The 57671-nt window shown below is 44.1% G+C and carries 54 protein-coding genes (2 of these 54 running past the window's edge); 21 read left to right on the top strand and 33 right to left on the bottom strand.

Going from position 1 to position 57671, the window contains the following annotated elements; all coding sequences use genetic code 11:
- Window positions 1-20, bottom strand: partial view of a signal recognition particle protein gene (gene ffh / locus L2729_RS02900; protein WP_101090473.1) — the 5' portion only. It extends 1354 nt beyond the left edge of the window; the window shows 20 of its 1374 coding nt (coding positions 1-20); it begins with the start codon at window positions 18-20; its stop codon lies beyond the left edge, outside the window.
- Between the two features lie 406 nt (window positions 21-426).
- Between ffh and L2729_RS02895 the strand changes: the two genes are divergently transcribed.
- Together L2729_RS02895 and L2729_RS02890 are read left to right on the top strand one after the other, a co-directional pair.
- The gene (locus L2729_RS02895) at window positions 427-1215 is read left to right on the top strand and encodes a cytochrome C assembly family protein (RefSeq protein ID WP_101090474.1); all 789 of its coding nucleotides are present in this window, start codon (window positions 427-429) and stop codon (window positions 1213-1215) included.
- A 122-nt stretch (window positions 1216-1337) separates the two neighbouring features.
- On the top strand, window positions 1338-2612 hold the full coding sequence (locus L2729_RS02890) for an HlyC/CorC family transporter (RefSeq protein ID WP_248986894.1): 1275 nt from the start codon (window positions 1338-1340) through the stop codon (window positions 2610-2612).
- Between the two features lie 68 nt (window positions 2613-2680).
- Here L2729_RS02890 and L2729_RS02885 read toward each other — a convergent pair whose 3' ends face one another.
- From L2729_RS02885 to rpoE, 13 genes are all read right to left on the bottom strand, one after another.
- Window positions 2681-3220, bottom strand: coding sequence for an Mpo1 family 2-hydroxy fatty acid dioxygenase (locus L2729_RS02885; RefSeq protein ID WP_248986893.1), 540 nt, complete (start codon window positions 3218-3220; stop codon window positions 2681-2683).
- A 423-nt stretch (window positions 3221-3643) separates the two neighbouring features.
- A complete protein-coding gene (locus L2729_RS02880; RefSeq protein ID WP_248986892.1) occupies window positions 3644-3937 on the bottom strand; it encodes a hypothetical protein in 294 nt (97 codons plus the stop codon).
- A gap of 74 nt (window positions 3938-4011) precedes the next feature.
- The gene (acpS, locus tag L2729_RS02875) at window positions 4012-4407 is read right to left on the bottom strand and encodes a holo-ACP synthase (protein WP_248986891.1); all 396 of its coding nucleotides are present in this window, start codon (window positions 4405-4407) and stop codon (window positions 4012-4014) included.
- 86 nt (window positions 4408-4493) lie between these two features.
- Entirely contained in the window at window positions 4494-5231 is a 738-nt protein-coding gene (gene pdxJ, locus L2729_RS02870) for a pyridoxine 5'-phosphate synthase (protein ID WP_248986890.1), read from the bottom strand.
- A 121-nt stretch (window positions 5232-5352) separates the two neighbouring features.
- The gene (recO, locus tag L2729_RS02865; protein WP_248986889.1) at window positions 5353-6066 is read right to left on the bottom strand and encodes a DNA repair protein RecO; all 714 of its coding nucleotides are present in this window, start codon (window positions 6064-6066) and stop codon (window positions 5353-5355) included.
- 330 nt (window positions 6067-6396) lie between these two features.
- Window positions 6397-7389, bottom strand: a complete 993-nt coding sequence (era, locus tag L2729_RS02860; protein WP_101090481.1) for a GTPase Era — start codon at window positions 7387-7389, stop codon at window positions 6397-6399.
- Window positions 7386-8063, bottom strand: a complete 678-nt coding sequence (gene rnc, locus L2729_RS02855) for a ribonuclease III (protein WP_101090482.1) — start codon at window positions 8061-8063, stop codon at window positions 7386-7388. Before rnc ends, era begins: the two co-directional genes overlap by 4 nt.
- A 1-nt stretch (window position 8064) precedes the next feature.
- The gene (lepB, locus tag L2729_RS02850) at window positions 8065-8982 is read right to left on the bottom strand and encodes a signal peptidase I (protein WP_248986888.1); all 918 of its coding nucleotides are present in this window, start codon (window positions 8980-8982) and stop codon (window positions 8065-8067) included.
- A gap of 137 nt (window positions 8983-9119) precedes the next feature.
- Window positions 9120-10910: a translation elongation factor 4 gene (gene lepA, locus L2729_RS02845; RefSeq protein WP_248986887.1), complete on the bottom strand. Its 1791-nt coding sequence runs from the start codon at window positions 10908-10910 to the stop codon at window positions 9120-9122.
- A 132-nt stretch (window positions 10911-11042) separates the two neighbouring features.
- Window positions 11043-11507 (bottom strand): SoxR reducing system RseC family protein, encoded by a 465-nt coding sequence (locus L2729_RS02840; protein ID WP_248986886.1) that lies wholly within the window; start codon window positions 11505-11507, stop codon window positions 11043-11045.
- 13 nt (window positions 11508-11520) lie between these two features.
- A complete protein-coding gene (locus L2729_RS02835) occupies window positions 11521-12453 on the bottom strand; it encodes a MucB/RseB C-terminal domain-containing protein (RefSeq protein WP_248986885.1) in 933 nt (310 codons plus the stop codon).
- Between the two features lie 12 nt (window positions 12454-12465).
- A complete protein-coding gene (locus L2729_RS02830; protein WP_248986884.1) occupies window positions 12466-13062 on the bottom strand; it encodes a sigma-E factor negative regulatory protein in 597 nt (198 codons plus the stop codon).
- Window positions 13063-13087: 25 nt separating this feature from the next.
- The gene (gene rpoE, locus L2729_RS02825; RefSeq protein WP_101090488.1) at window positions 13088-13666 is read right to left on the bottom strand and encodes an RNA polymerase sigma factor RpoE; all 579 of its coding nucleotides are present in this window, start codon (window positions 13664-13666) and stop codon (window positions 13088-13090) included.
- A 451-nt stretch (window positions 13667-14117) separates the two neighbouring features.
- On the opposite strand from rpoE, the gene nadB reads away from it, so the two are divergent.
- Window positions 14118-15728 carry an L-aspartate oxidase gene (gene nadB / locus L2729_RS02820; protein ID WP_248986883.1) on the top strand — a complete coding sequence of 537 codons (1611 nt, stop codon included), beginning with the start codon at window positions 14118-14120 and terminating at the stop codon, window positions 15726-15728.
- Between the two features lie 16 nt (window positions 15729-15744).
- On the opposite strand, the gene L2729_RS02815 is transcribed toward nadB, so the two are convergent.
- The 9 genes from L2729_RS02815 to rppH form a co-directional block, all read right to left on the bottom strand.
- Complete coding sequence (locus L2729_RS02815; protein WP_248986882.1) at window positions 15745-16170, bottom strand: protein YgfX; 426 nt, start codon at window positions 16168-16170, stop codon at window positions 15745-15747.
- Window positions 16151-16402, bottom strand: coding sequence for an FAD assembly factor SdhE (locus L2729_RS02810; protein WP_248987001.1), 252 nt, complete (start codon window positions 16400-16402; stop codon window positions 16151-16153). The genes L2729_RS02815 and L2729_RS02810 overlap by 20 nt, the downstream gene beginning before the upstream one ends.
- 80 nt (window positions 16403-16482) lie before the next feature.
- On the bottom strand, window positions 16483-17391 hold the full coding sequence (nhaR, locus tag L2729_RS02805) for a transcriptional activator NhaR (RefSeq protein ID WP_248986881.1): 909 nt from the start codon (window positions 17389-17391) through the stop codon (window positions 16483-16485).
- A 64-nt stretch (window positions 17392-17455) separates the two neighbouring features.
- On the bottom strand, window positions 17456-17839 hold the full coding sequence (locus L2729_RS02800; RefSeq protein WP_248986880.1) for a hypothetical protein: 384 nt from the start codon (window positions 17837-17839) through the stop codon (window positions 17456-17458).
- Window positions 17836-19011: a Na+/H+ antiporter NhaA gene (gene nhaA / locus L2729_RS02795; protein ID WP_101090493.1), complete on the bottom strand. Its 1176-nt coding sequence runs from the start codon at window positions 19009-19011 to the stop codon at window positions 17836-17838. The genes L2729_RS02800 and nhaA overlap by 4 nt, the downstream gene beginning before the upstream one ends.
- Before the next feature lie 323 nt (window positions 19012-19334).
- Window positions 19335-20186 carry a thymidylate synthase gene (locus tag L2729_RS02790; protein ID WP_248986879.1) on the bottom strand — a complete coding sequence of 284 codons (852 nt, stop codon included), beginning with the start codon at window positions 20184-20186 and terminating at the stop codon, window positions 19335-19337.
- A gap of 80 nt (window positions 20187-20266) precedes the next feature.
- Complete coding sequence (locus tag L2729_RS02785; RefSeq protein ID WP_248986878.1) at window positions 20267-21067, bottom strand: sulfite exporter TauE/SafE family protein; 801 nt, start codon at window positions 21065-21067, stop codon at window positions 20267-20269.
- A 523-nt stretch (window positions 21068-21590) separates the two neighbouring features.
- Window positions 21591-23828: a phosphoenolpyruvate--protein phosphotransferase gene (gene ptsP, locus L2729_RS02780; RefSeq protein ID WP_248986877.1), complete on the bottom strand. Its 2238-nt coding sequence runs from the start codon at window positions 23826-23828 to the stop codon at window positions 21591-21593.
- 15 nt (window positions 23829-23843) lie between these two features.
- Window positions 23844-24365 (bottom strand): RNA pyrophosphohydrolase, encoded by a 522-nt coding sequence (gene rppH / locus L2729_RS02775; RefSeq protein WP_101090497.1) that lies wholly within the window; start codon window positions 24363-24365, stop codon window positions 23844-23846.
- A 691-nt stretch (window positions 24366-25056) separates the two neighbouring features.
- Between rppH and mutH the strand changes: the two genes are divergently transcribed.
- Both mutH and L2729_RS02765 read left to right on the top strand, forming a co-directional pair.
- The gene (gene mutH / locus L2729_RS02770; protein ID WP_248986876.1) at window positions 25057-25728 is read left to right on the top strand and encodes a DNA mismatch repair endonuclease MutH; all 672 of its coding nucleotides are present in this window, start codon (window positions 25057-25059) and stop codon (window positions 25726-25728) included.
- Window positions 25729-25852: 124 nt separating this feature from the next.
- A complete protein-coding gene (locus L2729_RS02765; RefSeq protein WP_248986875.1) occupies window positions 25853-26929 on the top strand; it encodes an adenylate/guanylate cyclase domain-containing protein in 1077 nt (358 codons plus the stop codon).
- A 92-nt stretch (window positions 26930-27021) separates the two neighbouring features.
- Here the strand turns inward: L2729_RS02765 and oxyR are convergent, their stop codons facing one another.
- The 3 genes from oxyR to mnmL form a co-directional block, all read right to left on the bottom strand.
- Window positions 27022-27921, bottom strand: coding sequence for a hydrogen peroxide-inducible genes transcriptional activator OxyR (gene oxyR, locus L2729_RS02760; protein WP_248986874.1), 900 nt, complete (start codon window positions 27919-27921; stop codon window positions 27022-27024).
- Window positions 27922-28123: 202 nt separating this feature from the next.
- Window positions 28124-28489: an Hpt domain-containing protein gene (locus L2729_RS02755; protein ID WP_248986873.1), complete on the bottom strand. Its 366-nt coding sequence runs from the start codon at window positions 28487-28489 to the stop codon at window positions 28124-28126.
- Window positions 28490-28716: 227 nt separating this feature from the next.
- Window positions 28717-29631: a tRNA modification radical SAM protein MnmL/YtqA gene (mnmL, locus tag L2729_RS02750; protein WP_248986872.1), complete on the bottom strand. Its 915-nt coding sequence runs from the start codon at window positions 29629-29631 to the stop codon at window positions 28717-28719.
- Window positions 29632-30119: 488 nt separating this feature from the next.
- Here mnmL and gltB point away from each other — a divergent pair, with 488 nt between their 5' ends.
- Together gltB and L2729_RS02740 are read left to right on the top strand one after the other, a co-directional pair.
- A complete protein-coding gene (gene gltB / locus L2729_RS02745) occupies window positions 30120-34568 on the top strand; it encodes a glutamate synthase large subunit (protein ID WP_248986871.1) in 4449 nt (1482 codons plus the stop codon).
- Between the two features lie 6 nt (window positions 34569-34574).
- On the top strand, window positions 34575-35984 hold the full coding sequence (locus L2729_RS02740; RefSeq protein ID WP_248986870.1) for an FAD-dependent oxidoreductase: 1410 nt from the start codon (window positions 34575-34577) through the stop codon (window positions 35982-35984).
- A 275-nt stretch (window positions 35985-36259) separates the two neighbouring features.
- Here L2729_RS02740 and L2729_RS02735 read toward each other — a convergent pair whose 3' ends face one another.
- Together L2729_RS02735 and L2729_RS02730 are read right to left on the bottom strand one after the other, a co-directional pair.
- Window positions 36260-36520 (bottom strand): hypothetical protein, encoded by a 261-nt coding sequence (locus L2729_RS02735; protein ID WP_248986869.1) that lies wholly within the window; start codon window positions 36518-36520, stop codon window positions 36260-36262.
- Between the two features lie 123 nt (window positions 36521-36643).
- Window positions 36644-37108 (bottom strand): hypothetical protein, encoded by a 465-nt coding sequence (locus L2729_RS02730; protein ID WP_248986868.1) that lies wholly within the window; start codon window positions 37106-37108, stop codon window positions 36644-36646.
- A gap of 1897 nt (window positions 37109-39005) precedes the next feature.
- Between L2729_RS02730 and L2729_RS02725 the strand changes: the two genes are divergently transcribed.
- Window positions 39006-40217 carry a PfkB family carbohydrate kinase gene (locus L2729_RS02725; protein WP_248986867.1) on the top strand — a complete coding sequence of 404 codons (1212 nt, stop codon included), beginning with the start codon at window positions 39006-39008 and terminating at the stop codon, window positions 40215-40217.
- Window positions 40218-40354: 137 nt separating this feature from the next.
- On the opposite strand, the gene L2729_RS02720 is transcribed toward L2729_RS02725, so the two are convergent.
- Both L2729_RS02720 and L2729_RS02715 read right to left on the bottom strand, forming a co-directional pair.
- Complete coding sequence (locus L2729_RS02720; protein WP_248986866.1) at window positions 40355-41329, bottom strand: nucleoside hydrolase; 975 nt, start codon at window positions 41327-41329, stop codon at window positions 40355-40357.
- 363 nt (window positions 41330-41692) lie between these two features.
- Entirely contained in the window at window positions 41693-41911 is a 219-nt protein-coding gene (locus L2729_RS02715) for a hypothetical protein (RefSeq protein WP_248986865.1), read from the bottom strand.
- A 484-nt stretch (window positions 41912-42395) separates the two neighbouring features.
- Between L2729_RS02715 and betI the strand changes: the two genes are divergently transcribed.
- From betI to L2729_RS02685, 6 genes are all read left to right on the top strand, one after another.
- Window positions 42396-43001, top strand: a complete 606-nt coding sequence (betI, locus tag L2729_RS02710; RefSeq protein WP_248986864.1) for a transcriptional regulator BetI — start codon at window positions 42396-42398, stop codon at window positions 42999-43001.
- Window positions 42992-44455, top strand: coding sequence for a betaine-aldehyde dehydrogenase (betB, locus tag L2729_RS02705; protein ID WP_248986863.1), 1464 nt, complete (start codon window positions 42992-42994; stop codon window positions 44453-44455). The genes betI and betB overlap by 10 nt, the downstream gene beginning before the upstream one ends.
- 9 nt (window positions 44456-44464) lie before the next feature.
- Window positions 44465-46165 carry a choline dehydrogenase gene (gene betA / locus L2729_RS02700; RefSeq protein WP_248986862.1) on the top strand — a complete coding sequence of 567 codons (1701 nt, stop codon included), beginning with the start codon at window positions 44465-44467 and terminating at the stop codon, window positions 46163-46165.
- 304 nt (window positions 46166-46469) lie between these two features.
- Window positions 46470-47687 carry a BCCT family transporter gene (locus tag L2729_RS02695; RefSeq protein ID WP_248986861.1) on the top strand — a complete coding sequence of 406 codons (1218 nt, stop codon included), beginning with the start codon at window positions 46470-46472 and terminating at the stop codon, window positions 47685-47687.
- 18 nt (window positions 47688-47705) lie between these two features.
- Window positions 47706-48410, top strand: a complete 705-nt coding sequence (locus tag L2729_RS02690) for a TorF family putative porin (protein WP_101090513.1) — start codon at window positions 47706-47708, stop codon at window positions 48408-48410.
- A gap of 128 nt (window positions 48411-48538) precedes the next feature.
- Window positions 48539-49027 carry a MarR family winged helix-turn-helix transcriptional regulator gene (locus tag L2729_RS02685; protein ID WP_101090514.1) on the top strand — a complete coding sequence of 163 codons (489 nt, stop codon included), beginning with the start codon at window positions 48539-48541 and terminating at the stop codon, window positions 49025-49027.
- Between the two features lie 183 nt (window positions 49028-49210).
- On the opposite strand, the gene L2729_RS02680 is transcribed toward L2729_RS02685, so the two are convergent.
- Window positions 49211-49666 carry a GNAT family N-acetyltransferase gene (locus tag L2729_RS02680; protein WP_248987000.1) on the bottom strand — a complete coding sequence of 152 codons (456 nt, stop codon included), beginning with the start codon at window positions 49664-49666 and terminating at the stop codon, window positions 49211-49213.
- 207 nt (window positions 49667-49873) lie between these two features.
- Entirely contained in the window at window positions 49874-50236 is a 363-nt protein-coding gene (locus L2729_RS02675; protein WP_248986860.1) for a hypothetical protein, read from the bottom strand.
- Window positions 50237-51297: 1061 nt separating this feature from the next.
- Here L2729_RS02675 and L2729_RS02670 point away from each other — a divergent pair.
- The 6 genes from L2729_RS02670 (at window position 51298) to L2729_RS02645 (ending at window position 55203) form a co-directional block, all read left to right on the top strand.
- The gene (locus L2729_RS02670; RefSeq protein ID WP_248986859.1) at window positions 51298-51996 is read left to right on the top strand and encodes a 5'-methylthioadenosine/adenosylhomocysteine nucleosidase; all 699 of its coding nucleotides are present in this window, start codon (window positions 51298-51300) and stop codon (window positions 51994-51996) included.
- 106 nt (window positions 51997-52102) lie between these two features.
- Window positions 52103-53029 (top strand): cobalamin biosynthesis protein CobD/CbiB, encoded by a 927-nt coding sequence (locus L2729_RS02665; RefSeq protein WP_248986858.1) that lies wholly within the window; start codon window positions 52103-52105, stop codon window positions 53027-53029.
- 150 nt (window positions 53030-53179) lie between these two features.
- Window positions 53180-53557, top strand: coding sequence for a DUF2721 domain-containing protein (locus L2729_RS02660; protein WP_248986999.1), 378 nt, complete (start codon window positions 53180-53182; stop codon window positions 53555-53557).
- On the top strand, window positions 53554-54177 hold the full coding sequence (locus L2729_RS02655) for a trimeric intracellular cation channel family protein (protein ID WP_248986857.1): 624 nt from the start codon (window positions 53554-53556) through the stop codon (window positions 54175-54177). Before L2729_RS02660 ends, L2729_RS02655 begins: the two co-directional genes overlap by 4 nt.
- Window positions 54177-54656, top strand: a complete 480-nt coding sequence (locus tag L2729_RS02650; RefSeq protein WP_248986856.1) for a nuclear transport factor 2 family protein — start codon at window positions 54177-54179, stop codon at window positions 54654-54656. Before L2729_RS02655 ends, L2729_RS02650 begins: the two co-directional genes overlap by 1 nt.
- Window positions 54657-54813: 157 nt before the next feature.
- Entirely contained in the window at window positions 54814-55203 is a 390-nt protein-coding gene (locus L2729_RS02645) for a hypothetical protein (protein WP_248986855.1), read from the top strand.
- Between the two features lie 104 nt (window positions 55204-55307).
- Here L2729_RS02645 and tyrS read toward each other — a convergent pair whose 3' ends face one another.
- Complete coding sequence (gene tyrS / locus L2729_RS02640; protein ID WP_248986854.1) at window positions 55308-56504, bottom strand: tyrosine--tRNA ligase; 1197 nt, start codon at window positions 56502-56504, stop codon at window positions 55308-55310.
- A 126-nt stretch (window positions 56505-56630) separates the two neighbouring features.
- On the opposite strand from tyrS, the gene L2729_RS02635 reads away from it, so the two are divergent.
- A protein-coding gene (locus L2729_RS02635; protein ID WP_248986853.1) for a peptidoglycan DD-metalloendopeptidase family protein crosses the window boundary here: on the top strand, window positions 56631-57671 show its 5' portion. Its footprint extends 381 nt past the window's final position; the window shows 1041 of its 1422 coding nt (coding positions 1-1041); it begins with the start codon at window positions 56631-56633; its stop codon lies off the right edge, out of view.

The raw sequence follows: 57671 nt of genomic DNA, 5'->3' as shown, positions 1-57671 counted from the left end.
TCAGTTAAGTTCTCAAACATTATCCAGTTCTTACCGTTTAAAATTGATATTGATGGGCCGTATTATAGCGATGCCCAGATATTATGCTACTCAATGCATCAAGTAACTTGGTTTACATTTGCCCCTAAAGGCAACATTTTGCAAAAAAACTGACATGAGACATATAATCCACTCAATTATGCACCGAATGTCACTGCCCACTAACCCGAGCTCATGTTACTCTAATGGCTAGCGTTGTACGCGATTTCCGTGATTAAAATCGAGTGCCTTTAGATTGGAAACACAGCGCGTTACGATTTGTGATTCAGTAATTTAACTTCTGCATGAATCAGGTTAATATAAATGTCGTTTAGTCTGCTTTAACTTTTTGGCTCAACCAACAAGTTAATAAAACAATAAGTCAACAAAACAATAGGTTAATACTCAATGGTTATTTTTTCAGCGTCAGCCATGTTTTTTTACAGTATTGCTTTGATACTCGTCGCGACTCGTCTTTTCCACGCAGACGGACCCAACCGAAAATTAGTTGCGGGTGTCGCAGCCATTGGTGTTGTTTTACACGCGGCAGCGCTATCGCAAGCTATTTTTACGGGTAACGGACAAAACTTTAGCCTGACCAATGTCATCTCAATGGTGAATTGGATCATCGCCTTTAGTTTCACCGTCTTAATGTTTCGTCTTAAAGTCATCGTCGTTGTGCCTGTGGTATATGCCTGTTCGGTGATCTCAGTTGCCCTTTTATGGTTAGTACCACCAGAGTATATTACGCACTTTGACATCCACCCAGATGTACTCGTGCACGTAGTGCTGTCATTAATGGCCTACAGTGCCTTAATGATTGCGGCGTTATATGCCATCCAGTTAGCGATTATTCAGCGTCGACTCAAGAATAAAAAGCTCATTATGACATCGACAATGCCGCCTCTGATGACAGTTGAAAAACAGCTGTATCATCTTGTTATTGTCGGCGTGATTTTATTGAGCTTAGCGCTTGCGACTGGTTTTATCTTCCTCGATGATATGTTTGAAGAAGGCAAAGGTCACAAAGCGATTCTGTCTATCCTCGCTTGGTGCGTCTACATTGGCATGTTAGCCCAGCAATATTGGGTTGGTTGTAAAATTAGAACCGCCGTTGCCTATACCCTAACTGGGGGAGTGTTGTTGACGCTCGCGTACTTTGGCGCCCGTATCGTTAAAGAGTTAATCCTCAGCTAATTCTCATCTTCGTCAACTTTGGCTCAATCAGTTCAGCATTGAGCCAAACTTGACATGCTTTCGAAATATCTGTAATTACTAATTTTTACAGCTTTTATTTATCCACTGCGGAGCTCCAACTTTTGGACGAAATATCCACTGGCGTACTATTGTCTGTTCTGTGCGTCTTAATTCTACTTTCAGCCTATTTCTCAGGGTCTGAAACCGCGATGATGACCTTAAACCGATATCGTTTACGCCATCTAGCATCTAGCGGCCATAAAGGGGCGATTCGTGCCACTAAGCTGTTGGAGCGCCCGGATCGGCTGATTGGCCTTATCCTCATTGGCAACAACCTCGTCAATATCCTAGCCTCATCCATTGCGACGATTATAGGCCTCCGCCTATTTGGTGATGTTGGTATTGCCATCTCTACCGGTGTATTAACATTAGTGGTACTGGTTTTTGCCGAAGTCACCCCCAAAACATTTGCCGCATTGCACCCAGAACGTATCGCTTTCCCATCAAGCTTTATATTACAGTTCTTACTCATCGTGCTGTCACCATTTGTAAAAATCGTTAATGGCATCACCTCTGGCGTGCTCAAACTCGCAGGCATCAACTCGACAAAAACCTCAGATGCATTAAGCCAAGAAGAACTGCGCACTGTGGTGCACGAAGCTGGTGCATTGATCCCAAGGCGACATCAAGAGATGCTACTGTCGATCATGGATTTAGAGAAGGTGACGGTAGAAGATGTAATGGTGCCGCGCTCAGACTTATATGCCATCAACATCAATGACGAGTTTAAGAGCATTAATAAACAGGTCATTCAGAGCCCGCATACTCGCGTTCTACTCTACCGCGACACTGTCGATGACGCTGTCGGCTTTGTCCATTTGCGTGATGCATTACGATTGCAGTCTAAAGAGCAGTTCAGCAAATCTTCATTACTGCGCGCCGTAAAAGAGTTGTACTTTATTCCTGAAGGCACCCCGCTCAACGTACAACTGAGCAACTTTCAGCAAAACAAAGAACGTATTGGTCTCGTCGTTGATGAGTATGGCGACATTCAAGGATTGGTTACTTTAGAGGATATTCTCGAAGAGATTGTAGGTGATTACACCACATCGATGCTTGCCACCCCGAGTGAAGATATTTGCGAGCAACAAGACGGTAGTTTTCTTATTGAAGCCACCATCAACATCCGTGAATTGAACAAAGAGATGGAATGGCACTTTCCGATTGATGGCCCCAAAACCCTCAATGGTTTGATATTAGAGCACCTTGAAGAGATCCCAACAGTAAAAACCAGCATGCGTATTGCTGGCTACCCCATTGAAGTCATCAAACTTGGTGATAACATGGTCAAGACAGTGCGGGTGCTACCTCAGCATTATGAGCAACCTAATACATAAGTTGACCGCTAAATGCCCCTAAAAACGCTAATCATTGATTAGCGTTTTTTGTAACGGTTGCCGTTATGCTACTTTACCTTTTTAGCCGCTTCAATCGCTCTGCGCTTATCTCGTGCAATCGGGGTTATTTCAGCTAATAAGTCTTTTTCTAAACCTAACTTAAAATACACTTCAGCCATCAAAAAGAATGGCCCTATGAGTAATTGATTAAGGTCATCAACAAAAGCGGGTTTAGCTTTCTCATATTTGTGGCCGATAAACTGAATAATCCATCCCACAATAAACGTCACAATCGCGATATAACCTGCGCCATCATATTGAGCCACCACACTCGAGGTGTAGAGCACTGGAATGATAAACAACGTCAATCCTATGGCTAATTTTGCGTGTAACATAAAATAATAAACCAACACAACAATAGCAAAAACCGTCGCAATGTTAACAGTGATCACTGGGTCATCAAAAAATGAGACATTGATGGGAATAAGATTAAAACCAACAAAAGCAGACCAAATAATTAATGGTACACCGAAGAAGTGCGTCTTAATATTACTTGGATTTAAGTGCACGCTTTTGTAGGTCGATAGCTGCTCAACGGCGGATTTCATCTATTTGTCTCCATACTTGATCAAGTCTCATTATAGTTATTATTTAACTTATCTTTAACCTAAAGGATTTTACGCACTATTAATAGAGTAAACATTCAGCCCGGATATCAAGTCTTTGTAAGTTTGACCTCAAAAAGTGCAGCAACCTATTTCCATTGAATTGATGTACTAAAGATCTCATCGGATGCATTAGTCATCTATCCATAAGACACGCCAGTATAAATGTACGTAACTTAGTAAGAGCGTCTTGGGGGAAACCTGCAGGAGAAGGTCGCTCTTTGGCATTAAGCTACCACGGCATATATGAATCTATTCAGATCCGACGAGCAGTTTTCCTTGCCCAAGTTTATGATTGAATTCCACGACTTTGGTTAAGCGTAGTTTAATAAGGTTAGCTATCTGCAAGACTGCTGAAGTATAACATCAAGAAAAAGCACCGCTATCAGCCATACTGATCAACATAACCAGTGCAGCACCAAATAAAGGGATATTTGCAGCTAGTCCATAACGCCATTTTTTAAATGCGAATTTACCGACTATTAAGCTTGCAACAAATAACGTTACGACCCACAAAATACAAGTGAATAAAAACGCTAACCCCGTAGCAATACCTTCATGATCAATTCTATCGACCTCAATCAGATACATAGGCCCAATTATTTGTAATATTGGTGTGGCGATAATAAACAAACTCAGTATTAATTTATTCTTGATCATTTTTTCTATCCGGCCCTTATTCAATGCATCATCTTGATAAGCAATACTTAGCGCTCAATAATGACCTAATGCAACTAAGACTCTAAAATTACCGTTGCCGTGGCATAGTGCTGCTCATCTGCAATAGACAAATGCCCTCTCACGCCGCCCAGCTCAGCGAGCCTATCGGCAGCACCCGCAGTAAAAGTGACGATAGGGGCGCCATTATCATTGTTGCTGATCTCAATATGTTGAAATGACACACCTCGGCCAATCCCTGTTCCTAGTGCTTTGGCTGCAGCTTCTTTCGCAGCAAAGCGCTTAGCCAGATAGCGACTGGGGTTAGATGAATCAACAAACAAGGCATGCTCTGTCGGCGTGAGTACTCTTTTGGCTAGACGGTTATTGTGTAACTCTTGTTCTCCCGCTTTGGGGACTCGCACTTCGATACGCGCAATCTCAACAATATCTGTACCTAAGCCAACAATCATAAATCCCTCAACACTCGGCGATAGTTAAACAAAAGCCGAGAATAGCTCAGTGCTACGCTCGGCTTTAAAAGCAGCTTTAAAAACCTTTACTCGCCTCTGCGGCCTTCAAGCATTAGCTGCTTCATATCACGTACGGCAGTCGCTAAGCCATCGATAGCGGCGCGAGCGATAATCGAATGACCGATATTAAGCTCGTAAAGCTCAGGGATCGCGGCAATAGGCTTAACGTTATGGTAATGCAAACCATGACCCGCATTAACCACTAAACCTTTCCCATGGGCATAAGTTGCCATCTCGCTGATACGGCTAAGTTCAGTTGCGGTATCGGCATCTGTTAGCGCGTCTGCGTAACAACCCGTATGGATCTCAATCACAGGAGCGCCAACGGCAACAGCCGCGTCAATTTGAGTGGTATCTGCATCAATAAACAAAGAGACCTTAATGCCCTCTTGAGTCAAGCGTGCTACAGCAGCTGCAATTTTGTCTTGCTGGCCCGCAACATCAAGGCCACCTTCGGTTGTAAGCTCCTCACGTTTCTCTGGCACTAGGCAAACGTAAGCAGGCTTAATATCGCAAGCAATATCAAGCATCTCATCGGTGACAGCCATCTCGAAGTTCATGCGCGTCTTTAAGGTTTTCGCTAACGTATATACATCTCTATCGATGATATGGCGGCGATCTTCACGCAAATGGATGGTAATACCTTCAGCGCCAGCATGTTCGGCAACGGCGGCAGCATGAACAGGATCAGGATAGTTTGTACCGCGAGCTTGGCGTAGCGTAGCAATGTGGTCAATGTTAACGCCCAGTAGGATCCGGCTCATGTGTATTCCTTAAATAGACAACAATATAAAGAGGCTATTGTACTGGGAGATTTAACGTTTAGCTAGCAAGGGGCTAGTCGTTACGCCATTGAATTAGTTGATTGAAATAGTAAAGCCAAGCTTAACCCTTAGGGGGGATGTTGCTGGTACTTACCCGTTTCTTAATAAACAAGCTGCGTGAGTGCAATGGTTTATCGCCCAGCGTGGGTGCTAATAGCTGTCGCATCAGCTTCTTGGCTTCCGTTGAATGTTCGGCTGCTAGGGATTGATCCTTGAGTGCGACTAACATTGCGCCGGTAAAGAACTTGTGTTGATTAAACGCTGTCGCAACGACGGGCATAAAGCCATGTTCCATATCCAAACGGTAGAAGCCACTGGCCGTAATGAACGCCCCCGACGGATCATTCTCGAGCGATGGCATAGTGCCTAACTCTTGCAGCAATGCTAATTCAAAATAACGCAACTGGATTTGGTCAAACCCTTTTGCCATTGCGATGAGTGTTTGATGATAATTAAAAAATAGATCTTCGGCACTGTGCTGCACGGTTAGGCAGCGGATCAGCAACTCGTTAAGATAGAGACCTGAATATAAACAATCACCGCTTAACGGCACTGCTGGACTAGCAGCTTCAACTTGCTTTAAATTCTTTAAATCCGACTTGCCCTGTAATTGAAAAATGATTGGCTGGAAGGGCTGCACTATGCTGCGGATCGAATTTTTTGCGCCTCCTAGTCGTGCCACAGCGTCAACACGACCTTTACCATCAACCAGTAGGTTAACGAGTACACTAGACTCGCGAAAGGGCCGAGTATGAAGAACGTATCCACGCTCCATAATGATTAAATCCTAATGGGTAAATGCATTAAAACAACAAAAACATCATAGCATGTGTCATCTTATCGGTTGTATCCGCTCTATCTGCTCTATCCGCTCTATCCGCTCTATCGGCATTAACCGGCCTTAATCGCCTTTAACCAGCTTTTATCGGCATTTATCGGCCTTTAACCAGCTTTTATCGGCCTTTAACCCGCCTTTATCAGCTTTAACCGGCTTTTATCGGCTTTACCCGACTGTAGAGAGTTAATCACGATTCAATAAGGATAGGTATAAAAATGCCTCTTCTTATTGCTAAAAAGAGGCATTATTGTCAAGCGAAGTAAATGATTACTCGTCGCCGTAACCTAAGCTACGCAATGCGCGTTCATCATCAGCCCAACCCGATTTGACCTTAACCCACATTTCCAAGAAAACCTTGTTATCAAACAGGGTTTCCATATCAACACGGGCGGCAGAACTGATGGTCTTAATACGCTCGCCTTTATTACCAATCACCATCCGCTTTTGCGTTTCACGCTCAACCAACACTAATGCGTTGATCTGGTAAACGCCATTTTCCATCATCTTAAACTGCTCAATCTCAACCGTACAATCATAAGGCAGTTCGTCACCTAAGAAACGCATGAGTTTTTCACGAACGATTTCTGATGCCATAAATTTTTGCGAACGGTCCGTCACATAATCTTCAGGGAAGAAATGTGGAGACTCCGGCACAACCTCAACTGACATATCCAAGATACGTTGCACGTTAGTGCCTTGAGTCGCTGATATAGGCAGGATTTCATCAAAATCAAACTTTTTAGCCAACTCTTGCAGATACGGGAACAGTGCCTTTTTATCTTTAATATTGTCCACTTTATTGATGGCTAGTATCGTTTTACGGCCATCGTCACGGCTTTGTAATTTACGCAGTACCATGTCGTCATCAGCGGTCCAAGTCATGCCGTCCACCACAAAGATAACTAAGGCGACTTCGGCAAGCGAGCTGGCGGCAGCACGGTTCATTAAACGGTTAATGGCGCGCTTCTCTTCCATGTGCAAACCGGGGGTATCAATAAATACCACCTGTCGCGGACCGTCAGTATGGATCCCCATAATACGGTGTCGAGTCGTTTGTGGCTTTTTAGAGGTGATACTGACTTTTTGGCCTAACAGTTTGTTAAGTAAAGTCGATTTACCAACATTTGGTCGCCCTACTATCGCCACCATTCCGCAATAAGTCACTGCATACTTAACCGCAGATGAAGGGTTATTCATCTGCGCGAGTAAGTCATCTAGACTCGGCTCATTGCTCTCTGGTAAATCTTTGTTGTTACTCATTTCTTTATTAACTCCAACACTTGAGCGGCTGCACTTTGCTCTGCTTTTCGGCGTGAACTAGCAACCCCAGCAACGGCTTGTTTCAAGTCTTCTACAACACATTCAACGGTGAAGGTCTGCTCGTGAGCATCCCCTTCAGTATGGACGACTTTATAAATAGGCAGCGGTTTTCTGAACTTCTGCAAATGCTCTTGAAGCAAAGTCTTTGGATCTTTCTGGTTAATCGGCTCAATAATGTCCAAACGCGATGCATACCAATTAAGCACTAGCCTTCTGCAATTCTCAATTTCTGAATCAAGATAGATAGCACCAATAATGGCTTCTACCGCATCGGCTAAAATAGATTCTCGTCTAAAACCGCCACTTTTAAGTTCGCCAGGGCCAAGCTTTAGGTAATCGCCTAGCTTAAACTCAATAGCAATTTCGGCGAGCATTTTACCGCAGACTAATGTCGCTCTCATGCGGCTTAAATCGCCTTCAGTTGCTTTAGGAAACTGATGATATAGCGCATCAGAAATCACAATTGAAAGTATTGAATCACCTAAAAACTCAAGTCGTTCATTATGCTTATTAGAGGCACTTCGATGTGTTAGCGCCTGATCTAAGAATGCTTGGTCTGCAAACACATAACCTAAGGTACGGCATAGTCTAGGGATATTTTTAATCGGTTCCATATTACACAATTCCGCCTACACGGTTAAAACGTACCCCTGTTGGGATCCAAGCTGGCAATAAGTCAGCAGCCGTTCTGTCAAATTCAAAACTAATCCAAATAGCCACCGCTTTACCGACTAAGTTTTGTTCGGGTACAAAGCCCCAGAAACGACTGTCGGTGCTGTTATCGCGGTTATCACCCATCGCAAAATACTGCCCTTCTGGCACAATAAATTCAGTTAACGGTACGTTCTCTTGGCGATGATAGTAATTAATCATGTCTGGTCGAGACGGGTTAATTAAGATGTCATGAGTGACATCACCAAGCTGCTCTTTATAACGCAATAATGGCGTACCATCTTGCGAAAACTCGCCACGGTTAACCGAAACGCGCTCAACCACTTTTAATTCAGGACAAGGACTTTGACCTTCAGCACAAGCTGGTTGAATAGAAAGTTGCTTATTACGGTATACAATTCTATCGCCAGGCAAACCGACAATACGCTTGATATAGTCGATTTGTGGATTTTCAGGGTACTTGAATACCGCCACATCTCCACGCTCAGGCTTACCCGTTTCCTTTAGAGTCGAGCGCCATACAGGATCTTTAATCCCGTAACTAAACTTCTCTACCAGAATAAAGTCACCGACTAATAATGTCGGCATCATTGAGCCTGATGGGATCTGAAATGGCTCATAAATAAAAGAGCGTAGAATAAGCACAAACGCAATCACGGGAAAGATAGACTTTGCCGTTTCAACAAACGCTGACTCGCGCATGATGACTTCAATACTGTCCTCATTTAGATCAACTTCTGCAGCTTGAGCCATTGCCAACTTCTCACGACGCTTAGGCGCAAATAAAAGCGCATCCGCCATCCAAACTAGACCACTGCCTAGCGTGACAAAGACTAAAATAAGAGAAAAATAGGCTGCCATTATTAATTAACTCCTGCCAAACATAATTGGGTAGCGATGAAAATACCGCTGTCACTAAGGTTATACGCCAGTAATGAAAGCGCCGCAAACTGCGGCGCAAACTCTAGCGATATATTAACAAATCTTAATGGATTAACTTAATCATTAAGCTTTAACACTGCTAAAAACGCTTCTTGTGGTACTTCAACGTTACCCACTTGTTTCATGCGTTTCTTACCGTCTTTTTGCTTCTGCAACAGCTTCTTCTTACGCGAAATATCGCCACCATAACATTTAGCGGTAACATCTTTACGTAAAGCCTTAATAGATGAGCGGGCAATAATCTGACTACCAATAGCGGCCTGAATTGCAATATCAAACATCTGTCGAGGGATAAGCTCTTTCATCTTATCAACCAGAGCAAGACCGCGCTGACGAACACTACCTTTATGGGTGATCATCGCTAATGCGTCAACTCTGTCACCATTGATCAAGATATCAAGGCGCACCATATCTGCAGGCTCAAAGCGGCTAAAATTGTATTCAAGTGATGCATAACCACGACTGGTTGATTTTAAACGGTCAAAGAAGTCCATGACCACTTCAGCCATTGGCATGTCGTAGGTGATTGCCACTTGGTTACCGTGATAAACCATGTTGGTCTGCATGCCACGTTTTTCAACACATAAAGTAATAACGTTACCTAAGTACTCTTTAGGAACCAAAATATTGGTTTCTACGATAGGTTCGCGCATCTCTTCGATGTTGTTAATTGCAGGCAAATCAGACGGGTTATCAACGTAAATGGTCTCGCCTTTGGTACCAATCACCTCATAAACTACCGTAGGTGCTGTGGTGATCAAATCGAGGTCGTATTCACGTTCTAAACGCTCTTGGACAATCTCCATATGGAGTAAACCCAAGAAGCCGATGCGGAAACCAAAACCAAGTGCTGATGATGTTTCAGGCTCAAAGAACAACGAAGCATCATTGAGGCTTAGCTTGTTCAATGCATCACGAAAGCTCTCGTAATCGTCAGTCGATATTGGGAAAACACCCGCGTAAACCTGTGGTTTAACTTTCTTAAATCCAGGTAATGGCTCAAGTGCACCATTTTTGGCAAGCGTCAGCGTATCACCCACTGGAGCGCCATGAATTTCTTTTATGCCGGCGATAACAAAACCAACTTCACCCGTATTGAGCTCGTCAGTATCGGTCTGTTTAGGGGTAAAGATACCCACTCGGTCAGCCGTATGGTTTTGCCCCGTAGACATGACTTTAAACTTATCGCCTTTTTTCAGCTTGCCGTGCTTAATACGAACAAGTGAAACGACGCCTAAATAGCTGTCAAACCATGAGTCAATGATCAAGGCTTGAAGAGGCGCATCTGGATCGCCTTCAGGTGGCGGAATTTGTGCCACGATGACTTCAAGTACTTCTGCAATACCTACACCCGTTTTAGCGGAGCAGCGCACGGCATCAGCGGCTTCAATACCAACAATATCTTCAATCTCTTCTGCAACGCGCTCTGGATCAGCTTGTGGCAAATCGATTTTGTTTAAGACAGGGACAACGTCCAATTTCATCTCTAAGGCGGTATAACAGTTGGCGACCGTTTGTGCTTCAACCCCCTGTCCTGCGTCAACGACCAATAGCGCGCCTTCACAAGCCGCTAAGGAACGTGACACCTCATAAGAGAAATCGACGTGACCAGGTGTATCAATAAAGTTGAGCTGGTAAGTTTCACCATCATTAGCCTTATAATCCAAAGTCACGCTTTGCGCTTTAATAGTAATACCGCGCTCACGTTCTAGATCCATTGAATCTAAAACCTGGGAAGCCATTTCACGATCGGATAAACCACCGCAATCTTGGATAAGGCGATCTGAGAGTGTTGATTTGCCATGGTCAATATGGGCAATAATCGAAAAGTTTCTAATATGCTTCATTATGCGGGATGACTAAACTCGAAGTTGAAAAACAATTTTTAAGGTGCAGAATTGTACCCGATTGCGGCTTTAATACCAATTTTTAAAATGATTTTACAATGGAATATTAAACCCGCGGCTACGTAACTGCGGTTATTGCGCTATATCTATTGGTGTTCCAAGCGATTTAATGATGATTGGCAGTGCCCTTTCCTCTAGCGCTTTAGCAAACTTCTTTCCTACAGCCCAAGCACTTACGCCCCCAATCAACGCCCCTATTATCGATAATAGGTCTTGATTGACATCAACAGCAGCCGCTAAAACGTTGCCACTATAAGCGCCAATAAAGAAACCCATTAATGGCAGCATATAAACTAATAAAGCCGCTTTTAGAATAACGCTTTCAGGAAGGCCAAGCTTTAAGCGCTCCCCTTTAGCTAAAACACGTTCAGTTTGAATCGAAAAACGCTGAACTTTTGAAGAAAAGGCTTTTGCGACTGCAGAAGTGCCACACGAATCACCACTTTCACAGTGATTACAGGCACTCTTCATCTCAACCTCTACAACGACCCAGCCAGAGTTGCCATTAGCGACAACTTTGGCGATCTCTTCCATCATAATCTTGTACCTTCTATTGCAGCATAATGCTCTTGGCAATACGGCTCAGTGTTTCCGCAGGCACTTTCCCCACAGCAACAACCTCTGCATTACCGACACGCTCAGTGGCAAGTGATAAGCCATTTCGTGTGACTAGCTCCTCTGGGAGTGACGCTTCACCCGCTTTGGCGACATAGACAGAAATACTGGCTAAACCATCACTAATGGCAATATATTCAACCGCATCTTTACTGCCAATTAATCGATGTTGATCTTTTACGAGGATTTTAAAGCCTTCTGGCAACCAGCCGAACTTCCAATCTTCGCCAGCGGCACGCTCTGACTGCGCCATAACTGCAGGCCACTCTTGCTTGTGTGCCTCTTTCAATATCGAAGGAACATCTTCCAACACCAAGAGCTCAACCACTAAAAGCTGCTCCAAGAGCTGTTTGTCATCATTAATCATATCGAATCGTAACGGTAAATAAGTATCCATATCTAACCAGACCTGATAACCGTAACGATTAGTATCATTAGGTATAATGCGCACTAATTGCCCAGGTCTTCCGGCTATTCTGCTACGTCCACCCAACACAAACTTATACCCAGCTTCAAGCTTAGAGACATCATCAGCAAAGGCTGCAGGAATTACACCTTGAATACGATTCGCGTGGACGCTATAGGCGGGTTGATCATGCTCAATGAATGTAACGGTATTACCAACACGCACCGCATTTTTGGGTGGTCCATTGAGATGCTCTAAAAAAGCCACTTCTTGACCATCAACTTTGCCATGGATATACACCAACGGACGAATATGATCGGCTTGAATTTGGATAAGGGAGATTTTGAATTCTTGTTCACGCAGCGCTTGGCTCATATTTTCTAGCCAAGCTTTGGCGGGTATGTCTTCCTGCGCCATCGCGGGAAGACTTATGGCTAAGATAGCCAATAGGATTAGACGCAAGCGAGCTCCTTGTTACTGATTGACAGGTATTGTATCTACCTCGCCATTGTCCTCTATATTCACACCATTATTCAATCTCTGTTGTAACATATGATCTTGAATATAGGCATTGATACGACGACGCTGGTCTATAACTTGCTCATTTGTATAGCTCTGGTTTTGCTGAACTGCGCCAGTTTGCAGGCTCACCGGCGATGCACTACCCATTAATGGGCGAGTACTCAATACAGGTAATGGTGAGTTATCCAGTAACGTTTCTTGATTGTAATTTTGGACACCAACCACAGCCACCATAGCAACCGTTGCCGCAATCGCATATTGGCCAAATTGTTTGAAAAATGGCACAACGTTACTGGTTGCAGGCTTGGTTTTAACTGTCGATTGTTTCGGCGCTACAATTGCAGGCTCGTCATCAATAGCAGCCATAATACTGGCACTGAGATCAACTGATACTGTTTGTGGCAATTCACCACGCATCGCATCACCAATCATATGATAATCACGCCACTGTTCATGTGAATCTGTGTCAGCCGCTAACTCAGCTAACATTTGCTCGTCGAGTTCACCATCGACTGCAGCAGAGACCCATTCCTGACCTAATCTATCCATTTTTCACCTATCTTTATCAAGGATGCTAGCGTTCTAGCAACGGCTTAAGCTTTTTATCGATTGCCTCTCGCGCTCTGAAGATCCGAGATCTTACAGTGCCTACAGGGCAATCCATGACATTAGCAATCTCTTCGTAACTCATACCATCAAGTTCTCTCAGTGAGATTGCCATCTTCAATTCTTCTGGCAATGTGTCTAAAGTGTCGAAAACGACCTTTTGAATCTCTTCAGACAAGAGTAACCGTTCAGGAGATGCAAACTCCTTTAACGCGTCACTACCATCATAATACTCGGCTTCTTCAGCATCGATATCATTCGCAGGCGTTCGACGCCCTTGTGCGACCAGATGATTCTTTGCAGTATTGACTGCAATGCGATACAACCACGTGTAAAACGCACTCTCGCCCCTAAAGTTCGGTAACGCTCGATATGCTTTAATAAAAGCTTCTTGCGACACATCTGCAACGTCTGCCTGATTTCGCACATAGCGCGATATCAGATTTGCGACCTTGTTTTGATATTTTTGTACCAAAAGGTTAAAAGCGTTCTTATCACCACGCTGTACGCGCTCAACTAACTGTTGATCACTTATTTGTCCACTCATCCGAGCCGACTACTCCTAAATCTAATACTGATTTCTCAGCCGCTCGAATCATATTCACTTATGTAGACTAGCGAGTTTCAAAAAAGTTCTATAAAAATTTGCAAAGATGTCATTTTCTTTTCAGGGGAAGCAACTAATATCCTATTTACAGCCTAATATCAGGCTAACAAATCGCTTTCATCCACGGCTTGTTCAGGCAGTCAGTTTCTTATCATCAGCATATTGACACTCAATATGCATTCTCCCACATTCGAATCAAGCATACCTTACCAATTTAAGCCACTGATACCAGCAAGTTTATCACCGGGGTAAGTAACAATATGCACCTTACACAACACATATATAATGAGTGTAAAATCTAAACCAAACAGAAATGGACCCTTGATAAGTATCCATATGAGACTTCTTGGTTTAACATAGTCCGAACTCCCCGATCACTCTATGATACCTGATGAAACAAGTAGTTGAACACCAATCTGACCTTTTGGTTATTGGCAGTGGTGCTGCCGGTCTTACTTTAGCTCTACATCTTGCTGAAAAATCGAAGGTTATTTTACTTTCCAAAGGCCCTCTCAGTGAAGGTTCGACCTATTACGCCCAGGGCGGTATAGCCTCTGTTTTCGATGAAGATGACACTATTGAGTCTCATGTTGCCGACACTTTAGTCGCCGGAGCAGGACTTTGTGACGAGCCGGTGGTTAAATTTACCGCTGAAAATGCCAAATCAGCCATGCAATGGCTAATTGACTGTGGTGTTGCTTTTGATAAAGAAGAAACTGTCGATGGTAGCTCAGAAGAGGCGCCGTATCATTTAACGCGTGAAGGTGGTCATAGCCATCGACGTATTTTGCATGCAGCAGATGCCACAGGGAAAGAAGTGCAAATCACACTTCAAGAGCAAGCAAGCCGTCACCCCAATATTCAAGTACTAGAACGTTACAACGCTATTGATTTAATCACCACCCGAAAATTAAACCGCCCAGGCAATCGAGTACAAGGTGCTTATGTCTGGAATCGTGACTTAGAGCAGGTAGAAACAATCAAAGCACGGTTTGTCGCATTAGCGACGGGAGGTTGTTCTAAAGTATACCAATACACCTCAAACCCCGATGTCGCATCTGGCGATGGCATTGCTATGGCTTGGCGTTCAGGCTGCCGTGTTGCCAATATGGAATTTAATCAGTTTCACCCAACCTGCTTATATCACGCCGATGCGCGCAACTTTTTGATGACAGAAGCCTTAAGAGGCGAAGGCGCATTTTTACGCCGTCCAGATGGCAGCCGCTTTATGCCAGAGTTTGATGAAAGAGCCGAGCTCGCACCCCGTGATATCGTCGCTCGCACAATAGACTATGAGATGAAACGTTTAGGCGCAGATTGTGTGTATTTAGACATTACTCACAAACCGGCAGATTTCGTTATTAAGCATTTCCCTACCATCTATAAGCGCTGTCTTGAGTTTGGTATCGATATTACCACTGACCCGATCCCTGTCGTGCCAGCCGCGCACTATACCTGCGGTGGCGTTATGACTGATTTACACGGTCAGACAGATTTAAATGGTTTATATGCCATCGGCGAAGTCGCCTATACCGGGCTACACGGTGCCAACCGTCTTGCCAGTAATTCATTGCTTGAATGTCTTGTTTTTGCCCGAGCTGCAGCTGAAGATATTGAAAGCCAGCTTGGCAAAATCCCCATGCCGGGAACCCTTCCCGCGTGGGATGAAAGCCAAGTATCGAATTCAGATGAAGAGGTTGTTATCGCACATAACTGGCATGAGCTTCGGCTATTTATGTGGGATTATGTTGGTATCGTTCGCTCAGATAAACGTTTAGAGCGCGCCTTAAGACGTTGCGCCATGTTACAGCAAGAGATCCAAGAGTATTACAGCAACTTTAGAGTCAGTAATAACCTGTTAGAGTTGCGTAATCTTGTCCAAGTTGCCGAACTCATCATCCGTAGCGCAATGGAGCGAAAAGAGAGCCGTGGTTTGCACTACAACATTGATCATCCGAATAAAGACCCGTCACCTAAACCGACTATATTGCAGCCCAAGTAGTAAAGCATAACAAGTGCTAGTTGATCTGGCTTTGGTAAGATTGCAGTAGCAGACGACACAAATGGCGATAATTTGTGTCGTTCAACATATCAGCCCACACCACCAGTCTTTTGACCTTTGTGTCACATTGGATATCAAACATCACCGCAAACGGAGTCACTATAGGTTTACCTTTGAGCACAAAACACTGCTGTTGATTAAGCCGACCATTGCCTTCTGCTGATAATACAAACTGACAAGACCAGTGTTTTAATTGCCAAAACTGCCAACTAAAGTAAGCGGTGCACAGGGTAAAGAGCAGTGATTTACTCAAAAGATAAGTGATTGATTCACCATAGGGCCAAATCAGGAAGGAAATTAAACAGATACTTGCAATAACGACCAACGAGAGTCGCTGGCCGAAAGAACTGGAAAGATAAAAACTATGCTGCTGGGCGACCACGAACTCTAATAATCATCTCAGCGAATTCAGGATCTTTGCAGACTTCATGCCCCATAAACCACGCAAAAAGCTCTGGGTCTTCAGACTCTAAAAGCTTTACAAAAATATCTTTGTCAGCATTAGACATCGCTTCATAATGCTGCTCAACAAAAGGCTGTAACAACACATCTAGCTCTAACATGCCTCTACGACAAGCCCATCTAACTCTAGCTATTTTCATGGGTTCTGGCATTGATTCTGACAAGTTTATTACTCCACTCTTTTACAATGCCGTTAGTGTATACCCAAATGGCCTTTAGGAAAATAGGATGATTATAGTTGCTGAACTTTTACATCTTTGCCGGCAAAGAGTTCTGAAAAATCGGTACTCAATAAACGCTTCACCGCTGGGTGTTGGATCATGCGTTCAGCAAACATCACATGATACACCTCTTTAATATCGGTCGTTTCGCCAAGCAGCGTCATCCCATGCGCTAAAATGTCTTGCTTGTATATTGATGGTGCCACGAATATGCCTTGCTTAAAAAACCCAAAGGCTTTCATCATAGCCGCATCATCAAACTCACCTAATATGCTGACATTTAAATTTTTCTCATCAAACCAGCGCACGAGTTGCTGTCCCAACGAAGTCCCTCTACTGGGGATCAGTAGCTTGCCTTGCTCTAAACACTCTGGAAAGGGTTTTGAATACGTCTCAGCAGAGAAAAAAGCAATCCCACACTCCCCTAACTGTTTAGAGAGTATCTCTGGATATTTAAGGCTTTCACCCGCGCAATCAGATAAAATCATATCCAACTTATGCGCCCTAAGTCGCTCCATTAAGCTTTCATGCGTGGCCTCGTAACAGGCTAAATGCATCGAACCATCACTAGGAACCACTGACAATAGTACCCGGCTCGTTAGTGCTTTTGACAGCGCAGCAGCAATACCCACCTCAAACCGTATGTTGTCGTCTTTCTGATAGTTCAGCAGATCTAGCATCTCATAGCTAAGGCTAAACATTTTATCTGCGTAACGAAATACCAGTTCACCAAGTTCAGTAGGCTCTAATGACCTGCCAACGCGCTTGAATAAACTACCTTTAAGGCTGCTCTCCAACACTCGGATCTGGCCTGTCACTGTTTGCGGTGTTAAGCATAATGCCTCAGCGGCTTTCGCAACCGAGCCTTGCTTTTGGATCATCCAAAAATAGTACAGATGGTTATAGTTAAGATTTGCCATATAAAAATGCCATTGTTAATACGCAAACAGGGTGACAACAATGTCACCCCGTAATGCTATTGAGCTACTTTAAACGTTGGCAGTCCATAAGACCAAACATCGCCGTTGACAAATCTTCCGTGCTTTCAATCTTACCGACACTAAAAGCTTCAGCAAGTCCTGCGACTAACTCATCTCTATCAGGGATCCGGTTTTGACAGAAGGTCCGGTTTGCCTCTTGAAAACGCTTACCACCTCTATATTTGAGCGCGCGCGATTCATAATCATTGGACTCTAAACGCTCACCCACTGCCGCACCTTTGAACATAAGGGCACCATCAACGATACCTTCAAGATAATTCTGGCAATGAATATTTTTTATATCTTCATTGCAGGCATCAATTTGTGACGCTGAAACAGTAGTGCTAAAACCCAATGCTAATACCAGTGTTAATAGGACTATTCTCATGCTTTCTCTCCTTTCTTAGGCAACACGCTAGATAACCAAAAGTATCCTATCGTTGCCGAGGCAAATGAACCTAACAGAATGCCCAGTCTCGCATAATCGCCATACATCTGCCCTTCACCAACAAAGGCAAGCGAGGAGATAAACATAGACATTGTAAAACCAATACCACACATCACTGCCACCGGCATTATCTGCTTCCAACCGACGCCATCAGGCAAAACAGCTAGCTTAAGTTTTACAGCCAGAACACTAAATAACATAATACCCAATGGCTTACCTATAAGCAGACCGAGTGCGATCCCTAATGGCACTGGCGATAGCAATGAACTTAAGCTCATGCCTCCTAAGTCGACCCCTGCGTTAGCGAAAGCAAAGATTGGCAAGATGATGAACGTGCTCCAAGGGTGTAAACCATGTTCTAAACTTTCTGATGGTGATGAACCATCTTTAGCGCGCAGTGGAATACAAAAAGCAATAATCACACCCGCTAAAGTGGCATGCACTCCAGACTTCAACACCGCGATCCACAAAATCATGCCTAATACACCGTAGGGACCAAGCGCAGTAATACCTTTACGGTTAAGCCCTACCAGACCCACAATTGCCGCAGCCGCAATCAACAAGCTTATGGTCGATAAATCAGTGCTATAGAACAATGCGATAATAACCACGACGCCTAAATCATCGATAATGGCCAACGCTAACAAAAACACTTTTAAAGAAACCGGAACTCGACTGCCTAAAAGTGCCATTATCCCCAATGCAAAAGCAATATCAGTCGCAGCAGGAATAGCCCAACCCACTTGCGTAATAGGGTCAGAGTAATTAAAGATGAGATATACTGCGGCAGGGAAAACCATGCCACCGATTGCAGCAAAGGTAGGTAATGAAGCCTGTGCTCGACTCGATAATGCCCCTTCTAACAGTTCTCTTTTCACTTCTAAACCAATAAGCATAAAGAAAAGAGCCATAAGGCCATCATTAATCCAGTGAATTAATGTTTTATCAATATCTAAACTGCCGACACGCACTTGCATCTCGGTATCAAGAAACCCCTGATACATTCCCGCTAAAGGCGAGTTTGCTAAAATCATTGCTAGCACAACAGCAATCATTAAAAGAATGCCGCCTGCTGACTCTTGGCTTAAAAAATTCCTAATAGCCCGTTCCATATTACGCTCCATAAAATCTCAATGTAACGAGTGTAGCCGATTACATACGATCTGAATATTCGTTTGCGTCAGCTTGATACATCGGAATATCCGAAGTATCAAGTGTAAGCCTGAGATGACTAAATATCAATTGGGAAAGTGGATAATGAAAGATGAGGAAGTAATTAACGCATATTATTTTGAAAACACACTATTTAAAGGGGTGAAATGAGTAAACTATCTATGCAGTACAACTTTTTCTGCTGAAATGCTGACTAAACATTCAGTTTTACAAACTGACTCGCCTCGAAAATATCGACCAAAGCGAGTCTATAAAGTGCGAATTAGACAGAGAACGGGTATTTGATACCCTCGTGATGCTCATAACCTGTCACTTCAAAATCAGCCATTGTTACCCATGTCTCCAAATCTTCTAACGACTTAATATCAGGGTTAATAGATAACTTGGGTGATCCAAATGGACTGCGCGTTAACTGCACATTTTGCATCAACTCTAACTGATCTTCATAAATGTGAGCATTTACTATTTTGTGATAAGCAGTACCCGCTTTAAAACCGGTGATCTGCGCAATTAACGCCAAGAGTGTAAACACTTGTACTTGATTAAAGTTAAGCCCAAGTGGCACATCACAAGAGCGTTGAAAGCTAGTCAGATGCAAAGTATCACCCAGTAATGAAAAATTATGCGTGTGCATACAAGGTCTTAAACATCCCATATGAAACTCGCCAGGATTATAAAAGCTGAGGATCTCGCCTCTATCATCAATGCCTTTAGACAAGTTATCGACTATCTTACGTAATTGATCTATTGAGCCACCGTCAGGTTTATTCCAACTTCGGCCTTGGACGCCATATACCCGTCCCATATCATCAGTTCCTTTACGGTATGGGTTATCGAGCCACGCTTGATTATCGTTAGCATTAGCATCCCAAGTTTTGGCTCCAATACTACGAAAATCTGCCGCATTGTTATAGCCACGAATGTAGCCCAGCATCTCGGCAATCGCTGCTTTCCAGAAACTCTTTCGCGTGGTAATTAACGGAAATTCATTCTTATCTACGTGGTAAACCAAGTCAGCATTGATCACAGTAAGGCACCGTTTCCCGGTACGACTATTTTCAACCCATGTGCCTTCATCAATGATCCTTTGACAAAGTTCTAAATACTGTTTCATGACAATTTACCTATAAAAACAAAGACCGATTTGAAGTCGGTTTGATTACAATGACAAGCGACTCTCATTGTGAAGTCGCATTAAGTGAGTGCCAGCTTCAAGCCAACAAAGGCCAAAAAGACTGCAAATATTTTTTTCAGCTTGGCGGTTGGCCAATTGGTTGCGGCCTTGGCACCTAATGGTGCAATTAACATCGATGTCGTTACAATACCAAGTAACGCGGGGAGATAGATAAAGCCTAACGTCCCTTCTGGTAATGAAGCAACATTCCAGCCAGCCAATGTATAGCCGATGCTACCAAAGAGTGCGATGAGCAAACCCGTTGCTGATGAAAAGCCAATAGCATAACGCATCTGCAACCCACACCAAGTCAGGAACGGGATCAGTAATACACCACCACCAATTCCCATCAATCCAGCGATGAGCGCGATCATTACCGCAGCAAAAAAGAGAGCCGTGGTGCTAGGCATTGCACGATTAGAGTTCGGTCTGATTGGGAAAGCCATTTGGACTGCCATCAACATGACAAAAACGGCAAAGATTTGCTGTAACAGATTTGCGGCAATCAGTTCAGAAATAAAACCTGAGCAGATCGCGCCAAGGACAAATCCTGGCAGCATGGTTCTAAAAAGCTGCCAAGGAATGTTTTCGCGTTTATGGTGAGCACGAGCAGAAGACAGTGATGTAAGAATAATGGCAGCGAGTGATGTTGCTATCGCAACATGTGGCAGATGTTCAGCAGGAACCCCCACTTTGGGTAATATATGCAATAGCGCAGGTACCGCTATTAACCCACCACCAATACCTAATAACCCCGCCATAAAGCCAATGACAGCACCAAGCACGAGACATATACTAAATATAAAAAGCCAGCTTTCCACGCTAATACCCTTAAAATATTCGATTGTGCCACAAGCTTAAAGCAATAGGCTGAGTTAGTTAATAGCTAATCATACCAATTGTATTAAGTATCTGTTCATTCCGTAGGAAGCGCTCAAGCATTCCACTTCTGCTTTGCATTGGCTCACTAGGGAATAACTATTATTTCGTCAATGCGCCTTGAATTGAAAAGCATGGGCATTGCTGAATTGACGACTGACTCAATGCAATTGATTAGGGGCTGTTGATCTTTCGAGCTTGGTTTTTGTTCGACTATTTCACGTAAATAATAATGATTTTAGTACAAGGCTTGAGCTTTTCGCTTAGCTAGCTAAGCGAAAAGCGCGTAACGCATTCTAGTCATAAAAGACTAAAAGCATTGAAACGAACCCTAAGGGCCGCGCTTCTTGGCTATTTTTACGGTGTTGTAGGCTATTTGTGGAGAATAACTAAACGGCATAGCCTCCGCCTTGTCAAAATAGCCAATAAACTGCGGCAAAAACAACCGTGAAAGATCAACAGCCCCTAGTTAAGTAGCGCCAGCAAGCCCTTTTCTTCACAATAATCGCTAACAAGCGACTTTACCTCCTCTCCAGACGTAAGCGTCAGCGCTTCTTCTAAAAGCACACTGAGCTCCTGTTTGGAGACTCTTCGCAGTAGATAATTGATCCGAGATAAACTAGCCTGGTTCATGCTGAGTTGATCGTACCCCATGGCAACTAACAACATTGCCCCTGTGGGCTCCCCTGCCAGTTCACCACAGACACTGATGGAAAGCTGGTTAGCTTTGCATCGTTCAAGTGCAAATTTAAGCGCCCGAAGCACCCCTGGATGATAGCTATCAAAAAGAGCATTCACATTTGGGTTATTACGATCAACCGCGAGTAAATATTGCGTTAAATCATTTGAGCCGACAGAGACAAAGTCGACCCGCTTTGCAACTTCATCTAACTGATAAAGCAATACAGGGACTTCCAACATGATACCGATCTTAGGCATTGATATCGCTCTACCCAACTCAGCAGTGAGCTCTTGATGCGCCTGTTCAAAGTAGACTAACGCCAAGTCTATCTCCTCTAAATTACTCACCATCGGCAGTAAAACATGTAACTGTCCAGGATCACTTGCGGCTTGTAGCATTGCCCTTAACTGCACTAAAAACAACTCAGGGTGATCTAAACTAAGCCTTATTCCGCGCCAGCCGAGAAATGGGTTGTCTTCAACGATCGGAAAATAATCAAGCGGCTTATCACCACCCACGTCCAATGTACGCATCACCACAGGCTTGCCTTTGGCCGCGGTGAGCACCTTACGATAAACCTCTAACTGCTCTTGCTCACCTGGGAAACACTGTTTCAACATAAACAAAATTTCGGTACGGTATAAACCGATACCATCAGAGTCGCAACCCGTATCGGAGTCAATACTGCTGATCAAACCACTATTGATATAAAGATAAACTCTTAAGCCGTCAACCGTCACGGTCGGTAAAGGTAATTCTGCCGCGTAGCGGCGTTGTAACGCTTTTTCAGCCGCAATCAGGCTCTTGTATTCAGATAATATCGTTGCAGAGGGTTCAACCAGCAACTGACCTCGATTGGCGTTAATAATCAATTGCCGCTTATCAAGATCGGCGTTCAAAATACCATTCACGCCGATGATTGCAGGCACGCCTAACGCACGCGCTAATATCGCGGCATGGGAATTAACGCCGCCAAGTTCAGTGACAATCCCGGCAAGTTTTTGTCTCGGGAATTCAGCCAGTAGCGTTGTACTCGCTTCTCGAGCAATTAAAATAACCGGTGTATCAGGTTCAAGAATGATCTTCTCAGGCTCAATTAACTGCCTAAGTACACGCCGACCAATATCTTTGATGTCACTGGCTCGTTCCTTTAGGTAGAGATCTTCCATGCCATTAAAGTGAGCGATGTAACGCTTAGAAACGCGACAGACTGCTGTTTCAGCGCTCCAGCCTAACCGTACTTCTTTAATGTACTCGCCGCCTAAACTGGCTTTTTCAAGTAACAACAATAACGCGGTAAAAATTGAAGCCGCTTCTTCATCTTTCTCTCTATCAAAACGCTGAGATAAGCCAGCAAGTAGATCTTTACAGCGGTTCATTGCCAATTTAAGGCGAACCTCTTCTTGGATAACCGCGGTAGTCTTAACCTCGGTGAGGTTAAATGATATCTGCCCTCCCAGTAACAGGGCTTTAGCAATCGCAATCCCTTTAGAGGCTGATTTACCTTCGTAATAGAGTGGTTGCTGTGCGGTGTGGTTTACCACCGCCCTGCGTTTTAGTCCTTTAATCGCCATGGCGAGCTGCGCTGCCAGCGTCATTAAAAAGGCTTCTTCTCCCTCGCTAAATAGCCTAGCTTGGGTCTGCTGGACGACGATGACGCCGATGACGGATTTTTGATAAACAATGGGAACGGCAAGAAATGCGTTATAAGCTTCTTCTGATACTTCAGGAAGTAATTTAAATCGAGGGTGGGCAGACGCATCAGCAAGGTTTACCGCTTCTTCACGCTGTGCAACCAAGCCGACTAACCCTTGAGTCAGTGGCAAACTAACACGATTAACAGCATCGGGTTCAAGCCCATCGGTTGCCGATAGGACAAGTTGTTGTTGTTCCAATATATAGACAGAGCAACATTCCGTTGCCATTGCCAGTTTGGTCTGCCGCACAAGCTGCTCCAGCGCATATTCAAGATCTCTGGCTGAAGCAACAACTTGTGTTATATCCCTAAGTGTTTTTAGCACTAACGCAAACCTCCTTTAAATTCTGCGCATACCTCTTCTTTTATGGTTCGACTCTTTAATCTGCAAAGGCAGTGTTGTCGGCGCAAACTCTTTCATGACTTTTCGATAAACATCGCGTTTAAATGAAACCACTTGTCTAACAGGATACCAATAACTGACCCAACGCCAATCATCGAATTCAGGGTGGCCACAGGCGTTTAAATTAATGGCACTTTCAGCACTTTTTAACTGTAATAAAAACCATTTTTGTTTTTGCCCGATACAAACGGGTTTACTATCTTGTCTGATCAATCGCTTCGGGAGTCTATAGCGTAACCAAGATCGTGTAGAGGTTAGGATTTGCACATGTTCTGGCTTTAATCCTACTTCTTCGTATAACTCACGATACATAGCTTCTTCTGCTGACTCACCTTCGTCAACGCCACCTTGAGGAAATTGCCAGGAATGTTGGCCAAATCTTCTAGCCCACATAACCTGCCCAGAGCGATTACAGATAATGATGCCCACATTTGCGCGAAAGCCGTCACTATCAATCACATGGACTCCAAACTATTAACTATTAATGAATTGATTGTTTCACAAAGCTCGCGTTGCAGCAAATATCTGTTCCGCATATTTGTTGGATAAATCTAAGCAAACTCAAACCTTATCAACAGGAGCAAACCTATAAACGCAATTATATCCACAAAATCTGTGGATATCTCTGTTGGAAACTCTCTAGAAGTCCAAATAACTTCACTATCAGCATGAGATAACAAAACAAAGCATCGATTTAAGCCATCCAAATTATATAACAATAACAGCAGCTTAATACGCAATAAGACCATTTTCAACCTTAATTAAGCCTTAACTGTACATTATTTAACCAGAGGATTTAAAATCTAAAAACAGACAGCTGGGATAATGATGTTATTCACAAGTGCAAGTATATAGAGTCATAAAAAAGCAAATAATCGCCCTTAAATAGCATTGACAGATCACATTCATTGCAGTAGTCGTGAGGAAAACGGAAGTTATCCAATAAAACTGTGGATAACTATGTTGGAAAAATAGGGAAAGCACTGGAGTAAGTTGAACAACGCGCATTAAGCCTAAAGCCAATAATCACTTTAAATGATGATATTCAATAACTTACGAATATATATCAATTGGGATTAATTGAATTTAGATTTAAGCTTAAATTTTGACCATGCTTGCTATATAGCAAAACTGCCGTAAAATATTTGCTATGAAAAAATCAACTCAACCACCAAGTACACTTGAAGAGCTAATGTCACGCGCCGAAGCAATGGCAGGACTTACGCTTGGACAACTGGCAAACTACCATCAAGTGGAATCTCCCAAAGATCTAAAACGCCACAAAGGCTGGGTTGGCCAGTTAATTGAATTGGAACTTGGCGCCCTTGCTGGCTCAAGACCCGAACCCGATTTTGTTCATTTAGGGGTAGAGTTGAAAACCATCCCCGTTAACCAAGTGGGTAAAGTACTCGAAACCACTTACGTTACCGTTGCGCCGCTGACGAATATTCTCGGGCTAACTTGGGAGAACAGCGTCGTTTGCCATAAACTGCAATGCGTACTGTGGATCCCTGTTCAAGGCGCTCGAGATATCCCACTTGCAGAGCGCCAAATAGGTTCCCCCATATTGTGGCGCCCATCTGCTGAAGAGACTGCATTATTGAAGCAAGATTGGGAAGAAATAATGGAGCTCATCGCCATGGGAAAAGTCGAAACTATCACTGCTCGCCATGGTGAAGTTCTACAATTACGACCAAAAGCAGCCAATAGCCAAGTGCTAACCCAAAGTATTGACCACACTGGAGCAGTGTCGAAAACGAACCCTCGTGGCTTTTATTTGAAGACACAATTCACTCAAAAGGTCCTTTCTGGGCTTATTTGAGTAAATTCCAACCCAAAACTCACATTCATTTGACTTAGATCACAAATACTACTGGAAATTGTAAGGTGATGTTCTATAGACTAGCGCCTCGTAAAAACAGTAGCAGTTGGATACCCCTTATACAGTGAGAGCACGTATACAAGCGAAGAAATTAGCTTTCGCTATTTTCGGTTGGACTGCAGCCATGGCGGCTTTCGTATTTTTCAGATACGCGCAGACGCCTGAACTTCCTCAGTGGGCCATTGGTTCTGCTGATTTAGCCACGCTTTCAATTTACATGGGGATTATTTTCGGCAGCCTGCACTGGATGTCTAACCTCATTGCTAACTTTAGTGCCATAAACCGCTTACCCTATGTCTTCTCCGTTCTCTTTAAAGGGCTGTTTCTACTGTTAGGAGCAACCACGCTCGCTTATATCACTCAGTATCTCAACATGTGGGCAATTGAAAACCACATGACAACCCTACGACAAATGCTCACGGCACACATTCTTTATAGTCCCGCTTTCCAAGCACTTATCGTTTATCTAGTTGTGGTCAGAGTGGGACTTGCCTTTATCGAACAAATGGCGCTTCTCGTGGGGCCACGGGTGTTACTAAATATTGGCCTAGGCAAATACCATAAGCCCCGATATGAGCAACGATTGTTTCTTTATCTGGATATGGTGGCTTCTACCACTCATGCTGAATCACTAGGCGATTACCGCTTTAGCCGTTTGATCCAAGATAGCTTTAGCCTGTTAGCGGATACGGTGACCAACAACGAAGCCGAGATCTACCGCTATATGGGAGATGCAGTACTTATCCATTGGCCACTTAAAGATGGGATTAAACAAGATCGCTGTTTTAATATCTATCATGAATTTTCGCAGCAACTTAGCTGGCAAAGACGCTATTTTGAAGAGCAATACGGCTTTGTGCCCAAGTTTAAAGCCGCGGCGCATTGTGGCCAAGTGGTGGCAGCTGTCGTTGGTGTTCAAAAACAAGAGATTAGTTTCTTCAGTGATGTACTCAATACCTTGGCAAGACTACAAGATCAATGTAATCCCCTCGGCCAAAGAATGTTGATCTCTGGTTCGTTAAAGTCTCGCCTCGACTATAGCGATACCCAATATAACCTCAATAACCTTGGGCCAATTAAGCTAAAAGGAAAACAACACTCTATTGAAGTGTTTGGTGTTACCCCTAAAAATCCGGCATAAAAAAGCCGATATCTCTATATCGGCTTGGTTTGAACTTGCAGTCTCGCTCAGAGGTAAACTGCGACTATCAGCATTAATGGTCTTTATTAAGCTTATTCAAGTAACTTTTGGATCTCTAAGCCTAAGGTTCTAAAAGTTAGAATGCGGCTTGATGTCTGACGCCAAACAAGGCCAATATCCCTATAAGGTGTTTCCCCCGGGGGCGCCATCGTGATTAAATCAGTATTGCTTAAGATCCCTGCATCTATCGCCATTTGCGGTAAAAATGTGGTGCCTAGCTTGCAATTCACCATCTGCACTAACGTATGCAAACTTGTTGCCGCGAACGGGTTGATTTTAGTACTCTCACCTAACTGACATGCGCTAATAGCATGGCCGGTAATGCAATGCTCAGCCTGCAATAAGAAAATACTCTCATCAGGTAAGTCTTGATAATCAATAGGCTCATGGATCTCGTCAGAAAGATCGGTATGCACCACCATTTTAAATGGGTCAATACCCACCTTCATACTATGGTAACCGCTAGTATCCACCGGTAACGCCAGTAGCAACAGATCCAGTTCACCTTTACCTAATGCGTCAACCAGCCTTTCGGTAGTATCCTCTTTTAAGAACAGGGTCAGATTCGGGTAGGTTTCTTTGCAATGCTGAACAACTCTGCTTAACAGAAACGGCGCAATAGTGGGAATACAACCTAAGCGTATTTCGCCGGTCATGGGTTCGCCTTGATGCTTAACCAGTTCGACTAAATCATCAACATCCGTTAGTAATTTGCGTGAACGTAGTACAACCTCTTCACCAATCGCGGTGAAGATAAATGATTTATGGTCACGCTCAATAAGTTGATGCCCTAATTGCTCTTCAAGGTTTTGGATCCCACTTGAGAGCGTAGACTGGCTAACATGACAAATTTTAGCAGCGCGATTAAAATTTTGTTCTTGATGTAAATTGACCAAATAAAACAGGTTTTTCAGACTCGGAAGATGTTTCATAAAGCAGATTACCAATGACGTTATTTATCGAAAGGTTCTATTTAACTCTACCACACTTTACCGAGCCTTCACTTTAAAAACGAAGGCAGAGTGTGAAGCAACGCAAACTGTTTTACCAAATAGAATGAGCTGCATAATGCGTTAAAAAAAATGGCGCTGTTTAGTTACCTAAACAGCGCCATCTCAATATTTGGATCAAAGCTTATGCTTTAGATTCAAGATACTGCTTTAATTCTTGCAGGTCGTTAGCACCATGGTTAACAATTTCGTTTAGCCAAACCGAATGCTCATTTTCCCACGCTGCTTCTTCACCGTGTTGTAATAACTGTGCAAACTGTTGAATACGCTTTAAGCCAACAGAGCCAGCAGCTCCCTTAAACTTATGAGCTTCACTGCACAATGTATCTTTATCTTTCGCTTCATAAGCGTTAACTAGATTGCCAATATATTCAGGCATTAACTGCTCAAACAATACGACACTTTTAAGTAGCGTACCTGCGCCAATTGCACTGCAGTACTGCTCCAGTGTATTAAGATCCAAGATTGATTCTAATTCAGCTGCTGCCATCTAGGCACCTCTCAAAATGATTGCCGTGTATTTAAAAGACGATTTTACCACATAATACCCGCTAAAATGATAGGCGCAACAACTAGTGTCATATGTAGTTAAATTCGTTGGTTATTTAACCTTTTATTAACCTTTGATTAATCAAAAAACATCACCATTCGCTAAATATAGTCAGTTTTACCAAGCGGCATTTAATATGCATTACAAATCGCTTACGCCATAAGTAGTTAAGATATTGCTAAATGACTACCTTGCGCGCCTTTGGCTTTTAAATCATCAACAATAGCCACTAAACCATCCCAGCGAAAAGCACACCAATCAGGTGCTAAAAGCATAGGTTTTTTAGCATAGGCAGTTACTCGATGAAAGATTATGTCTTTAGGAGTACGACGGATTAACTCTCCCACACTGTAGGCATAATCCTCTATGGCTAACAACGCCATTTTGTCATTGCGCCAGGCTTTAGCCATGGTGCTACCTTCTACAATATGCAAAGGGTGTAGCTTCAAGCCATCAACGCCTGCTTCTAACACTTTATCTAACGTATTGAGGTAGTCAGAATGCCCTTCTCCAGGTAAACCCAAGATCAAGTGTGTACAGACTTTAATGCCTTTTGCTCGGGCACGCTTTACCGTATTAGCATAAACCTCAAAATCGTGGCCACGATTGATCTTCTTTAAGGTTCTATTATTGGCCGTTTGCAAACCCAGCTCTAACCAGACATCTAGCCCTTGCTGCTGATAATCTGCCAATAACGTTATCACTTCATCAGGCACACAATCAGGGCGTGTGCCGACACATAAACCGACAATATCACTGTCTTGTATCGCTTCATCGTATTTCTGCTTTAACACTAAATACTCATCGTAAGTACTGGTGTACGCCTGAAAGTAAGCAATATATTTCGAAGGTTTGGTTGATAACCTCTCACGGCCTTGGCTTAACTGAGCTTGTATCGACAACTCAGTTTTATGCTCATGGCTAAACGAGGCCACGTTGCAGTATGTGCATCCACCTTTGCCAAGTGTGCCGTCTCGGTTTGGACAGGTAAATTTTGCATCAATTGTCAGCTTACGGATCCGCTCTCCATATCGCTGCTTACAAACACTGCCAAACGTATTAACGTAACTATCCAAGCCCAAAGCAAATCACCTAACCTAAAAATTTGCGTCATTCTATTCATTTCCTCAATTCATTTATTAGCGCTAGCTCAAATAACCGTAATTTCGTTGCAAACTTTATGCTGTACACATTAACTGAGAAACAACATCGACTTATGCATAAATAGTCAGACCCCAAAGTGATTATCATTTCACTGTATTTGCAATAAAAATCACTTTCCTCAAATAGGTTATAATCGCCAAACTTGTTGCAAATACGTAAACCCGAATAAGCGCGCAATTTAAAATTCTTTTTATTCATAAGGTTATACGGAACATTTTACAGTTTACGTAAAGGTAAACCAAGTAAAACAAGCGTATGAATTAGTTAGGCTTGTGTAGATATTATGCAATAATTTGGTTTGACCTTTAGAGCGCTTAGGGTTAATTTGATTGATTCGGGTGAATATCTATAGATATTTTTTGCTTTATCTCCCGAGTAGTATCGGTTGAAGTTAGGGAGTGTACAAATGAGCTTATATCATCCAAGTTTTGAACGGGACAATTGTGGTTTTGGGCTTATAGCTCAAATGGACGGTGAAGCGAGTCACCGTATAGTACGTACCGCGATTCACGGGTTGGACCGCATGAAGCACCGTGGTGGTATTGCCGCAGATGGGCGCACTGGTGATGGTTGCGGGTTATTAATGCAACTGCCGACGGAATTTTTTAAAGCAATTGCAGCAGAAAATGATTGGCATTTAAGCCGTCGTTTTGCTGTGGGTATGCTTTTTCTTAGTCAAGATAAAGAGCTGGCATCACAAACCAAGCATCTAATAGAACAAGAGCTACAGAAAGAAACCTTAAGTGTGGCTGGCTGGCGAGATGTGCCGGTTAACCCAGATGTATTGGGCCCTATCGGCAAGGCAAGTCAGCCGCAAATTGTTCAAGTACTCATTAACGCGCCTATTGGCTGGCGTGAAAAAGACTTAGAGCGTCGTCTATACATGGCAAGACGCCGTGTAGAGCAGCAACTAAGCCACGATAAAGATTTTTATATTGCCAGTTTATCAGGCCAAGTCATCGTCTATAAAGGCTTGATGATGCCTGCAGATCTGCCATCATTTTATACCGACTTGGCTGATATACGTTTGCAAAGTGCTATCTGTTTATTCCACCAGCGCTTTTCAACCAATACCTCACCAAAGTGGCCATTGGCGCAACCTTTTAGATATTTAGCTCACAATGGCGAGATCAATACCATTACTGGCAACCGTCAATGGGCTAGAGCGCGTGCTTATAAGTTTCACGCCCCGCTGCTACCCGACCTGCAGCAAGCTGCGCCTTTCGTTAATGAAACGGGCTCAGATTCATCATCATTAGATAACATGTTAGAGATGTTGCTAGCCGGCGGCATGGACCTTTACCGAGCCATGCGCTTGCTTATTCCACCAGCGTGGCAGAGTAATCCAGAAATGGATGTAGAGTTAAAAGCATTCTATGACTTTAACTCTATGCGCATGGAACCTTGGGATGGCCCGGCTGGCATCGTTATGACCAATGGTCGCCATGCTGCGTGCGCCGTCGACCGTAATGGTTTGCGTCCATCGCGTTATGTCATCACTAAAGATCGTATTTTAACGCTGGCCTCAGAAGTCGGCATTTGGGACTACGCCCCAGATGAAGTGATAGAGAAAGGTCGCGTTGGCCCAGGCGAACTGCTGGTGCTAGATACCTTAAATGGTCAACTTTACTCTTCATTTGAGATTGATAACGACCTTAAACGCCGCCACCCATACAAAGAGTGGATGGCTAAAAACAGTAAAGTATTAAAACCTGCAGAAGATTTTGGTCCTAACGAGCAAGGCTCTCGAGAATACAGTGACGACCAACTGCTGCAATATCAAAAGCAGTTTGGTTATTCGCGTGAAGAGTTAGAGCAGGTCATTTGGGTTCTGGCGCAAAAAGGCGAAGAAGCGACGGGCTCAATGGGCGACGACACGCCAATGGCAGTGCTGTCCAAAAAGTCACGCACTATCTATGATTACTTCCGTCAAAAGTTTGCTCAGGTGACTAACCCGCCTATCGATCCACTGCGCGAAAAACACGTTATGTCTCTCACTACCTGTGCTGGTCGTGAGCAAAACTTGTTTAACGAAACCACCGGACACGCTTATCGAGTGATGTTCAATTCGCCGGTACTGCTCTATAGCGATTTTAATCAGCTGATGGCATTAGATAGCACTTACTACCGTGCTAACACCATCGATTTGAATTACGACTTAAGCGAAGGTCTTGAAGCCGCGGTTAAACGTATTTGTGATGAAGCTGAGCGTCTGGCCAGAACAGGTACCACACTGCTTATCCTGTCCGATCGAGCGACAGCGAAGTCAAAGCAAGTGATCCCCGCGGCGATGGCCGTAGGCGCTGTACAGCAGATTTTAGTGAATAAGAGTCTGCGCTGCGACACTAACATTATTGTAGAAACCGCATCGGCGCGAGATCCGCACCATTTCGCGGTATTAATTGGCTTTGGCGCCACCGCCATTTACCCCTACTTGGTGTATGAGTGCATTTCAGATCTCGCCAAACTTAACGGTGTTGAAAATACCCGTGACTTAATGCTGAACTTCCGTCTCGGCATCGATAAAGGCCTGCGTAAAATCATGTCTAAGATGGGTATTAGTACCGTTGCATCTTATCGTTGTAGTCAGCAGTTTGAAGCCGTTGGCTTGGCCGATGAAGTGGTCGAACTGTGCTTTAACGGAGTGATCAGCCGTATTCAAGGCGCGAGTTTCGCGTTAATTGAACAAGATCAGCAACTGCTGCACAAAAATGCCTTCAGAGCGCACCAAGCATTATCACAAGGTGGTTTGCTGAAATATGTTGAAGGTGGTGAGTACCATTGCTTTAACCCCGATGTGGTCAATACCCTACAAGCCAGTCTTCGCGATCAAGATTACGTCAACTACAAACGCTTTACTGAGCTGGTAGATAACCGTCCTATTGCAACGTTAAGAGACTTGATTGCCGTAAAGGGTGAGCTTGCCGCCATTGATGTTGCAAAAGTGGAAGCCGCTAAAACACTTTTCACCCGTTTTGACAGTGCTGCGATGAGTATCGGCGCACTCAGCCCTGAAGCTCACGAAGCATTAGCAGTGGCAATGAACCGCCTTGGCGGTCGCTCCAACTCGGGTGAAGGCGGAGAAGATCCACGCCGCTTTAACACCGAAGGTAACTCAGCCATTAAACAAGTTGCCTCTGGCCGTTTTGGTGTCACAGCGCATTACTTGGTCAATGCCGAAGTATTACAAATTAAAATTGCGCAAGGCGCTAAGCCTGGTGAGGGTGGACAGCTCCCTGGTGATAAAGTCAGTGTTGAAATTGCCGCCCTGCGTAATGCGCGCCCTGGTGTCACGCTAATTTCGCCACCGCCACATCACGATATCTACTCTATTGAAGATTTGGCGCAGCTCATTTTCGATCTGAAGCAGATTAACCCTAAGGCCTTGGTCTCAGTCAAACTGGTTTCAGAACCCGGTGTGGGAACCATTGCCACCGGCGTGGCTAAAGCCTACGCCGATATGATCACCATTTCGGGTTATGACGGCGGCACAGGTGCTAGCCCTATTACCTCGGTGAAATATGCGGGCAGCCCATGGGAGCTAGGCCTTGCAGAAGTACATCAATCGTTAGTCACCAACGGCCTACGTCATAAAATTCGCTTACAAGTGGATGGGGGACTAAAAACCGGTAAAGACGTGATTAAAGCCGCGCTCCTTGGCGCCGAAAGCTTTGGCTTTGGTACCGTGCCGATGATTGCACTCGGGTGTAAATACCTGCGTATTTGTCACCTAAATAACTGTGCAACAGGCGTTGCGACGCAGAACAAGCAGTTACGTAATGAGCATTACCACGGTTTGCCAGAGCGTGTGATGACTTACTTTGAGTTTGTCGCACAAGAGATCCGCGAATACATGGCGGACTTAGGCGTCACCGAATTTGAACAGTTAGTCGGTCGTAGCGATTGGCTGGTTGCGCTTGAAGGTGAAACCGCTAAGCAGCAAGGTTTAGATCTCACCCCCATTCTGTATCGCCCAGAGGTGCCAGAAACATCGGCAGTGACATGGCGCGAAACCAATCCACCATCAGATCAAGGCACATTAAATAAACGCCTAGTTGAAGATTGCAAAGACGCAGTACTCGCCGGTGAATCTATTTGTGAGATGTTTAACATCAACAATACAGATCGCTCAGTGGGCGCCAGCCTTTCAGGATATATTGCAACCCATATGGGTCGCGACGGTGCTAAATCTCCTATTATGTTGAAGTTTAACGGCAGTGCCGGCCAAAGCTTTGGCGTGTGGAATGCCCCAGGGCTTGAACTCATGCTCTGCGGTGACGCTAACGATTACGTGGGCAAAGGTATGTCCGGTGGTAAAATTTGTGTTTACCCACCTTTAGGCAGCCCATTCAAATCAGAACGTTCAACCATTTTAGGTAACACCTGTTTATATGGCGCATCTGGCGGTAAATTGTTTGCCTCGGGTCAGGCTGGCGAGCGTTTCGCTGTGCGTAACTCCGGCGCGATTGCCGTGGTTGAAGGTTTAGGTGATAACGGTTGTGAATACATGACCGGCGGCATCGTTGTGGTACTGGGTAAAACAGGCGTTAACTTTGGTGCGGGCATGACCGGCGGTTTTGCTTACGTATTTGATCAATTTGGCCGCTTTAATCGTCGGGTCAATACTGAGATGGTCGACACCCATAAAGTAGTGTCAGCGATTCAGCAACAACATCTGCGTGAGTTGATTGAGCAGCATGTAAAAGAAACCAACAGCGAACATGCCAAGATGATCTTAAGTGATTTCGAGAACTGGATAGATTGCTTCATCTTAGTGAAACCGAAAAATGTTGAGCTAAGCGATCTGTTAAAGTTAGAGCCATCAGAACCTGCACTAGCAGTCAGAGCGGGGTAAATAAAAATGAGCAATGATTTTCAGTTTATTGAAGTTGGTCGCAAAGACCCCACTAAACACGCTGCCAAACAACGTGCTACGGAGTTTATAGAGATTTATCAACCTTTTGCTAAACAACAGGTAGTAGAGCAATCTGACCGCTGTCTCGACTGCGGTAACCCCTATTGTGAATGGAAATGCCCACTGCATAACTACATTCCTAATTGGCTGGAGTTAGCAAAACAGGGCCGTATTATGGAAGCGGCTGACTTGGTACACGAGACCAACACGCTACCGGAGGTTTGTGGCCGTGTTTGCCCGCAAGATAGGCTTTGTGAAGGTGCCTGTACGCTCAATGAAGAGTTCGGCGCCGTCACTATCGGTAATGTAGAGAAATACATCACCGATACCGCGATATCTCAAGGCTGGCGCCCTGACTTGTCAAAAGTCACTCTACGTAAAGAGCGCGTTGCCATTATTGGTGCCGGTCCCGCAGGACTAGGTTGCGCCGACATACTCGCCCGTAACGGTGTGCAAGCGGTCGTGTTTGATAAAAACGTGCAGATTGGCGGCCTACTCACTTATGGCATTCCCTCGTTCAAGCTCGACAAAGAGGTAATGCAAGTTCGCCGTAACGTGCTTGAGGGCATGGGCATCGAGTTTAAGCTCGGTGTTACCGTCGGCAAAGATATCGACTTTAAAGAGTTGATTGAAAACTACGACGCCGTTTTTCTCGGTATGGGCACCTATACCGCGATGAAAGCCAACCTTGTGGGTGAAGATGCTCAAGGCGTTCATCAAGCATTACCTTATCTTATCGGTAACACCCATAACGTCATGGGCACCGAGTGTATCGATAACCCTTATCTAAGCCTTAAAGGTAAGCGCGTTGTGGTACTCGGTGGTGGTGATACCGCAATGGATTGTGTCCGCACCGCAGTGCGACAAGGGGCAACGACAGTCACTTGTGCCTATCGCCGTGATGAAGAAAACATGCCAGGTTCACGCCGCGAGGTTAAAAATGCGCGTGAAGAAGGCGTTGAATTTCTGTTTAACCGCCAGCCCAGTGAAATTAAAACCGTCGATGGCAAAGTGGCGGGTATCGAGTGCATTGAAACCGAGCTCGGTGAGCCCGATGCCAGTGGTCGCCGTCGCCCCGTGCCAATTGAGGGCAGTGAACAAGTCCTTGAAGCTGACGCCATCATTATCGCCTTTGGTTTCCAACCAAGCCCGGCAAAATGGTTAGCTGATTTTGATATTGAGCTTAATGACTGGGGTTTAGTCAAAGCGCCAAAAGTGGCCGACAACCCATTCCAAACCAGCAACCCGAAAGTGTTTGCCGGTGGCGATATGGTCCGAGGTTCTGATTTAGTCGTTACCGCGATAGCCGAAGGTCGCGATGCCGCACTCGGTATTCTCAATAGCTTTGAGGACTAATTTTTAAGTTCTAAGATTTAAGTTTGTGATTGGCGCTCTGTAAAGAGCGCTTTTTTTGTTTGTAATTTGACGAGTGAACTATTGGATAGCTCGCTTTGGGACAGAAATGAGCTGGTGTTAAAACTCTGGAAATAACTATTGTCATTAGGGAAAGTATTGCAATCGGATATACGGTAACGCCTTGCTAAGCGGCGCAGAATAGTTGGCTAAAATGTTGAGGGACGAAAACAGTCAACTGTATTTTGTCCTGCTTGAACAGCTTGCTATATGCCGATTTAATCAGATCCTAATGAGGCATCTACACTTGATACTCCATTTGCGGAGCCTGAACCAAACTCTTTTGAGCTAGGAGTAACGATATCTTGGCTTCGATTAAAAAGCCATAAACCTATACCACCAATAAAAGGCAGAAGCCAAACAACAATAATTTGAATGACCTTTTGTATAGGCTCCAAATCTTGATGTCTTCCGATATAAAAACTAACTAATATATTGAGAAGAAAAAAGATACCTAACAGTATTAAAAGATACTCCATTTGAATTCATCTCCTTAGGCATATAACGCCTCAAACACTGGCGCGTAGGTTGGCGCAGCTTTTGCTGCTTTTGGTTTTTAGCAAAAACCGCGACAGCCGTTATGCGTCCAGTGATTTGACTTGTTAGTTTTGTTTTACACCGATTATAGAACCTTGACCACTTTCTGCTTTTTTATGTTCTTTTTCTAGCCACTCAGGAATAGGGTTAATTCCTTTGTGTTTGTAATGTTCCAGCATTAAGCCAAGAAGTCGCGACCGTCTCTTGATATACAAATCAAGATCGTTAATTTTATCGCTAACGATGTCCATTTTATTTATATGGTCGTCAAACTTAGCTTTATCAACAGAGGTGCCACCCAACACATAGCCCGATTTTCCTTCCACCGCTTTCACCGTATAAATAGAGTTCCACTTATGAACAAGATGGGCATATTGCTTTACAGAATTTCGTAGCTTTTTGGTAAGGATACACGTTGTAATCAATTTCCAAATCAACAAATCCCTCAATATAAGAAATGCAGGCAATAATATATATGTTCCAACACCTGCGATAACAACTTTTAGAACTGATGCCCACGTAAGATCCATATCTACCTCTTAAAAAACTAACATTTTAATATACGGCTTGTGCGTTTTGCCAAAAAAATGTTGAGAAAGCGTGCACAGTAAAAAGTCTGAAAAGTTTATTAATAACAGCTTATTAAACATTTACGCTTAAAATTGTATCCAATACACCTAGGGAGAAAAGTGGGTCGCACACTTTGCTTTCCGGTTATCTGAACTTTTCATGAACGCACACTTACATCTTACTGAATTTATACAAGTTACTAACACTGCACAATAGTAAAGCGTGAATTGAATCTAAGAAAGTGCTCTGTTTCCACAAATAAACCAATAATACTGTATATCCAACCACCCTTTCTTACTTAATCCAATGCGGCTTGCGTCTATGCCATTTGAGCTCGTTTCTAACTAGCTTCGGGCAGAAGTGAGTTACCTTCAGACAAAGGCGGTTCCAATGACCTGCGGTGGTGCTGCACAAGGATGTGCCAATGTCGTGATCACATGGATGTGAATGAACGACCGCATGTGCAGACGCTACTGAGGTTCGCTACAACTCTTAATAACAGAAAGGGGTTATGAAAAGCGTAATACTTCGCTATTTGAGTTTTCAATTTAAAGACAGAAACCTTAAATTAAACGATATTACCAACCAGAATAATCTTTACTCACAGATACCAATCTCCCCCGTTGGAAATTTTCGCTTTTCAGACAATTTCGCCGGGGCGCTGAGGGATTGACTCTTATGAAATCAAGAGCGGGCGCAAGCGCTTTACCCCTTGGCTCTGGTGTGGGCGAAGCGCCACGACTCACCTCGGCCGTAAGGCCGTATCTTTAGTGGTTCCAATTGCCTGCGGCAGGCGTCTACTGAGGCACGCTTTTCGCCATCCATGGCCGCTCTGTGGTTTCATCCCTGAAACCGAAGGCCTCAGCCGTATCTACACTGGGTTGGAAAAGCACAACACTCCAGCTTCTGTATTTTCAATTTAAAAACAGAAATCTAACTCCAAAGTTTCTTAGGCAACGAATAACACCATCTCCCCCGTTGGAAATTTTCGCTTTTCAGACAATTTCGCCGGGGCGCTGAGGGATTGCCAAGGGGGACAAGCGCTTTCCCCCTTGGCTCGGGTGTGGGCGAAGCGCCACGACTCACCTCGGCCGTAAGGCCGTATCTTTAGTGGTTCCAATGACCTGCGGTCAGCGCATGTGCAGACGCTACTGAGGCACGCTTTTCGCCATCCATGGCCGCTCTGCGGTTTCATCCCTGAAACCGAAGGCCTCAGCCGCATCTACACTGGGTTGGAAAGCTCAAGACCCCGACTCTTGTGCTTTCAATTAAGAGCACCAAAGTAACCACTCCATATAACGAATAGAAAACACCAATTCCCCATCGAAGTTGCCGCAATGCGTTGGAAACTCTTTATAAACCAGAGTCGCGTAAGTCCAGACATGGATGTCTGGCTAGCTTTCGCGGGGCAGGTCGTTCCTTGGCATCCATGCCACCACGACATTCGTAAGTCCATTTACATCAGATGCCCCATCGGAAGCGTTAGCGATTTATCCATAAGCATAAGGAAGACAACTTCGTCGGGGCGGCACGGGACTTCTTTTGTAAGAATTAGGCAAGAGGGGATTGCTGTTGATCCCCTTTTGGCCGAGTGTGAGCTGGAAGCTCGCGACCTTTATCAAACGAAGTTTGATTGCTATCGCTGTAAAGCTCGGGTGTGGGCGAAGCGCCACGACATTCTCGGCCGCAAGGCCGCATCTCTAATAGTTTAAATAACTGGCTGAGTAGCAAATATGCAAACTACACCAAAGGGATTCAGGGCCCCCCCCTAAAAAACAAACCAATTGGTGCGTTTACCATGCTAAGCTTTTATCTTAATCACAACCTCAACAATACTCTGCGCGTATATTCGACCCTATGAACAAACTAAGCCGAAATGAAAGACTGACTGTTATCTTAAAACTGCTCAGTGAACATAAAACCTTATCAAATGCACAATTAGCCAAGTTGCTTCAGGTGACGCCAAAGACCATTCGTTGTGATCTGGTGCAACTCGAAAATGAACAGCAAGTGATAAGGACGCATGGTGGTGTTCAAATTTCTGTTAATTTCGATGCCGATAAATATTGCCTGGATAGATTACTGTCTCAGTTAACCGCCAGCAAAACGTTATCAGGTCTTATGACTCAGAACCTCATGGAAAATAGGGTCAACAACATGAAAAATAATATTTTTATACTCGGTTCCTTTAATGTCGACATCGTCGCCACGTTGGAGCGTTTTCCACAACCGGGTGAAACCCTGCATGCGCTAAGCAACAATATCGGTGCTGGCGGCAAGGGAGCGAATCAAGCCTATGCAGCGGCTAAAGCGGGGGCTAATGTCACTTTCATGACCAAAATAGGCAAAGATCAATTTAGCCATTTTGCCAAAGAGCATCTCGCTACAACGGGGATCGATAAAACCATCATCGTCGAATCGGATACCTCTCCAACGGGAAATGCGCTTATTTATGTCTGTGAAACAAGCGGCGAAAATATGATTGCAGTGCATTCCGGTGCTAACACTGAAATCACCTCAGCAGAGATCTTACAGGCTGAACAGCATATCGTCGGCGCTAATCTGTTTTTGACTCAACTCGAAAATAATATCGACGCCATAAGACAATCCATGAAGATAGCCCATACCCATGGCGTTAGAGTGGTACTCAACCCGGCGCCATACCATGAAGACACACCAACGCTGTTAGAGTTTGTCGATGTGATCACCCCCAATGAGACCGAGGCGTCCTTGATGACCGGGATTGAAGTTACCGATCTCAGCAGCGCGAAACTGGCGGCAGAAAAAATCAATCAGATGGGGGTCAATACCGTGGTGATCACCCGTGGCTCTCAAGGTGTTCTTGTGTATGAAAACGAGCACTTCAAAGAGGTGGCAGCCATTAAATGTGTTGTCACTGATACCACAGGTGCTGGAGATGCCTTTAACGGCGCTCTGGTTGCTCAAATGGTAAAAGGCGAAACTCTGTTCAATGCTGCGAAATACGCCAACGCGTACGCATCCTTGGCTGTTGAACGTGAAGGTGCTGCCAATATGCCAGATGCTAGTTTGGTTGCAGCGCGGCTGTAACGCCCAAGGTCACCATAAGCAAGCAAATGCCTCAGTGCATCGACGGATAGCTTGGCCCCAATAAAAAAGCGTAGTGCTTAGCACTACGCTTTTTTTATTTCAAACACTCTTTCAAGCGTCCAATTTGATTTAGGTCATCAGCCTTTTTTGTGGCCGTAATCGATAATACTCTGACGGTAAATCTCAAGCAGTTCAACATCATTAACCGCAACACCCACACGCTGAGGAGGTTGAGTTTCCCATTCGTCATGCATGTAAATTCGACCATCAAACTTTTGTACTGTCATGCCTTCAGCGGGTCCATCGGTGATCACGCGTACTGGCCCTTCTCTTAGGGTAAACAGTTCGGGTTTTATCACATAAGCAATTGCTGATGGGTCATGCACATGGCAAGCATCTAAACCGACTTTCTCTTTATAAAATTTAAGGTAGAAACGGCTAACATCCCAGATAAACTGCCCTACTTCACCAGCATCATCACGAAGCTTATCCAGATAATCTGCAGTGAAAAAGCTTTGCTCAGTCACATCCAGTCCAATAATCACTACAGGCCAAGAAGCACCAAAGACGATATCGGCGGCGTGGGGGTCGTCGTGAATATTCGCTTCAGCATAAGGGGTCACATTACCACGATGATCGTTCACTCCGAATGCACCGCCCATAATGACCACTTCTTTGACCAAATTGACAATGTTCGGCTCAGCTTGCAGCGCTAAGGCCAAGTTAGTTAACGGGCCAATAGCCACAATAGTGATCTCATTGGGCTCTGCCGTTACCGCATCAATAATGTATTGGTATGCAGGGCGTGAGTCTGCCTTACCTTCGACTTCGGCTGGCACTTGAACATCGCCGAAACCACTCTCGCCATGTACGGCAACGGTAGGGCCAACGGGAGGCCTAACCAAAGGCTTACCAGCACCTTCAGCAACATCGGCCTTAAATCCGTATTTCTGCTTCAGATAAAGTGAATTATGAGTCGCTCCTGCTATCGTCACATTACCGTAAATAGTGGTTATTGCTTTCAGCTCAATCTCAGGGTGTGCTTCTGCGAACAGGATCGCCATTACATCATCAATGCCCGGATCTGTGTCTAATATGATTTTTTTTACCATTGAATCTATCATCCTGTTATGTGGTGTATCTATGTCTACGGTTTCATTCCTTAGCGCCCAGCGCTGGGTGAATGGGAAGTAGACAATGAATGAGTGGAAAGTTTAGCAGCTTAACTTGTCAGTTAGGCTTAGTCCCGCAAAACCCTTGGTAACGAGTCGAGCAAAGCGAATGCCAATAACGAGTAAGCTAAAATTAACTCAAGATAGCTAGGGGCTGTTGATCTTTCGAGCTTAGTTTTTGTTCGACTCTTTCCCGTAAAGAATAATGATTTGAGTACAAGGCTTGAGCGATGATTTAGCAATCTAAGCGAAAAGCTCGTAACGCATTCTAGTCATAAAAGACTAAAATTATTGAAACGAACCCTAAGGGCCGCGCTTCTTGGCTATTTTTACGGTGTTGTAGGCTATTTGTGGAGAGTAACTAAACGACATAGCCTCCGCCTTGTCAAAATAGCCAATAAACTGCGGCAAAAACAACCGTGAAAGATCTACAGCCCCTAATATACGAGGAGAGTCGAGCAATGAGTGTGATAGATCCTCGAACTTGTACCCAAAAGAGAACAACTCAGTTCGTTTAAGCAAGGTTCACAACCTCTATATGGTCAAGTTCTGTCATTTAAAGGCGTATAACACTTACCTAGCCAAAGTGAAAACAATGCCCCTTATATTCAAAGTATTGATACCACATTGAGTTCACTGCAAAAGTGCCGCAAGATTTATAGCGTACGGATATTAAGTAAAACAGATCACTTCGCTAACTTCAGTTCCCTGAACTTAAAATTAAAGATTACGGTTAAAACTAATTTTTGTACAAACTTTATTTACAGCAAATTTATACCTTTTGGATATTTATCGGCCACTCATTTTGTTCGTTATTAAACAAACACTTGCAGTAGAAAACTTTCAAGCATAATTCGTCAAAACAAATCTGTGATGCAAGTCTCAAACTTTAATAAAGGTTGATAGTTACAGCTCTAACCATTAGAGTTGTTATTAATTGAACGTTCAATTAACAATTGAACTAACAAAATGACTCACAATAATCGTCTTCAGGATCTTGTTTTTTATGCCGCGCCCACCAATGAAAACTGTTCGACAGCAACAGCTCATAGACGCCACATTGGTCTCTGTTGAGCATCATGGTTTGCACCATACCACCATCAATACCATCAGTGGCTTGGCAGGGTTATCATCAGGGCTTATTAGTCATTACTTCGGCGGTAAACAAGGTTTAATAGAAGCGACGCAAAAATATCTACTCGATCAGCTTAAACAAGCATTATTGAGTCGAACAGCAGGTAATCAACTGTCGCCGCTTGAAAGACTGCAGGCAATTGTAGAAACCAACTTTACCGAACTACAACGCTCACGACCGGTAACAAAAACCTGGTTGAGCTTTTGGTCACAAGCCATGCACGAGAAAGGGCTTGCCAGATTGCAACATATCAACAGCCAACGTTTATACAGCAACCTTTTGTTCTCTTTCAAAAAACTACTCCCCAAGGATGAGGCAATCACTGCAGCCAAACAAACCGCAGCAATGATTGATGGCTTTTGGTTACGTAGTGCAATGAGTCACTCACCAGAGAAAGAGTTCGAACAGGCCCAAATTTTATGTAAAGCCTTTATCGAGGCCGTTATCATGCAGTACGGAGCAAATCGATGTCATTAGTTGTTTACCCAAATTACGTCCACGGGCAGGCGCTCTCCAATGAAACGGGCGAGACCTTTGAAGTCATTAATCCAGCCAATGGAGAAGTGAGCTACTTAGTTGAAGTCGCCGATGAGAAGATCCAACAAGCTGCCATTAAAAGCGCACAAGCCGGTTTTAACACTTGGTCAAAGATGACCGCGATAGAGCGCAGTCGCATTTTGTTAAAAGCAGTTGCCCTGCTTCGAGAACGAAATGACGAGCTTGCTGCTATTGAGGTACAAGATACAGGTAAGCCTTGGCAAGAAGCCTCTGTTGTTGATGTTGTCACTGGGGCAGACTCTATTGAGTTTTTTGCCGGACTGGCACCCAGTATCGAAGGTAATCAACAAACGGTTGGTGATGATTTCTATTACACTCGCCGCGAGCCTCTCGGCATTTGCGCCGGTATTGGCGCATGGAACTACCCACTACAGATAGCTTGCTGGAAAGCGGCGCCAGCGTTAGCTTGCGGCAATGTGATGATCTTTAAGCCATCAGAAGAAACCCCACGTGGCGCACTGAAACTTGCCGAAATATTGACTGAAGCGGGCTTACCCGATGGCGTATTTAACGTCGTTCAGGGCGATGGCCGTGTCGGTGCTTGGCTAACGAATAATGACCAGATTGCTAAAGTCTCATTCACGGGTGAAGTCGGTACCGGTAAAAAAGTGATGGCTGCAGCGGCAAGCTCACTTAAACAGGTCACCATGGAGCTCGGTGGCAAATCACCGCTGATTATCTTCAATGACGCAGACATCGACAATGCGGCTTCTGCTGCCATGCTAGGTAACTTTTACACTCAAGGTGAAATCTGCACTAACGGCACTCGAGTATTTGTACAGCAAGATATCTACCCTCGCTTTATCGAAAAACTGTTGCAACGTACCAAAGACAACATTATTTGTGGCGACCCAATGGATCCTGAGACCAACTTTGGCGCGCTTATCTCAAAAGCCCATCAAGAAAAAGTGCTTGGCTATATTGAAATTGGTAAGAGTGAAGGTGCAGAACTACTCGCTGGCGGTCACGCATTAACGCCTGAGAACAGCCCTAACGGTTACTTTGTTGCTCCGACTATTTTTGGTCAGTGCACCGATGAAATGACATTGAGTAAAGAAGAGATCTTTGGCCCAGTGATGTCAGTGCTGCCTTTTACCGATGAAGATGAAGTGATTCGCCGCGCAAATGGCACTCGCTTAGGCTTAGCCGCTGGCGTATTTACCCAAGACATTACCCGCGCTCATCGTGTCATTCATCAAATGCAGGCCGGTATTTGCTGGATCAATGCTTATGGTGCATCCCCTGCAGAAATGCCTGTTGGCGGTTATAAGATGTCAGGTGTCGGCCGTGAAAATGGCAGTGAAACACTGAAAGCTTATACCCAAATCAAAGCCGTATACGTTGGTATGCAGCCTCTTGAAAGTCCATTTTAAGGCGCTGATATGACTCAAACTATGAACGAAACATACGACTATATTATCGTTGGTGCTGGCAGTGCAGGCTGCGTGCTAGCCAACCGTTTATCGGCCGACGCCAGTAACAAGGTGTTGTTGCTTGAAACCGGTGGCAGCGATAAGAGCATCTTTATCCAGATGCCAACGGCGCTGTCTATCCCGATGAATACCGCTAAATATGCGTGGCAGTTTGAAACGGAAGCTGAGCCACATCTTGATAATCGCCGTATGCATTGCCCACGCGGTAAAGTGTTGGGCGGTTCTTCATCAATCAACGGCATGGTTTATGTGCGCGGTCATGCACGTGATTTCGATGAATGGCAGCAAACAGGTGCTAAAGATTGGGATTACGCCCATTGCCTGCCCTACTTCAAAAAAGCGGAAAGCTGGTCTTTTGGCGAAGATGACTATCGCGGCGTTGATGGCCCATTAGCGGTTAATAACGGCAACAATATGAAAAACCCGCTATACCAAGCATTTGTGGATGCTGGTGTAGATGCTGGATATTTAGCCACCGCAGACTACAACGGCGCACAGCAAGAGGGCTTTGGCCCGATGCACATGACCATTAAGAATGGCGTGCGTTGGTCAACATCTAATGCTTATCTAAGACCTGCAATGAAGCGTAGCAACCTCACTGTTATCACTCATGCACTGGTACACAAAGTGTTGTTTGAGAGCAAAACAGGTGAAGCTAAAAAAGCGGTCGGTGTGCATTTTGAGCGCAAAGGCAAACATCTTGAAGTTAAAGCCAATAAAGAAGTGGTGTTATCAGCCGGTTCGATTGGCTCACCGCATATTCTGCAACTGTCTGGTGTTGGCGCCGCAAGTACGCTTGCTAAAGCGGGCATCGAGCAAGTACACGAGCTCCCAGGTGTCGGTGAAAACTTGCAAGACCATCTTGAATTCTATTTTCAATTTAAGTGTCTTAAACCAATATCGCTAAACGGCAAAATTGATCCATTAAACAAGCTGTTTATTGGTACGCGCTGGATCTTAAACAAGTCAGGCCTTGGCGCGACCAATCACTTTGAGTCTTGTGGCTTTATTCGCTCAAAAGCGGGACTTGAATGGCCAGATCTTCAGTATCACTTCTTGCCAGCAGCAATGCGTTATGACGGTAAAGAAGCCTTTGCGGGTCATGGTTTCCAAGTGCATATTGGCCATAATAAACCTAAGAGTCGCGGTAGCGTTAAAGTCGTATCAAGCGATGCTCATGTCGCGCCAAGCATCCAGTTTAACTATCTATCACATCAAGATGATATTGAAGGGTTCCGCGCTTGTGTACGCCTCACTCGCGAGATCATCAATCAACCTGCGTTAGATGAATATCGCGGCGAAGAGATCCAGCCAGGCACCGCAGTAGAAACAGATGAACAGATAGACAGCTTTGTAAGAAGCTCCGTTGAAAGTGCCTACCATCCATCATGCTCATGCAAAATGGGCGAAGATCCGATGGCAGTCGTAGACTCGCAAACGAGAGTGCACGGACTACAAAGCCTTAGAGTGGTTGATTCTTCAATATTTCCAACCATTCCAAACGGCAACTTAAACTCACCCACCATTATGTTAGCTGAACGCGCAGCCGATCTAATTTTGGGTAAAGCACCGCTTGCACCAAGTCGTGCAGCTGTTATTACCGCTAATGACTGGCAACAGCAACAGCGGAATAAAGCGCCAACAAGATAGCGCGTTTGATTTGCCTGTTTGTGCAACGGGCAAATCAAATGATGTCACCAACGACCTGAAGATGCGGCAATCTATATGCCGCATCTTCAGATAGTTGGGTATAAGGCAACTGACCAGCCTAAGCCAAGTAGGGCTAAATGGTCTTAATCGCCACGTTTAATTTATCAAACCTTAACTTTCGTTAAAGCGACAGTTAAGGCTTGAGGGATTTTTGCAGCCTAAATTTGTTGCAAATTGGCAAATATAAAATAAGAAAAGGATTTAAACCTATGTTTTATCTTAACAATAAGTTGGGAGCCCAATAATGACTACTTGGCTTACTATCGGGATATTATTTACTTTTGCCGCCATCGCCTTTGTCATTTATCGCTGGGGTAATGTGAAATGTGTTGGTGTTACACCAGTGCGTACCTTTACCTTCATCGCGATTTTGTTTACCTCTGGCTTAGATGTGGGACTGATCATGTTCCCACTGACCGAATTTGCCGGTTACGCTGATTTAGGTGCCAGTCCAGAATATGGCTTTACCAATCCATTGGCCATTGAGTTTGGCTTCTGGGCATTTCTAATCTGGGCATTTTACTTTTTAACTTGTTTCTATTTTTGCGTGATAGAACCAAGAGTGAAGTACTTTGAGATCCCTGTGATCAAGTTTATTAACAACATTGTGATTATTGGTACCTGTGCTTTTACCGCATACCTGTTATTAACCAACTTACCTTGGTATCTACCGGAAATGGGCGACGGCGAAACCATTGTCAGTAGCTTCTACCTCATCGTATTTGTGATTATTGCGGTCGCCGTGTACTCAAGTACCAGTATTCGTTATGTACGTATTCTTAGCTTAGCCAGTACTTGGTTATTTCTAGGTTTGATCGCACTAATGTGGGCAGGTGCTTTCATGTCGGACGGCAGCGGAATAGGTGAGTTTGTTACTACCTTCGCATTGATTGGCGACTACTTTGGCAATATTCATCACTTTGTACTGCCACTGAATGATTACCATGAATTTTATCTTTTCTGGTGGTTCGCTTGGAGCATCATGATTGGCCAGTTCACCTCACGCTTTGTTGGCGGTATGCGAACTTACCAAGTATTGATCGCGATGATGGTATTCCCGTCACTGCCAATCGCAGTGTGGTTTACCGTGTTGTATTACTACAGCGCCAATGAGATTGCCACCACAGGTTTCTATAACCTCGCCATGGTCTTTGTGGGCATCACTTTTGTAGTGAACTCACTCGACTCCTTGATCCGCCTTTACACCGACAACCTTAACCTAACCGTTGAGCGCTTTGGCAAGACCAAATACATCATAGGTAATGTTGTTCTAATGAGTAGCCTCACCTTGTTATTCCAACTGAATTTCTTAGAAATCCAGTGGGTTGGCGCCTTAGCTATTGGTCTGATATTGACGTGCTTCGGCTATATCATGACAACTAAATATAAGAAAGTTGCCGCGATTGAACATTCACCAACAGAAAACAAAATTGATTTTAGCAAAATTGAATTAGCTAACTAAAAATAAAAAAGGGAAATGATGAAAACTACAATTAAAAATCTTGCACTAGTAGGCCTATTAGCCTTGCCAACAACCGCATTTGCAGGCGTTAGTTCAACAATTAATGCAACATCTGATTACACCTTTAACGGTGTAAGCCAAACAGATAATGGCCCTGCTTTACAAGCAAGTCTTGATTACGCTGCTGATGCGGGTTGGTATGTAGGAACTTGGGCATCAAACGTTGATTACGGCTCAGGCGATGACACATGGTTAGAGCTAGATTTTTACGGCGGTATGTTCTATCAGCTAAGTGAAAGCGTATCTCTTGATGCAGGTATTGCTTACTATACTTACCACGGTGACTCTTTCTCAGACGAGTACCAGTATCCAGAGGTTTATACTAAGTTCGGTTATGGCTCTTCATTGGGTCAGTCAGAATTAAACTTCTGGTATACATGGGATTACTTTGGTGTTGATGTCGGTAGCTACGTAATGATGGCTGCGCACACATTTACTGTAGCGGAAGGTCATGACATTCGTGTTAGCTTCGATCGCACTACTTCTACGGATGAAAACAAGTGGGCATGGGATGGTGATGAGGCTTATAACCACTACCGTGCTGAATACATGACAAGCTGGAAAGGTTTCGACTTTAACCTAGCCGTAGAAGACACCAGCATGAACATCGATACCGCCGATACACGTGCTGTACTATCTGTCGCAAGAACCTTCGCGTTTTAATCTAGCCTAAGACTCGATATAACCTTGCACCATTGAATAAAAATGCGGTATAACGCTCCGTCGTTATTCCGCATTTTTATAAATTTTAGCTATATTGGCTATGCAGTTGGGTATCAGTAGGAAAGATTATGGAAAAATATGAACAGTTATTGATTTCACTGCGCCAAGTGATCCGTGCGATTGATATACATTCACGCCAATTAAATAAGCAGTCAGGTCTTACTGGACCGCAGCTAATGGTGATGCAAAATATTGAACAACTCGAGGCGCCACTGGCAAAAGAGATAGCAAAAGAAGTGTCTCTAAGCCCTGCCACGGTGACCACAATAGTTGATAGATTAGAAAGCCGTGAGTTAGTCATTAGAACCCGCAGCGAAACCGATAAGCGTAAAGTTCACTTATCATTAAGTGAGTCCGGAAAAACACTATTAAGTCGCTCGCCAAAACCACTGCAAGAACACTTTATTACTCGCTATCAAAACCTTGAACAGTGGGAACAAAGCCAACTGCTATCGTCAGTAGAGCGTATTGCCTCAATGATGAATGCTGATGAACTCGATGCAGCACCGGTACTATTGGTCGGGCAAATTCAAGCGGACGAAGTGCCAAAGAGTTAGATTAAGCCTGCGAACTTCCAGTACCGATAATATTGGCCAACATATAAGCGTAAAGTTGTTGTGCATCAAAGTCACCTGCTTAACTTAGCGCTTGCGTGACACCGCGTTGATCCGCTTGATTTTGATGTTGGCCCCATGTTCCACTTTCCGGTAGCTGCATAATTCTTTCCAGTGAATAAAGCACTACAATATTTTGGACATGAACAGACTGTAAGGGTCTTCTTTGTAATCGGCAAAGGGAGCACACTGCTCAAAACCAAACTGTGAATATAACTTTTGTGCAGGCTTAAAAGCTGCCATAGACCCCCTTTCAAGACTTAAGCGGGTATAGCCACGAAGACTCGCCTGGGCAATAACATGCGCTAATATTTGTTGCGCCACACCTTGCCTTAAAAATGCGGTAGATGTACGCATCGATTTTATCTCGCCATGCTGCTTATCAAGCTCTTTAAGCGCACCAACCCCTGCAAGTTGCTCACCCTGCCAGACACTCCAAAAAGTGACATTGTCAGTATCCAGTCCGCTAATATCGAGGGCATGAACACTCTCAACGGGAGAGTGCGATAACATATCTTGATGATGCTCCTGTAAAAGAGCCACTACTTGATCGCTATCTAGTTGTCCAACTTGGAGCTGCATTTGAGTCATTGGCGATATAGTCCTTTTAAGTGTGTAATGTAAGGTTTCTGGCGCTAACCTCGGTACCATTTACCTCTAACTCTAAATTGACTTTTTTATTGTGTACAACACTTAAAAAAATACTAACGATTTTTATAAGTTGAACATAGTAAACTCGTTTTTTGTACTCTTTGTCTGAAGCAAAGAATAATCCCATGCAACCTTGACCTACGGGAACAAAAGGCGAGTAGATTTTGCTATGGATAAATTGATTACATACTTTTCCAAAGCTAGTTCATGGATCTCACTTTGCCCAAAGCTATATTGTTTAGACCACTTTACATCAGTAGTACAGGTATATTCAGATCTTATGGGGTGCGAAATTAAGCTAGTGTTAAAACCAGAAATCTCCGTACTTAATAATTTACTTTCTTTAAGTTTACGAATTGCGTAACAACCAAGAAATACTGCTTTCTCTGTTTTAAATTCAAGTTCGATGTCCCATACAGTTGTACGATATAGGCTCTCTAAGAATTGTGCTGATTCTTTCAATTCATTTAGCCAATATTCTTTTGTATACGCTTCAATCAAGGCTAAACTCCTGTATACATAACGTCTTTTTCAATAGCAGCTCGATAACGATCTTCACAGCTCAATTAGTACTGCAAACCTATCACCACTAAGTCTTTGTTGTAAATAAAATAATCCCACACTCCTGCCAGATAAAGCTCTAATTATTGCAAAAAAAAGAGAGCTGGCTTGATTAAAAAGGTCTATGTATCACTTTTAACATTTTGCAGTAGAGTGCTATATGATTTTTAATAATTGTTAAAACCTAGAAAGCTCATTTTGCACAATCTTTAGCGCTAGAATTATCTAAATTTTGAGCAAATCAGTTATACCTGTATAGCCAACCAGTATTTGGTCAATAGTGAATTACCTTCAGGCTAAAGTGGTTCCAATTGCCTGCGGCAAGCATATGTGCAGACGCAACTGAGACTCGCCGCAAGCACTTCCTTGTGGGCTCAACGAAAACATCCTTGTTTTCGACGGCCTCAGCCGCATCTACACTGGGTTAGAAAAGCACAATCATTCGGCATTAGAGTTTTCAATTTAAAGACACTAGAACCAGTAACAAACTCAGAACTAACGAATACCACCTATTCCCCATCGGAGTTGCCGAAGTACGTTGAAGAAATAGCTGTAATGCCCACACGGATGTGGGCATAGCTTTCGCGGGACAGGATGTCCCATCGGAAGCGTTAAGCTATTTCGAATAAGTACGAGGAAGACAACTTCGTCGGGGCGGCAAGGGTGATCCAAGAGGGGATTGCTGTTGATCCCTTCTTGGCCGAGTGTGAGCTGGAAGCTCACGACCTTTATCGAACGAAGTTTGATTATATCAATCTTAGGTGTAGGCGAGGCGCCACGACTTTATCGGCCGCAAAACCGCAGTTTTAATCTCAATCAGATAAATTTGAGTTTATCTAAACCTTTGCCCGTTCCAATAACCCTCAACAAACTCGTATGCAGACATGTGCAAAGCGACACTTTGCACTATCTCTCATCTTACCCATATGGCTTTTTCACTAAAGCGAACTGGCATGGTATATTAGCGCCCATATTCATTCAGGCAGTTAAAAGGTCATTTCATGAAAATCGGTATTATTGGCGCTATGGAGCCAGAAGTTGCGCATCTCATTGAATCAATGCAAAACTCGACTTCTACCACTATTGCGGGTATCGAGTTTATCGCAGGTCAGTTAGCAGGCAAAGAGGTGATTGTTACTCGTTCTGGTATTGGGAAAGTGACAGCAAGTATTGCCACGACACTGCTTATCGAAAAGTATGCACCTGACGCGATAATTAACACTGGTTCAGCGGGCGGTTTCACTAACGACTTAGCCATTGGTGATATCGTAATTTCATCAGAAGTACGTCATCACGATGTTGATGTTACCGCTTTTGGTTATGAAATTGGCCAAATGGCGCAGCAACCAGCAGCGTTTATTCCTGATGCCGCGCTAGTCGCTGCAGCCCAAAAAGCAGTCGCAAGCCTTGGCGAAGTCAAAGCCATTGAAGGCCTTATCTGTACAGGTGATAGCTTTATTTGCGATCCCGTCCGCACAAAAACCATGTTGGAAAACTTCCCAACTATGGCAGCATGTGAAATGGAAGGTGCCGCAATTGCACAAGTGTGTCACCAGTTTGGCGTGCCATTTGTGGTTATCCGTTCGCTATCAGATAACGCGAATAATGATTCACCAGTGGATTTTGACGAGTATATTGTTAAAGCGGGCCATCATTCAGCATTAATGGTCATCGCACTGCTTAAGCAATTAACTAGCTAACGCGTTAGCCGATTTCTTTAAGGATATAACAGACACTATGGTTCCGGAGTTTACAAAATTCTTCTCGCAAGATAGTCAACTTTATATCGGTGCTATAGTGCTGTTAATGTCGATTCTTATCGCAAGAATGGCGCCCTTACCGCGACAGTTACAGCCACTAGTATGGTTAACTAATCTCGCCAAAAGCTTAAGCCTTAAAGTAAACCATACTCACCGAGCCGCATCACAGCAGTTTATTGCTGGCATGCTAGCAACACTGCTGTTGATCCTACCTTTTTGGTTCATCATTAGCTTTTTTGCTGAACTGGCCGAATTCCCATGGTTTTTTGAAGCCTTGATTATTTATGTTTGCTTGCAAGATGATCACTTCAGATATATTGCCAATGAAGTTTCCATGTCGATTCGGCGTGAGAATAAAGCCCGAGCCCGTACATTGCTATTGCCTTGGCTCAATCGCAGCACCCAATCTCTATCGAGCGTGGGGCTTAGTAAAATAACCATAGAGCGTCTTGCCACCACCCCCACTTATGGGATTGCAGCCACTGTGCTGTTTTACTGTATTGGCGGTGTACCACTACTGCTTGTGGCGAGAATGATAAAACAACTGGATAATGCTTGGCCGGTTTATAATCCTCAATATCGCTATTTTGGTATGCCAGTGTATGCACTCAGTGCCATCATTCAATTTATCCCTGCCAAACTCTGGAGCTTTACCCTTGCGATTCAAGGGGGGCCAAGAAGCTTAGCGACGCTGTTCAACCCTAGCATTAATGCGACTCCGATTATTGAGTATCAAACTCATGCTGTTATCGCCAGTGCGTTAAATATTGAGCTAGGAGGCCCGGCCAAATTCCCTGCGGGTAAAAATGCAGAAACTAAGGTCAGCATGCCAAAATTGAAATATGGGCCATTGCCAACAGACGAAGATATTCAACGCGCCCTCAAACTGAATTCTATTGCATTTGGTTTATGGACGGTGTCGATTATTTTGCTGCCCGTGATCTGGGGAACACTGAGAATATGGCAAGGTTAAGCATTGCGGTTACTTTGGTGAGTTATAATGACTTAAATAGACGCTAATTCACCCAGAATAATATCATCATCTTGTATAAATTATTGACGTAGGTATTATTATTGTTCTGGTCAATATCTTCATTAAAGGCTTATCAGTTTGTTAGATAACATTCATGTTTCACTCACCACGCCAGCATTGCTATTCCCTGCAATTTCTTTGCTGCTACTCGCCTATACCAACCGTTTTTTTGCGTTAGCTGCACTTATTCGTAACTTGAGTTCCAATGGCCAACCTATTCACGATAGCCAGCTCAAAAACTTACGTCGGCGAATAACCCTCATTAAGAGAATGCAGGAATCCGGAGTGTTGAGTTTTGCATTGTGCGTATTGTGCATGATTTTTATCTATATTGGTTTTAACAAAATTGGCTCTCTCATTTTTGGCTGCAGCTTGTTATTACTGCTTTATTCACTACTGCTTTCCGTCATCGAGATCCGTATCTCTGTTGATGCATTAAACATCCATCTAAAAGAGCTGGATAAATGATTGATTGGATCTATTTCTTTGATTTATGTGGTACCTCGGTTTTTGCGCTATCCGGCGCATTAGCGGCTGGTCGGCATAAGATGGATCCGTTTGGTGTTATTGTGCTCGCATCCGTTACCGCGATTGGTGGCGGGAGTATCCGCGATGCCATATTAGGCACTACACCTGCTTTTTGGATCCAAGATCCCAACTATATTATTGTCATATTAGCGACTGTGCTTCTCACCTTTATTTTTGTCCGTAAACCTAAAAGAGTCCCTCGGTATATTTTCCCGGTAGCGGATGCGTTCGGGCTGGTACTCTTTACCATTATTGGTGCAGAGAAAGCCTTAAGCCTAGAACTCGGTGGCATGATAGCCGTGGTCATGGGGCTAATAACGGGTGTCGGGGGCGGGATTATTCGCGACCTTCTTTGCCAACAAGTCCCTATGGTATTGCGAACCGAGATTTATGCGACCGCATCAATAATCGGTGGGATCTGTTATACCGTTAGTCTACATTTGGGAGCGCACGATATGTTTGCGTTGCTATTTGCGATGACGACCGCCTTGATCATTAGATTAGCCGCAATACGATGGCATCTGTCCTTACCTGCATTTGACTTAAAGACGCAACCATAATGAAATTACACTTGTTCAGTTTGATACTGGTTTTTTTCAGCCTACCTTGCTTGGCTAACAACGGCGACATGCCTAAAGAGCAACAGTTAGCAGTCAAGTATATCCAAGCCTTTACCAGCCAAGACTATGCCAAACTGACCTCATTTTATAGTCGTGATAGCGTCTTTAATGACAGAACCGCGAACCGTAAATATACTGGAAAACGCCATATATTACAGTTCTTAAAACGCGCCCATCGTGGCGTACTTGAATACAGTTTCAATGTTGAGCATATGTTTAACTCTGGCTCGCTGGTGGTACTGATAGGGAACTATCGTTACAAAGGGCCTGGTGAGCAGTTTGGTAAGCCAGGACGCATTATTGATATCGCCATTCCGGGCGTAACCACCTTAAGTCTCGACATGACCAACAACCGAATTAAAGAGCATCAAGATCTCATGGATTATCAAACCATGTCAGATCAATTATCAACACAATAAACATTAACGAACCTGAGCTCGAACTCGCCGCTCACAGGGCTTAACGGCATATCCGCTAAAACTGATTGGGCGTTAGATCGCATTTTAGTGTTTTTTAAGGAAACTTTTTCGATTTAGCCTGTCAAAACAATAGAGACATTTTTGCTGTTAGGTCGTTATGAATATCCGTCGTACCATTTTTGCTTTATCAGTCCTCTTTTGTGGCGCAGCTTCTGCCTATGAGCAACCCATTGTCGTATCTTATGCTGTGCAGCCCGTTAAGCATTTTAACCAACAGCTTAACCAAGCCCAAATCGATTCAGAGCAATGGGCTCAGGCGCCTGAGTCTATTTCAGCACAATACTCCGGAGATAACTTTTCGTTAGCCAGGGTTAAGAATTTTCAGGGAAAGGTGGTCACATATAACGTCAGTCAACAAAATGATAAGCATCCAAAAATGCTGTTGATTTTGTCTATGGAAAAACAGAAAGGCTTGTGGGTATTAGATGATGCCAAACTCACTTGGCAGTGTAAAAACGGCCTGCACTTTGGCACAGACCGCTGTTAAAATACTAAACCGCTAGTTTAGTATCGGTATAGCAACAGGTATAACGCGCTCAGCAAATGAATTCGCCAAGCACAATAAAGCTCCGCTTTAAAAAACAAAGTGCTTTATACCAAGGTGATTTTAGCGAACTTACGCTTACCCACTTGGAATACCCCTGTCGTGCCAGCCGTTAGCTGCATACGGGTATCTTCAATCTTGTTACCGTCTATCTTTGCTGCGCCTTGCTTTATCATACGCATCGCATCAGACGTTGAATTAACAAGACCCGCTTCTTTGAGTAAGTTAGCAATCGCTATCCCTTCACCAGCAGCAATCTCTAACTCTTCAATATCTTCAGGAATCGCGCCTTTTTGGAAGCGATTGATAAACTCTTGGTGCGCAGCATCAGCAGCAGCTTCGTCATGGAAGCGAGCAATGATCTCTTTCGCCAAAGCAATCTTAATATCACGCGGATTAGCGCCGGCTTCAACGTCAGTCTTAAACTGCTCAACTTCCGTTAGCGGACGGAACGACAGTAGTTCAAAGTAACGCCACATCAACTCATCAGAGATAGACATGATTTTACCGAACATCTCTCCAGCAGGCTCACTAACACCAATGTAGTTATGCGCCGACTTAGACATCTTCTTAACGCCATCAAGCCCTTCAAGCAGTGGCATCATGATAACCGTCTGTGGTTTTTGTCCCGCTGACTTTTGCAGTTCACGTCCCATCAATAGGTTGAACTTTTGATCTGTTCCGCCCAATTCAACATCAGCCTCAAGAGCAACTGAATCGTAACCCTGCAGCAGCGGGTACATGAACTCATGAATAGCGATTGACTGACCAGAACCGTAACGCTTTTTAAAGTCATCACGTTCCATCATACGGGCAACGGTTTGTTGCGACGCTAGACGGATCATACCTGCAGCGCCTAATGGCTCCAACCAGCTAGAGTTAAACTCAATACGGGTTTTGGCTGGGTCTAAAATCTTATAAACCTGTTGCTTATAAGTTTCGGCATTAGCCATTACTTGCTCACGTGTTAACGGAGGACGAGTACTGTTTTTGCCACTGGGATCGCCAACCATACCGGTGAAGTCACCAATCAAGAAAATCACTTCATGACCGAGTTCTTGGAAGGTACGCATTTTGTTCAAAATCACCGTATGACCCAGGTGAATATCGGGTGCGGTTGGATCGGCGCCTAATTTGATTCTCAGCGGACGACCTTCCTTTAATTTCTCCAGCAGATCCGCTTCAAGTAAAATTTCGTCGGTACCACGTTTAATTTCTGCTAATGCTTGCTCTAAATCAGCCATGTCGGCGGTTACTCCTGGGAGCCTAATCATAAAATCTGGGGACTAATGTTACTTGTTAGCCAGCACAAATGAAAGTGTGTACACTAAGGGGATCACTAAGAAAGCGCGAATTTGGTACCAGGGTCAATGGGAAAGGTCATAACTTTATTTAAATTACTGCCAAAATTACATCAAGTACTCTTATGTATCTTAGTTTTTGTCACAGTAATTATTGTCTTAATGCCATCTGAAGATGTTCAAGCATCTAAGCAAACAGTCTCATCAAACGGTGAATACGGCGTAAATACTCGCTATGAAGTGCCGCTGGCTTTTCGTGCCCCCACGCCGCCTGCTGGATCTGAAGCACATAACTTAGAAAATAGTTTAAAACATGCCGAGACTCGAAAACAGCCATTAGTGCAGCCATCGATACACAGACAAGCTGAAACCGCTAACCCCATGGCAGAGCAAGTCGACGTTGCGCCATTACTCAACGAGAAATACTTCCAAGTTAAAAGTGGTGACACACTAGCAGCGCTATTTAGCCGAGCAGGCCTGACGGCAAAAGATGTTTATGATGTCACCCAACTGCCAAAAGCAAAGAAGAACCTGCTTAAGATCATGCCCGGTGACGAATTAGTGATTGCCAAAAATGATGACGGCAAGCTGGTACAACTTCGCTATCATATCGACAAAATATCAACGTTAGTCGTTAACCGTGTCGGTAACGACTATAAAGAAAGCATCACCACAAAGACGGTAGAAACCCGCAATAAATTTGCCAACGCCACCATCGAGAGTAATTTCTGGAATGCGGGTGTTGTGGCAGGCTTAACCCCCAACCAAATCATGCAGCTCGCAACCATCTTTGGTTGGGATATTGATTTTGCATTAGATCTAAGAAAAAACGATCACTTCGCGATTCTTTTTGAAGAGGAGTATGCCGATGGAGAGTTCTTACGCAACGGCAATATTCTCGCCGCAGAATTTACCAATCAAGGTGACAGTTATACCGCGGTTAGGTATAAAGACGGTAGCTACTATTCTGCAGAAGGCCGCAGTATGCGTAAAGCGTTCTTGCGCTCCCCGGTTGACTTTAAATATGTCAGTTCAAGCTTTAATCCGCGCCGTTTACACCCCGTCACAGGTCGAGTGAAAGCGCACCGAGGTGTCGATTATGTCGCTGCG

It is taken from the genome of Shewanella gelidimarina (assembly GCF_023283945.1).
GTDB classification, from domain to species: Bacteria; Pseudomonadota; Gammaproteobacteria; order Enterobacterales; family Shewanellaceae; genus Shewanella; species Shewanella gelidimarina.
Note: the sequence above shows the minus strand (reverse complement) of the source record. Positions and strands in the feature narration are given on the sequence as shown.

What these genes read in the sequence shown, in the direction of transcription:
- L2729_RS02895 (WP_101090474.1), top strand. Translation starts at nt 427, where the DNA reads ATGGTTATTTTTTCAGCGTCAGCCATGTTTTTTTACAGTATTGCTTTG.
- L2729_RS02885 (WP_248986893.1), bottom strand. Translation starts at nt 3,220, where the DNA reads ATGAAATCCGCCGTTGAGCAGCTATCGACCTACAAAAGCGTGCACTTA.
- L2729_RS02880 (WP_248986892.1), bottom strand. Translation starts at nt 3,937, where the DNA reads ATGATCAAGAATAAATTAATACTGAGTTTGTTTATTATCGCCACACCA.
- acpS (WP_248986891.1), bottom strand. Translation starts at nt 4,407, where the DNA reads ATGATTGTTGGCTTAGGTACAGATATTGTTGAGATTGCGCGTATCGAA.
- pdxJ (WP_248986890.1), bottom strand. Translation starts at nt 5,231, where the DNA reads ATGAGCCGGATCCTACTGGGCGTTAACATTGACCACATTGCTACGCTA.
- recO (WP_248986889.1), bottom strand. Translation starts at nt 6,066, where the DNA reads ATGGAGCGTGGATACGTTCTTCATACTCGGCCCTTTCGCGAGTCTAGT.
- era (WP_101090481.1), bottom strand. Translation starts at nt 7,389, where the DNA reads ATGAGTAACAACAAAGATTTACCAGAGAGCAATGAGCCGAGTCTAGAT.
- rnc (WP_101090482.1), bottom strand. Translation starts at nt 8,063, where the DNA reads ATGGAACCGATTAAAAATATCCCTAGACTATGCCGTACCTTAGGTTAT.
- lepB (WP_248986888.1), bottom strand. Translation starts at nt 8,982, where the DNA reads ATGGCAGCCTATTTTTCTCTTATTTTAGTCTTTGTCACGCTAGGCAGT.
- lepA (WP_248986887.1), bottom strand. Translation starts at nt 10,910, where the DNA reads ATGAAGCATATTAGAAACTTTTCGATTATTGCCCATATTGACCATGGC.
- L2729_RS02840 (WP_248986886.1), bottom strand. Translation starts at nt 11,507, where the DNA reads ATGATGGAAGAGATCGCCAAAGTTGTCGCTAATGGCAACTCTGGCTGG.
- L2729_RS02830 (WP_248986884.1), bottom strand. Translation starts at nt 13,062, where the DNA reads ATGGATAGATTAGGTCAGGAATGGGTCTCTGCTGCAGTCGATGGTGAA.
- rpoE (WP_101090488.1), bottom strand. Translation starts at nt 13,666, where the DNA reads ATGAGTGGACAAATAAGTGATCAACAGTTAGTTGAGCGCGTACAGCGT.
- nadB (WP_248986883.1), top strand. Translation starts at nt 14,118, where the DNA reads ATGAAACAAGTAGTTGAACACCAATCTGACCTTTTGGTTATTGGCAGT.
- L2729_RS02810 (WP_248987001.1), bottom strand. Translation starts at nt 16,402, where the DNA reads ATGCCAGAACCCATGAAAATAGCTAGAGTTAGATGGGCTTGTCGTAGA.
- nhaR (WP_248986881.1), bottom strand. Translation starts at nt 17,391, where the DNA reads ATGGCAAATCTTAACTATAACCATCTGTACTATTTTTGGATGATCCAA.
- L2729_RS02800 (WP_248986880.1), bottom strand. Translation starts at nt 17,839, where the DNA reads ATGAGAATAGTCCTATTAACACTGGTATTAGCATTGGGTTTTAGCACT.
- nhaA (WP_101090493.1), bottom strand. Translation starts at nt 19,011, where the DNA reads ATGGAACGGGCTATTAGGAATTTTTTAAGCCAAGAGTCAGCAGGCGGC.
- L2729_RS02790 (WP_248986879.1), bottom strand. Translation starts at nt 20,186, where the DNA reads ATGAAACAGTATTTAGAACTTTGTCAAAGGATCATTGATGAAGGCACA.
- mutH (WP_248986876.1), top strand. Translation starts at nt 25,057, where the DNA reads ATGAAAAAATCAACTCAACCACCAAGTACACTTGAAGAGCTAATGTCA.
- oxyR (WP_248986874.1), bottom strand. Translation starts at nt 27,921, where the DNA reads ATGAAACATCTTCCGAGTCTGAAAAACCTGTTTTATTTGGTCAATTTA.
- L2729_RS02755 (WP_248986873.1), bottom strand. Translation starts at nt 28,489, where the DNA reads ATGGCAGCAGCTGAATTAGAATCAATCTTGGATCTTAATACACTGGAG.
- gltB (WP_248986871.1), top strand. Translation starts at nt 30,120, where the DNA reads ATGAGCTTATATCATCCAAGTTTTGAACGGGACAATTGTGGTTTTGGG.
- L2729_RS02740 (WP_248986870.1), top strand. Translation starts at nt 34,575, where the DNA reads ATGAGCAATGATTTTCAGTTTATTGAAGTTGGTCGCAAAGACCCCACT.
- L2729_RS02735 (WP_248986869.1), bottom strand. Translation starts at nt 36,520, where the DNA reads ATGGAGTATCTTTTAATACTGTTAGGTATCTTTTTTCTTCTCAATATA.
- L2729_RS02730 (WP_248986868.1), bottom strand. Translation starts at nt 37,108, where the DNA reads ATGGATCTTACGTGGGCATCAGTTCTAAAAGTTGTTATCGCAGGTGTT.
- L2729_RS02725 (WP_248986867.1), top strand. Translation starts at nt 39,006, where the DNA reads ATGAACAAACTAAGCCGAAATGAAAGACTGACTGTTATCTTAAAACTG.
- L2729_RS02720 (WP_248986866.1), bottom strand. Translation starts at nt 41,329, where the DNA reads ATGGTAAAAAAAATCATATTAGACACAGATCCGGGCATTGATGATGTA.
- betI (WP_248986864.1), top strand. Translation starts at nt 42,396, where the DNA reads ATGCCGCGCCCACCAATGAAAACTGTTCGACAGCAACAGCTCATAGAC.
- betB (WP_248986863.1), top strand. Translation starts at nt 42,992, where the DNA reads ATGTCATTAGTTGTTTACCCAAATTACGTCCACGGGCAGGCGCTCTCC.
- betA (WP_248986862.1), top strand. Translation starts at nt 44,465, where the DNA reads ATGACTCAAACTATGAACGAAACATACGACTATATTATCGTTGGTGCT.
- L2729_RS02695 (WP_248986861.1), top strand. Translation starts at nt 46,470, where the DNA reads ATGACTACTTGGCTTACTATCGGGATATTATTTACTTTTGCCGCCATC.
- L2729_RS02690 (WP_101090513.1), top strand. Translation starts at nt 47,706, where the DNA reads ATGAAAACTACAATTAAAAATCTTGCACTAGTAGGCCTATTAGCCTTG.
- L2729_RS02685 (WP_101090514.1), top strand. Translation starts at nt 48,539, where the DNA reads ATGGAAAAATATGAACAGTTATTGATTTCACTGCGCCAAGTGATCCGT.
- L2729_RS02680 (WP_248987000.1), bottom strand. Translation starts at nt 49,666, where the DNA reads ATGCAGCTCCAAGTTGGACAACTAGATAGCGATCAAGTAGTGGCTCTT.
- L2729_RS02670 (WP_248986859.1), top strand. Translation starts at nt 51,298, where the DNA reads ATGAAAATCGGTATTATTGGCGCTATGGAGCCAGAAGTTGCGCATCTC.
- L2729_RS02665 (WP_248986858.1), top strand. Translation starts at nt 52,103, where the DNA reads ATGTCGATTCTTATCGCAAGAATGGCGCCCTTACCGCGACAGTTACAG.
- L2729_RS02655 (WP_248986857.1), top strand. Translation starts at nt 53,554, where the DNA reads ATGATTGATTGGATCTATTTCTTTGATTTATGTGGTACCTCGGTTTTT.
- L2729_RS02650 (WP_248986856.1), top strand. Translation starts at nt 54,177, where the DNA reads ATGAAATTACACTTGTTCAGTTTGATACTGGTTTTTTTCAGCCTACCT.
- L2729_RS02645 (WP_248986855.1), top strand. Translation starts at nt 54,814, where the DNA reads ATGAATATCCGTCGTACCATTTTTGCTTTATCAGTCCTCTTTTGTGGC.
- tyrS (WP_248986854.1), bottom strand. Translation starts at nt 56,504, where the DNA reads ATGGCTGATTTAGAGCAAGCATTAGCAGAAATTAAACGTGGTACCGAC.